Below are 57671 nucleotides of genomic sequence, written 5' to 3'. Positions count from 1 at the left end.
AGAACCCGCACTCCACGCGGACATCCACGATCATCCAGGTGGGGTTGCGGCATCTGTGCCTAATGTCGCGCCATGGAGCTTCCCGATCGGTCCGAGCGGACCGTGGCCGTCGAGCGGCTGCAACTGGGCGATCACGCCTGTCTGGAGACGGGCGACGGCGAGACCACATGGGCGGTGTTCACCGCCTACACCCGGACCAGCCTCGCCCGCCGGGAGAAGGTCCTGCTGGTCATGGACCCGGACGATCTCCAGGACGACGAGGTCGTGGCCCTGCTCGACCGGTCCGGGTCCGCCGCCTCGCAGGCCCTGGCGAGCGGACAGCTGGCGCTCAGGCGCAGCCCGCAGCTCTACCTTCCGGACGGCAGCTTCGACAAGGAGCGCACCGTCGAGGCGTACAGGGCCGAGGTCGAGCGTGCCCACCAGGAGGGCTGGGCGGGCCTGCGGATCAGCGCCGACATGGGGTGGGCGGCCCGGGCGGGCGTCGCCGAGGAACTGCTGCTGGACTACGAGGCGTCGGTGGCGCCGCTCTTCGCCGACCCGCTGTTCACCGCGATCTGCTGGTACGACCGCCAGCGCTTCGGCCGCGGCCTGCGGGACGGCGTGGCCCGGGTCCACCCCCTGCGGGTCGCGGAACCCGCCGACTGCCGCACCGACTACGTGGAGACCCTGCGCGAGGCGGTCGCCCTCCAGGACGCCTCCCGCCCCACCTGGATCTCCCTCGATCTGCGCGGCCTGTGCTTCATGGAGGCCCACTGCGCCTGGCAGCTCATCAGCCTCGCCGCCTCCCTGCCGCCCGACAGCCGGGTCAGCGTGCGCTGCGGCGAGCTGCTCGCGCTGGTCCTGCGCCAGCTCGGGGCGGACAGCGCGCCGCAGCTGGTGCTGGACGTGGCGGAGGAGGCGGTCGGCTGAGGCTCAGGCCGCCGCCTCGACCACGTCCGCGACCACACAGCTGACGTTGTCGGGGCCGCCCGCCGCGTTCGCCGCGTCGATCAGGGCCCGTACGGCGGTGTCCGGGTCCGGGGCGGTGCCCAGCTCCTCGCGGATACGGGCGTCGGGCACCACCGTGGACAGCCCGTCGGAGCAGAGCAGGTAGCGGTCGCCGGCGGCGGCGTCCTGGAGCCGCAGGTCCGGCGCCGGGGCCCGGTCCGGGGACAGGGACTTCAGCAGCAGGGAGCGCTGCGGGTGGCTGACCGCCTCCTCGGGGGTGAGCCGTCCCTCGTCGATCAGGGACTGTACGACGGTGTGGTCGTGGGTGATGCGGAACAGGGCCCCGTCGCGCAGCAGATACGCGCGCGAGTCGCCGATGTGCACCAGCGCCAGCCGTGAGCCCGTCCACAGCAGGGCCGTCAGAGTCGTCCCGGCCTCCTCGGTGATCCCCTGCGCGGCCTCCCGCGCCGCCTCCTCCAGCAGGTTCAGCACGTTCCCGGCGGGCAGCTCCGAGGCCTCCAGACGGCGCAGCGCCGCCACGGCCGTGCTGCTCGCGGGGCCACCGTCGGGGCCGTAGCCGTCGGCGACCGCGAGCAGGCGGCTGCCCGCGTACGCCGTGTCCTGGTTGGCGGGGCGGACCAGGCCGCGGTCCGAGTGGGCCGAGTGACGCAGTCGAAGCATGATGGTGTCCTCTCTCGACGTCGTGGTGAGCCGGTCGACCAGGAACGCGGCCAGGTCCCGTCGTACGGCCGTCTCGGCCTCCACCTCCGCCCAGTACGCCCGGATCTCCCGGGCCACCGCTTCCGGCGGCAGTGCGCCGACCTCGCGGATGCGGGCCAGCGGCATGCCGACGCGGCGCAGCCAGGCGACCAGGCGGGCCTGTTCGAGCTGGGCGGGCGCGTAGTAGCGGTAGCCGGTCTCCGGGTCCACCCGGGCGGGGCGCAGCAGGCCGAGTTCGTCGTACAGGCGCAGGGCCTTGGGCGACAGGCGGCAGGCGCGCGCGAAGGCGCCGATGGTGAGCATGTCCCGCGCCATGGGGTCCCCCGGTGGAGTCGGTCCTGTCGGTTCCTGGCCCTGATGCTGGGGCTTCACCGAGGGTGAAGGTCAATTCGGTTGCCGCGGTTCCCGGGCCCGTGGTTAGCCTGCGGGCGGCCCGACCCCCGACCCTGGAGCCCGCCGTGCCCCGAATAGCGCTGGTCACCTACGATCCCCGGCCCGAGCCCAGCCACGACCGAGATCTGCCGGTACTGCGGGACGCGCTCGCCGCCGCCGGGGCCGGGGCGGACATCGTGTTCTGGGACGACCAGGGCGTCGACTGGGCCGCCTACGATCTCGCGCTCATCCGCTCGACCTGGGACTACAGCCTGCGCAACGCCGAGTTCGTGGCGTGGGCCGAGCGGTGCGGCAAGGCGACCCGGCTGGCGAACCCGGCGCCGGTGGTGCGCTGGAACACCGACAAGCGGTATCTCGGGGACCTGACCGGGGCCGGGGTGCCGGTCGTGCCCACGCGCTACCTCGCCCCGGGCGCCGCCGCGGACCTGCCCGAGGACCACGAGTACGTCATCAAGCCCACCTCGGGCGCCGGTGCCCGGTACGCCGCCCGCCACACCCCCGACCGGCGCGCGGAGGCCGTACGGCATCTGGCGCGGCTGCACGAGGAGGGGTTCACGGCGATGGTGCAGCCCTATGTGCGCGCCATCGACACCCGGGGCGAGCGGGCGCTGCAGTATTTCGGCGGGCGGCTGCTGCACGCCAGCCGCAAGCGGGCGGTACTGGCGCCCGGTACCGCCTTCGACGCGGCGAAGGTGGCCCACCCCGGTCTGGAGCCGTGGACGCCCGAGCCCGCGGAACTGGCCGTCGCCGAGCGGGCGCTGGCCGCCGTACCGGACGCCGAGGGGCTGCTGTACGCGCGGGTCGACCTGGTCGACGGGGAGGACGGACAGCCGCTGCTGATGGAGCTGGAGCTGGTCGAGCCGAATCTGTTCCTGTTCCTGCATCCCGGGTCGCTGGAGCGGGTCGTGGAAGCCGTACTGGCACAGGCGCGGCGCGGTCACCCGTAGGGGGCGGGAAATACGGGAACCTGACGTTCCGTCGGGATCATGTGCTTACCCTGGGGCTCGTGGGCGGATCCCATGAGCGGCGCACCTGCGGCTTTCCGGCGGAGCTGACCAGCTTCGTGGGGCGACGGGACGAATCGGCGGACGTCAGACGGCTGTTGAGCGAGGGCCGGCTGGTCACGCTGACCGGTCCGGGCGGGGTCGGCAAGACCCGGCTGGCCTCGCACGTGGCCAAGCAGGTCGCGCGGACGTTCACGCACGGGGTGTGGCTGGTGCAGCTGGCCGCGCTGAGCGACGAGGCGTTCGTGCCGCACGCCGTGGCCGACGCGCTCGGGGTGCGCAACGAGACCGGGCGTCCGGCGCTGGACGTCCTGGTGGAGCACTTACGGGGCCGGGCGCTGCTGCTCGTCCTCGACAACTGCGAGCACGTACTGCGCAGTTGCGCGCTGCTCGCGCAGACCCTGCTGGCCGCGACCGAGGGGGTGCGCGTCCTGGCGACCAGCAGGCACCGGCTCGGTCTCGCCGGTGAGCAGCTCTATGTCGTACCGCCGCTGCCCGCGCCCGGCCCGGAGGAGCTGGACGCCTCGGCCGTCGAGCACTATCCCGCGCTGCGGCTGTTCGCGGACCGGGCGGCGGCCGTGGTGCCCGGGTTCATCGTCGGCGAGGGCAACCAGCACGCAGTGGCGCGGCTGTGCCGTCGGCTCGACGGGCTGCCGCTCGCCATCGAACTGGCCGCGGTACGGGTGCGGGCGCTCGGTGTGGAGCAGCTCGTGGCCCGCCTCGACGACCGCTACCACCTGCTCACCGGGGGCAGCCCGGCCTCCGCGCCGCGCCACCGCACGCTGCGCTCGGCGGTCGACTGGAGTCATGAACTGTGCACGCCGCAGGAGCAGTTGGTGTGGGCGTGGCTGTCGGTGTTCGTCGGCGGCTTCGACCTGGCGGCGGCCGAGGCGGTGTGCGGCGGGGAGGGGCTCGGCGCGACGGACGTACTGGACGCGGTGGCGGGTCTTGTCGACAAGTCGGTGCTGGTACGGGAGGAGCGCGGCGGGCAGGTCCGCTACCGGCTGCTGGTCTCCCTGCGCGACTACGGCCTGGAGAAGCTCGCCGAGATCGGTGAGGTGACCGTCACCCGGCGGCGGCACCGGGACTACTTCGCGCGGCTGGCCACCGCGTACGAGGCGGGCTGGTTCGGGCCCGACCAGGTGCTGGTCACCGAGCGGCTGCGGCTGGACCAGGACGACTTCCGGGCCGCGCTGGACTTCTGTCTGACCACGCCGGGCGAGGCCCAGGCGGGGCTGCGGCTGGCGGCGACCCTGTGGTTCCACTGGGTGGCGGGCGGCAGCTGGGGCGAGGGCCGGCACTGGCTGGACCGCGCGCTCAGGTCCGGGGCCCGGCCGGACGCGGCGCTGACCCGGGCCATGTGGGCGGGCGCGCTGATGTCGCTGGTGCACACCCGCTCCGCCGCCGTCCTCGCCGGCGTCGACCCGCCGCACCGCGTCCCGGCCGCCGACGCCGAACTGCCGGTGCCCGCGCCGCCGCCGATCCCCACCGGGGCCTACGGCACCGACCGCGCCGCGACCACGGACGTCGGCTTCGTCGTCCTCACCCGGATCGAGCTGGCCTGCACCCTGGTCAGCCGGGGCCGGGCGGGCGACGCGATCGGGCTGTGCGCCGAGGCGGTGGCCGTCTGCGAGTCGCACGGCGAACAGTGGGCCCGCACCTGGGCGCTGCGCACCCTGGGGCTGGCGCACTGGTCGCTGGGCGCGTACGACAGGGCCGCCGAGCAGGCACGGGCCTGTCTGCGGCTGCCGTACACCGGGCGGCAGCGGGCCAGTCTCGCCCGCACCCTGGACCTCCTCGCCGCCGCGGAGGCCCTGGCCGGGCGGGCCGAGCGGGCGGCGGTGCTGCGCGGCGCCGTGGACCGCGTCTGGCAGGACATCGGCGGCGATCCCACGCGGGCGCGCGGTGCGGGCCGGGTCTCCGCTGCCGAGCGCCACGCCCGCCGCGAGCTGGGCGAACCGGCCTACAACCGGGCCTACCGCCACGGCGCCGCCCTCTCCCGCAACGACGCCGTCGCCTACGCCCTGGGCCGCCCCCGCCGCCCCACGACCGGCACCTCCACCTCCCCCGACACCCGCCCCCTGACCCGCCGGGAGGCCGAGGTGGCGGCTCTGGTGGCCCGGGGCCTGACCAACCGCCAGATCGCCGAGGAACTGGTCATCGCCCAGCGCACGGCGGAGGGGCACGTGGAACGCATCCTGGTGAAGCTGGGCTTCACCAAACGCAGCCAGCTCGCCACCTGGTTCACGGCCCGGGCGGGCGGCGGGTGAACCGGGGGCGAGGCCGCAGGGCGGGGATGGGTCAGGGAGCAGCGCGGAAGAGCCGCCCCTCGCGCCCGGCGCCGCGCCCGAGCCTGCCGTTCGACCGGCCCGCCCGGCCCGCCGCGCGCCCGGGCAAACCCCGGCCCGCCGTGAGCCCGCCTGCACGGGCGGGGTGAGAAGCCGCACAGCGGCGGTTTCGGGGGCGCAATCTCCCGTCCGACGCGCGGGCGAGGGGGCATCGTGGTGCCCTGACGGTGTCGGAGACCGACCGACTGTTAAGGAGATACGACGCGTGTCCTCTCTCTTTCCGGCCCTGGCCGACGGTCCGCACGAGCGTGTCGCGCTGCGGTTCGGTGAGCGGTCGCTGACGTACGGGCGGCTGGCCGCCGCCACCGGGGCCCTGGCGGGCCGGATCGCCGGGCAGCGCAGGGTCGCCGTGTGGGCGACGCCGACGCTGGAGACCGCCGTCGCCGTGGTGGCGATCCTGGAGGCGGGGATCGCCGCCGTGCCGCTCAACCCGAAGTCCGGCGAGAAGGAGCTGGCGCACATCCTGTCCGACAGCGCGCCGGGACTCGTACTGGCCGCTCCCGGGGATCAACTGCCGGACGCGCTCAAGGAGTTCGAGCGGGTCGATGTCGAGCTGGAAGCCGACGGGGAGCCCCGGTCCGCCGCCGAGGCCTCCGGTGAGGACGCCGCCCTCGTCGTCTACACCTCCGGCACCACCGGCCCGCCCAAGGGTGCCGTCCTCCCCCGCCGGGCCCTCGCGCACACCCTGGACGCGCTGGCCGACGCCTGGCAGTGGACCGAGGACGACGTGCTGGTGCACGGGCTGCCGCTGTTCCATGTGCACGGCCTGGTGCTCGGCGTCCTCGGGCCGCTCCGGCGCGGCGGCAGCGTGCGGCACCTGGGCAGGTTCACCCCGGAGGGCGTGGCGCGCGAGCTGGGCGACGGCGCGACCATGCTCTTCGGCGTGCCGACGATGTACCACCGCATCGCCCAGGCCCTCCCGGACGACCCGGGGCTCGCGCGGGCGCTGGGCGGGGCACGGCTGCTGGTGTCCGGCTCGGCCGCGCTGCCGGTGCACGACCACGAGCGGATCGCGGCGGCCACCGGGCGCCGGGTGATCGAGCGGTACGGCATGACCGAGACGCTGATGAACACCAGCATCCGCGCCGACGGCGAGGCCCGTCCCGGCACGGTCGGCGTGCCGCTGCCGGGCGTGGAGCTGCGGCTGGTGGAGGAGGACGGCACCCCGATCACGGCGTACGACGGGGAGACGGTGGGCGAGATCCAGGTGCGCGGCCCGAACCTGTTCACCGAGTACCTCAACCGGCCCGACGCCACCGAGGCCGCGTTCACCGCGGACGGCTGGTTCCGTACCGGTGACATGGCGGTGCGCGACCCCGACGGCTACGTCCGCATCGTGGGCCGCAAGGCCACCGACCTGATCAAGAGCGGCGGTTACAAGATCGGCGCCGGGGAGATCGAGAACGCGCTGCTGGAGCACCCCGGGGTGCGGGAGGCGGCGGTGACCGGGGAGCCGGACGCCGATCTCGGCGAGCGGATCGTGGCCTGGGTGGTCCCGGCCGACCCCGAGAAGCCGCCCGCCGCCGAGGAGCTGGCCGATCACGTGGCCCGTCGGCTCGCCCCGCACAAGCGGCCCCGGACCGTGCACTACCTGGACGCCCTCCCCCGCAACGACATGGGCAAGATCATGAAGCGGGCGCTGAGCCGTGCCTGACCGTCTGCACGCGCGGGAGTTCCTGAAGCTCGTCACCGACGACTTCACCGAACTCCCGCCCCCGGAACGGAACTCGGCACCCGACGGCCCGATCGGCTGGCGCGGCTACGACGGCTCCCGGCTGCGCGCCGCCGAGCGCACCGGCGAGGAGGAGTCCGTGGTCTGCGGCACCGGCCGCGTCGAGGGCACCCGCGCGGTCCTGATCGCGTTCGAGTTCGGCTACCTCGGCGGCTCGCTCGGCGAACGCACCGGCGACCGCCTGGAGGCGGCCTACACACACGCCCGCCGCCACCGCCTCCCGGTCGTCCCGCTGATCGCCACCGGCGGCAGCCGGATGCAGGAGGGCATGCTCGCGCTCACCCAACTCCAGCGCGTGGCCCGCCAGTCGGTGCTCACCCGTCAGGCGGGCCTGGCACAGATCGCCGTACTGCGGGACCCGACGACCGGTGGCGGCTGGGCCACCCTGGGCGCGGGCGCCGATGTCGTCCTGGCCCTGCCCGGCGCCCAGGTGGGCTTCGCGGGCTCCCGGGTCCGCCCGGCGGACGCCGACCCGGCCGCGTACACGGCGGAGACCCAGGTCGCGGTGGGCGCGGCGGACGCGCTCGTCCCGCCGGAGGAGCTGCGGGCCAGGCTCGGCCACTGGCTGCGCCTGCTGACCTCCGGCTCCGCCGCCCCGGCCCCGGTGCCGGCCGCGCTCGGCGCAACCGGCCTCCCGGCCACCGGCTGGGACGCGGTACGGCGCGCTCGCGCACCCGAACGCCCGCGCGCCGACGCCTACTTGGACGCCTACTTCACCCACCGCGAGGACCTCGCCGGCGACCGCGCGGGCGGTCTCGACCCGGACGGCATGCGCTGCGGCTTCGGCACCCACGAGGGCCGCACGGTCGCCTACGCGGCGCAGACCGGGGCGGCCACCCGGCCCGCCGGGTACCGCACGGCCGCCCGGCTGGTCCGGCTCGCGGACCGGCTCGGCATCCCGGTGCTGACCCTGGTGGACACCCCGGGCGCCGCCAACGACGCGGAAGCCGAGCGGGAGGGCGCGGGCGCGGCCATCGCGGACCTGTTCGCGGCGGTGGCCGCCGCCCGCACCCCGATCACCACGCTGGTCATCGGCGAGGGCGGCTCCGGCGGGGCGCTGGCGCTGGCCGCGCCGGGCAACACCTGGGCCGCGCCGGACAGTTACTTCTCGGTGATCGCCCCTGAGCTGGCCGCGGCGATCCTCAAGCGCCCGGCCACCGAGGTGGAGGCGACCGCGGACCAACTCCGCATCCGTCCGCAGGACTTGGTCGAACTGGGGGTGATCCGCGGAATCGCGGGGACATGACCTGCGGGACCGGGCGACAAGTCGAGCACCGTCCGTAACAATGGAGCTCGCCAAAGTCACAGGGAACCGCACGGGGGAGCACACCGCGCCATGGACGGGCTGATGGAGTTCAGGACCGACGACGGTGCCGTCGTGGTCGTCGAGGGCATCGAGGACGAGTCGGGCGCCCGGCTGGTCTCGCGCGAGGACGGCCCGGCCCGGGCGGCCCGTACCTTCGAGGGAGCCCTGGGCGGGGTGCGCGCGGCGGCCGAGTCCGCGCTCCGGGTGTTCCGGGACGGCTCGCTGCGGCCCGACGCGGTGGAGCTGGAGTTCGGTGTGAAGCTCACCGCGGAGTCCGGCGCGATCATCGCCAAGGGAGCCGCGGAAGGGCATCTGGTGGTCCGGCTGAGCTGGACGCCGGGACAGAACGGCCCGGCTCCGGAGACCGCCGCGCGGTGATCGGCGGCACCGCCTGGCACGCCCGCGTCGAGTGCGGCACCGAGGTGGGCGCGGGCTTCCTGGTCTCCGGCCGCCACGTACTGACCTGCGCCCATGTGGTGCGGCGGCGGGAGCAGGCCCAGGTCGTCGTCACTTTCCCCGGGTGCCGCGGGCTGACCGGGATACCGGCGACCGTCGCCGTGCACGGCGGGTGGCGGGGCGGGCCCACCGACCCGGGCGACCTCGCCGTACTCGAACTCGACCGCGAAGTTCCCCTGGCGCCCGCCGAGTTCGCCGTGCCCGGCGAGGAGCAGGAGCACGGCGAGCTGATCGCGTACGGGTTCCCCAAGGGGTACGACGAGGGCATGCTCGCCTCCTACCGGGCGCTGCCGGGGCCGCTGATCTCCGACGAGTGGGCCCAGTTGGAGGCGCTGACCGGACACGGGCAGCCGCTGGCACCGGGGTTCAGCGGCGCCGCGGCGGCCCTGGCGGACGGCCGGGTGGTCGGAATGGTGTCGACGGTCGCGGGCGGCCGGGACGTCCGGGTGGGCCGCATGCTGCCGACCGAGGTCCTGGTCCGCTACTGGCCCGAGCTGTGCGAGCTGATCCCCGCCTCCGGCCACCGCCCCGAGGCGGTGCGGCGGCTGTACGCGCTGGTTCGGCGGGCGGTCGCCGAGGGCCTGGGCTGCGCCCCGGACCGGCTGTACGTGGACGCCGTGGGCCCGTTCGGGCCGCCGCTGCCGGACGGCGGCTTCGCCTCGCTTGGCGCGGCGGCCGGGTACGTGATGTGGGAGGTGCCGGGCACGGACGCGGTGACCCGGTTCGCACAGCGGCTCCAGGACCTCCTCGACGCCCCGCCCGCGCCCCGGGCCGCGGCGCCCGCCTGGTCGCCGATCCTCGTCGAGATCGACCACAGCGGCGCCGGAACCGACCAGGTGACCGTGGAGGTCTCCGCCTACCGGGACGGCCACCGGCGGCGCGTGGACTCCCGCCGGCTGCCGCGCGCCGCCGTACGGGAGTTCGTGCAGCGGCGCGTGGACGACGCCTTCGGCCAGCTGGCGCCGGACGCGGAGGAGCTGGTGACGTTCGTCCTGCCGCGCGAGTGGCTGAACGAGCCGGTGGCGCACTGGGAGTGCGGCCCCGAGGACTCCACCCCCCTGGGCTGCGCCCACCCGCTGGTCGTGGTGGACCGCTCCCGGTACCGCAGCGGGCGTCTGCGCCACCAGCTGGCCAAGAAGTGGCAGAAGCTGGAGGCCCGTTCGGCGGCCCGGCTGCACCGGGTGGACTGCGGCGGCCGGGAGCGCCCGGCGGGCCTGCGCAAACGGCTGCACGACGAGGACGCCGACCTCGCCGGTTTCTCCTACCCGCCCGGCGCGGCCCGCCCGCACTTCGAGGCCGGCCTCAACACCCCCGTCCCGGTGCTGCTGTGGCCGCGCACGGGCTGCACGGACCCCGGCCACGAGGGCCCCTGCTCGGGCACCGCGTTCCTCGACGAACTGACCGCGGACGTCACCGGGGTACCGCCCGCCGAACTGCCCCGCCAGGTCATGGAGTTGCGGATGACCGCCGAGGCGGACGACGACCCGGACCGGCACTGGGCCAAGGACGTCCAGCTCCTCTGGGACGACCCGCGCTGCTTCCCCCAGCCCGCCGCCGGCCTGCACTCCCCCGTCCACTGACCAGGAGAGAATCCGCCATGCCCCTGTGGCCCGTCTACACCGGCACCAACGAGCCGCACGACGGCATCGCCGAACTGCCCCCGCCCCCGCCCTGGCGGGCCTTCGACGGCGGCCCCGCGCTCCCGGCACCGGACACCTCCGCCGACACCGCCGCCGTCTCCCCGGACCGCACCCACCGCGCCGCGACCTACCGGGCCACCGAGGAGACCGTCCAGCTCGTCAACGCCGCCCTCTACCTGCGCCGCCCCCTGCTGGTCACCGGCCCGCCCGGCACCGGCAAGTCCTCCCTCGTCTACGCCGTCGCCCGCGAGCTGAAACTCGGCCCGGTCCTGCGCTGGAACATCACCAGCCGCTCCACCCTCCACGACGGCCTCTACCAGTACGACCCGCTCTCCCGCCTCTACGCGGCCCGGCAGGCCACCGCCCCCACCGGCACCGGCATCGAGGACCACCTGCGCCTCGGCCCCCTCGGCACCGCCCTGCTCCCCCACGACCGCCCCCGCGCCCTGCTCATCGACGAGATCGACAAGAGCGACCTGGACCTGCCCAACGACCTGCTGAACGTGCTGGAGGAGGGCCAGTACGAGATCCCCGAGCTGATCCGCGCCGCGACCGTCGCGCAGGTGATGGTGGACGGCGGCGACCGGCGTGTCCCCGTGGAGCGGGGCCGGGTGCGCTGCCGGGCCTTCCCGTTCGTGGTGCTCACCAGCAACGGCGAGCGCGAGTTCCCGCCCGCCTTCCTGCGCCGCTGTGTCACCCTGCGGCTGCGCCAGCCCGACGACGACCGGCTCGCCGACATCGTCCGCGCCCACTTCGGCGAGGAGCCCGACGCCTACGCGCGGACCCTGATCAGCCGCTTCCTGTCCCGCGTCGGCGGCGGCGACCTGGCCACCGACCAGCTCCTGAACGCCATCTACCTGGCCCGCTCCAGCGACCTCGGCGCCGACTCCCTCGACGAACTCGCCGAACGGCTCATGCCCTACCTCTCGGAGGCCCAGCACACCGATGCCTTCTGAGCGCCGCGCCACGCCCCTGGTCCGCCTGGCCGACGTACTGGCCGAGGCGGGCGGCGGCGCACGCCCGACCGCGCTCGAACTGGCGGAACTGCTGTGGCTGGCGCGGCAGATGGAGGATCCGGCGCCTGCTCCTTCCGTGCCGACGGTGGAGGACCCGGTACGACCGACTCCGGAGGTGGAGGAAGAGCGGCAGCCCGAACACCCCCCGGTGCCCGGGGAGTCCGCGCCGCCCGAGGAGCCAGTGGCGCCCCCACGCGCCCCACTCCACCTCCCCGCTGCCGCGCCCGCGAAGCCGACGGCCCCCGAACCCCATGCCGCCCTGCTCGCCCCGGCCCCGCCGATGCTCCACCACCCGCTCGCCCTGCAACGCTCCCTGCGCCCCCTCAAACGCCGCACGGCCGCCCCCGACCGCCTCGAACTGGACGGCAGGGCCACCGCCGACCGCATCGCCCGCCTGGGCGCGGAGCCGGAGTGGTGGCTGCCCGTGCTCCGCCCCGCCCAGGAGCGTTGGCTGAGCCTGAACCTGCTGTACGACACCGGCCCCACGATGCCGGTCTGGCGCCCCCTGATCCGCGAACTGCACACCGCGCTCGCCCAGTCGGGCATCTTCCGCACGATCACCGCGCACCCGGCCGCCCCCGACGGCGCCGTCCCCCGCCCGGCCGCCCACGCCCCCGCAGACGGCCGCACGGTCACCCTCCTGATCAGCGACTGCATGGGTCCGCAGTGGCGCCCGGGTCCGGCAGACACCCTGTGGTACGGCACCCTGCGCCGCTGGGCGCACCGGATGCCGCTGGCCGTCGTACAGCCCCTGCCGGAACACCTCTGGCGGGACACCGCCCTGCCCGCCGCCCCCGGCCTGCTGAGCGCCCCGCACCCGGCGGCGCCCAACTCCGCGCTGTCCTTCGTGGCGTACGACGAGACCACGACCCGCAGCGGTGTGCCGCTGCCGGTCCTGGAACCGGACCCGCGGTGGCTGGCGAACTGGGCGTCCCTGGTCGCGGCACCCGGCGGACAGGGGTTCCCGGGCTCGGTGGGGTGGCTGGGCAGCCCCGTGGACACGACGGACCGCACGGACTTCGGCACGCTGACGGCGGAGGAGTTGGTGCTGCGCTTCCGTGCCTCGGCCAGCACCCAGGCCGTACGGCTCGCCGGGCATCTGGCGCTCGGACGGGCGGATCTGCCGGTGATGCGGCTGGTACAGGCGGCCCTGGAGCCGCGCCCGCGCCCGCAGCATCTCGCGGAGGTGATCCTCAGCGGCATGCTGACCAAGGTGCCGGGGCCGCCGGGAAGCTACGACTTCCGGCCCGGGGTACGGGAGTTACTGCTGCGCAGCCTCCCGCGTACCGCCCGGCGCGGCACCAGCGACCTCCTGTCCCGGCTCGGCGCCCTGATCGACGACCGGGCCGGGGTGTCGGCGGGCGAGATCCGGGCGACGACGCCGATGGCGAACGGGACTGTGACCGAGACCCGCAGTGATCCCATCGCGACGGTGGCGGAGGAGACACGGGACCGCCTGGTGAGGCGGCCGGACCGCGGACGGGTGCTGGGTGGGCGGTACCGGTTGGTCGAGGGGGTCGGCGAGGGCGGGTACCTGTGGCGGGGGGAGGTCGTCGAGACCGGGGAGCCGGTGGTGGTGTCGGTCTTCCCCACGCACAGTGATCCGGAACGGGTGCGGGACTTCCTCCGGGACGCGGAGGCACTGAAGAAGCGGCGGCCGGAGAACGTGGTGGCCGTGCGGGACCACGGGGTCGAGGACGGTCAGCAGTACGTCGTCATGGAGTACGTGGACGGCGTCGCGCTGAACTCCCTGGTCTGGAGCGGCACTCTGCGGCTTCCCGCACCCCTGCTGGTGTCCACACTGATCCAACTCGCCCGCGCTGTCGCCGGAATGCACAAAGCAGGCGTCGCGCACGGACGCCTCGACACCAACCGGGTCATGCTGCTGCCGGACGGCAGGGTACGGCTGGTCCTCTGCAACCTGGGGTACCGGGGGCAGGCCCCGTACGCCATCGACCTGCGCACCCTGGGTGATCTGGTGTTCCGGCTGGTGTCGAGCAGCTACCTGATCTCCCGGCACAGCCTCTCGCCCGACCAGTTGGACGGGCTACCGGCCACCCTTCGCCCTTCCTTCGTCCGAGCACTGCGACTGCTGATGTCGAACGACCACGACGAGCAGCAGGAGGGCCTGAACGCACTCCAGCACGACATGTTCGTCCGCCACGCCTGGAAAGCGCACGATCCTCTCTACTGCTGCCTGCTCGGCCCCGTCTCCATTCGCCGCGGCTCGGGACAACCTGTTGCCACCGGCTCCCCGCAGGAACAGGCGATGCTCGCCATGCTGCTCCTGCACCACGGCCGCACGCTCACCCACACCCAGCTCACCGAGGGCATCTGGGGACCCCAGGCCCCCGAGGGCGACCCCGAGCTGCTGCTCCGCTCCTACGCCTCCCGCCTGCGCAACGCCCTCGGCCCCGGCGTCCTGGCCACAACCTCCAACGGCTACGCCCTCCACACCAGCGCCGACTTCGTGGACGTCATCACCTGCCAGAAGCTCGTGGAGCAGGCGGAGCGGCAGCGGGCGGAGGGCGAACTCGCCTCCGCGCGCACCACGGTGGACGAGGCGCTGTCCCTCTGGCGCGGCGAGGTACTGGACGGCGTCCCCGGCCCCGCCGCCGCGGCCGCCCGCCCCCGCTTCCAGCAACTGCGCCTCACGCTCGCCGCGACCCGCGCCGAACTCGACCTGGAGCTGGGCGAGTTCGAGCGCGCCGCCGCCGACCTCGACGCCCTCCTCCGCACCCACCCCCACCGCGAGGACCTGCGCCGCCTGTATCTGCTCGCCCTCCAGCGCCAGGGCCGCACGGACAAGGCCCTGGAGGTGTTCGAGGAGTACGAGGTCTCGGGGGGTGACAACCCCGAGCTGCTGGCCATGGGCCACGAACTGCGCGAGGCGCTCGGGGAGCGGGGTCCGGACCGGGAGCCACAGGAACCCCCGCTGCTCGGCGAGGACGAGCCGGACCGGCTGCTCTTCGAGGGGCACACGAACGAGGAGGAGATCGAGACCGAGCAGCGTGACTGTGCGCGGTTCGAGTTCGCGGGGTATGTGCGTGACGGTGAGGCACTGGCGGCCTTGCGCCGCCTGGTCGGCCGCCTGGTGGCGAGCAGTGGTCTGGTCCCGGACCAATACCGATTGGTCGAGTCCGACCAGGGCGTAACGGTGCGCTTGGAACCGTATGTCGTAGGAGCCGGCCTGCTGAGGGTGACGTTGGAAAAGCTCGCCGACGATCTGGCCGTTATTGAGGGCCTACAGCTCTGTGTGACGTTCTGGCAGGCCCACATGAGGGACAGCGTCGAGATCGCCCACGACCGGCCGGACTCGGACCTGATCAGAGCCGCCCTGCATGCGCATCCGGCTCAGGCGATCGTTGTGCTGTCGGACTTCTGGCACTACGCGGAAATCGTCGGCGGCGGGGCCGCGGACCCGCGCGACTTCAGCCGGCTCAGCCCGCACGGCGGGTGGTACCGCTGGTTCGCATGGGTCCCCGATGTGCGGAGACCGGCGGTAGGACCGGCGGTGCACGGACCGTTCCCCATGCCGTACAACGGGAAGGTCCCCCAGCCGGTCGACGACCACCGAGCCATCGTCCTGGCCCTCGGCGACGGTGGGCTCGCCTTCCCGAACTCACCGTCCGTCCGCCAGGCCCCCGCGGCCGTCCGCGCCGGATGGCGCTATTTCGAGGTCGACCTGCGGGAGCGGCGGTTCTCCACCCCCGATCTACCGAGGGTGTTCGCGTCGTGGCGGGTGGAGGACCCGCTCCGGGCCGCCGAGAGCCCCGGCCTCGACGTGCCCGGGATGATCAGTGACATGCTCGCCACGGCTGACCACGACGACCTCCAGACGGCATTGGCGGACTGGAGTGTGCCGGGATACGAGGTGCTGTGGACGCTGCCCCCGGCGTTCCGGAGCCCCACCATGATTCGCTCCGGCCCTCTGCGCCGCACACCCCAGGAGCTGGTTCGGCACGCACGGGTCGTGATGATCGGATTCGACGAGGTGCTGACCCAGCTGTTTTCGAGGCATGAGGAACGGGAGGTCCTCCAGGACGTCGTACGGACGCTGGTGGAGGTGCGCGATCCCGCGGACGCGCTGTCGGGGCAGCCCCTGCCTTCGAGCCCGCGCACGGACCGCCCTGACACGCTCGGCCTGTTGCGGGCGTTCGCCGGGCACAAGCTGGCCAACGAGGCGCGGGAGGCAATGGACCGGCACGAGATCCGGGCGGCGGACCGCGCCCGGCCGACCCCTCACTCCCGCACGCTGCTGCGGGTGCTGGCGGCCCACCGGGCCCTGCCCACAGTGGTGACCGACCGCTCGGTGAGCGCAATGGCCTCGTACCTGCGGCGCAACGGCCTCTACCGCCATGTGCACACACGCGTGTTCGGCCGTCCTGCCGACCTCACCAGGATGATGCCCCACCCGTACATCCTTCAGGAGGCGCTCGACCGCCTGCGCGTGCCTGCCGCCGAGTGCGTTCTGGTCGCCTCCACCACCGCCGAGCAGGCCGCGGCCCGTGCCATCGGCCTGCCGTTCATCGGCTACGCCCCCGCCGGTTCGCGTCACCTTCGGGCAGCGGACGACGACGTACGCCTCGTCTCCAGCCTCTCCCCCCTCATCGACGCCGCCCTCTCCCGCTGACACCCCGTCCCCCACACCCAAGACCCCCCATTCAGCCGCTCCCCGCCCGGCCCACCCCAACACGCGCCCCCCTCCCCACCCGCGCACGATGCGAGAGAGGCCCGCCGCTCGGCGGACCAGGTCCGTGCTCTCGGGAGGCCCGCCATGACCGCCAGTCTGGAGCAGCTGCGCCGCTGCCACTTCGCCGTCGATCTCGGCGCGGCGAGGACGCGGGTGTACGTGAAGGGCGCCGGGCTCGTCGTCGACCAGCCCTCGGCCGCCGCCGTGAACACCCGTACCGGCGCGCTGATCGCGGTCGGCGAGTTCGCGGAGAAGATGACCGGCCGTACGCCCCACTACATCCGCGTCGTCCGCCCCGTCTCCGGCGGCACCGTCGTGGACATCGAGATGGCACAGCGCATGCTGCGGCACCTGCTCGGCGACAAGGTGCGCCGCGCCCTGCGCCGCAAGCCCCGGCTGCGCGCGGCAGCCTGCACCCCGCACGACGCCGATCCGCTGGCGCAGCGGGCGGCGATCGAGACCCTGGTCGGGCTCGGGGCGCGCCGGGTGGAGTTGGTGGACACGCTGATCGCGGCGGCCGTGGGCTGCGGGCTGCCGGTGGAGCGGCCGGAAGCCACCATGATCATGGTGTGCGGGGCGGCGGCGACCCAGGTGGCCGTGCTGTCGCTGGGCTCGATCGTGACGGCCGAGCGGATCGGGGTGGGCGGCGAGGCCGTGGACCACGCGATCGTCCAGCACCTGCGCCACCAGCACGAGCTGGTGCTGCCCAGCCAGTCGGTACGGCCCCTTCAGCTCGCCCTGTCCGGCAACGGGCTCACCCCGCACGGCCCGGCGTCGACGGAGATCCACGGCCGGGACGTGGCGACCGGTCTGGCGCGGTCCGTGCAGGTGGACACCGCCGCCGTCCGCAACGCCATCCAGACCCCGCTGACCGCCGTGCTCGACGGTATCGGCAAGGTGCTGCGGGACTGCCCGCCGGACCTGGTCGCCGACCTCGCGGACCGCGGGATCATGATGGTCGGCGGCAGCGCGCTGCTGCCCGGGTTCGACCAGATGCTGCGGCAGGCCACCGGCATGCCGGTGCACATCGCCGAACGCCCGGACGTGTGCGCGGTCCAGGGCCTCGGCACGATGCTGGAGGGCCGGATCGAGCCGCTCACCCTGGACCCGCTGGCCACCTGACCGGCCGCTACGGCAGCTCCTCCAGCACGGCCGTGAAGTCGCGCGCCCACCGCTCGACGGTCTTGGCCGTGAACAGGTCGGTCGAGTACTCGAACGTGATCTCGATGCCCTCCTCCCCGGGCACCAGCACGACGTACAGCTCGTTGCGCGCCACCCCCGGCACCGCCAGCGGCGTCACCCGGCTCCGCAGGCCGGCCAGTTCCAGCGTCGGCGGCGGGGTCGTGACCACGGTGAACAGCACCGTCGGGAACAGTCCCGTCCCCGGCTCTACCAGTTCCACCACCTCGGTCAGTGGCAGTTCCTGCTGGTCCAGGGCCGTGAACAGGGACTCGGCGACCTGGGTGACCAGCGCCCCGAAGTCCCCGGCCCGGGACAGCCGCGCCCGCACGAGTACGGCGTCCCCGAGCACCCCGACCGTCCCGGCCCGCTCCCGCCGGGTCCGGTTGGCGCTGGACGCCGCCAGCACCACGTCGTCCAGGTCCCCGCACAGCCGTCCCGCCCACCGTGCGAACGCCGAGGCCAGCACGGCGTAGGGCGTCACTCCCAGCCGGGCGGCCGTCGCCGCGATCCGCTCCGGTACCGGTCCGCCGACGGTCCAGGAGTGCAGCGCGCCCCGGCCGGAGAGGGCGGGCGGCCGTGGATGGTCGTAGGGCAGCGGCAACCGCAGTGGGACGCTGTCGAGTTCGGTCCGCCAGTAGCGCTCAAGCTCGGCCCTGCGGGTGGGTGAGAGGGCCTGCTCGGCGCGGGCCAGGTCCGTGAACTGGGTGGTCACGGCGGCCGGTTCGACACCCGCGTACAGCTCCGCGAGTTCCTGCCGGACGATCCCCAGCGACCAGCCGTCGCACACCGCGTGATGGAAGACCGTCAGCAGAATCCACCTCTCCTCCCCCGTCCGCGCCAGGCGGAAGCGGAACAACGGGGCCCGGTCGAGCGCGAACGGTACCCGCGCGTGCTGCTCGCACCACCGGCCGACGTCGACGACACCCTCGTCCACCGGCACGTCGACCGGCACCTCGGCCAGTACCTCCATCACCTGCTCGGTGCACCGGGCGCGCAGGGCGTCGTGCCGTCGCACCAGCGCGGCCAGCGCGCCGCGCAGCCGCCCGACGTCCAACTCGCCGTCCAGGTCGATGCGATGGGCGATGTTGTAGACGGACGGGTCGGTGCGCTCGTGGTGCCGACGCCACAGCCGGCGCAGGGACGAGGTCAGCGGCACGGTCGCGGTCACCCGCCCGTCGGCGGCCCGCCCGGCGATGCCCCGGATCGTCGGCGTCCGGAAGAAGTCGGCCATCGTCACCTCGACGTCCAGCTCCTCCGCCATCCGGTGCAGCAGCCGGATGGCACCGAGCGAGTGCCCGCCCAGTTCGAAGAACGGCCGGTCCACCGGCACCCGCCGCACCCCCAGCTCGTCGCACCAGAGCTCGTGCAGCGCCTTCTCCAGCGGGGTGCCGGGCGCGGCCTCCGGCGGCCCGGTCTCCACAGGGGCGGGGTCGGGCAGCCGGGCCCGGTCCAGCTTTCCGGCGGCGTTCACCGGCAGCCGCTCCAGATCCACCCACCGCCCGGGCACCAGATGCTCGGGCACCTGTGCGGCGACTGCGGCCCGTAGCGCGCCCGGATCGTCCGCCACGACATAGGCGACCAGTTCGCTCTCCCCGTGCCGGTCCCGACGCGGTACGACCGCCGCGTCCCGCACCCCGGGCAGCGCCGCCACCAGCGCCCGCACCTCGGCCGGTTCGACCCGGTACCCACGGATCTTGACCTGGTCGTCGGCCCGCCCGCAGTACTGGAGCGTGCCGTCGCTCCGCCAGCGCGCCAGGTCCCCGGTGCGGTAGAGCGTGCCGCCGTCCACGAAGGCCTTCTCGGTCTCCTCGGGGCGGTGGAGATACCCGAGGGCGACGGGGACTCCGCCCACGTGGATCTCCCCGACGGCACCCACGGGCACGGCCCGCCCGGCCGCGTCCCGCAGCTCGATGCGGGCGCCCGGGACCGGAGTACCGATGGGCGGCATTGCCTCGCCCCCGGGGTCGACGCGGTGGGAGGTGACGATGACCGAGGTCTCGGTCGGACCGTACTGGTTGTGGAGCGCGCACTCGGGGTGCCCGGCGAGGAAACGGCGGAAGGCGTCGGTGAGGTGCAGCGCCTCACCGGCCGAGAACAGTTCGCGCAGCGCGGGCAGGCTCGGTCCGGTCTCCATCAGGTACCTGAGCGGGGTGCTCGGCATGAAGATCCGCTGCACCTCGTGACGCCGCGCCAGCCCGGCGACGGCGGCCGGGTCGTACCGCGACACGTCGTCGATCAGCACCAGTTCCGCGCCGGAGGCCAGCGTCGTGAAGATCTCCTGCACGCTCACGTCGAAGCTCGGCGAGGTCCACTGGAGGGTGCGCAGCGGCGGGTGGGCGGCGAGATGGGCGCGGACCAGGTTCGCGGGGCCCCGGTGCGGGACGACGACCGCCTTGGGGCGGCCGGTGGAGCCCGAGGTGTAGATGCAGTACGCCGGGTCCTCGGGACGTACGTCGACGGCGGGCGGGTCGGTGGGCAGGGCGGGGTCGGTGTCCTCGACGTAGTGCGTGGCGACACCGGGAGGTCCGGCGGCCAGTTCCCGAGTGGTCAGCAGCAGGACGGGATCGGCGTCGGTCAGCAGGGCGGCCAGGCGGGGGGTGGGGGTGGCCGGGTCGAGGGGCAGATAGGCGGCGCCGCTCCTCAGCACCCCGAGCAGCGCCGCGATCAGCTCCGGTCCGCGCGGCAGCAGTACCGCCACCCGCTTCCCGCGCCCAGCGCCGCGCTCGCGCAGGAGATGGGCGAGCCGGTTGGCGGAGGCGTCCAACTCGCCGTAGGTGACCCGGCGTTCGCCCATGACCAGGGCGACCGCGCTCGGTTCCCGGCCCTCGACCAGTCCGTGCAGGGTGTCGCCGGTGGGCGGTGCGGGCTCGTCGAGGCGGCCGAGCCGGGCGAGGACGGCCGGGTCGGGCGCGGTGAGGTCGGCGAGCCGGCCGGCCGGAGTGTCCAGGGCCCGGCGCAGCACCTGCTCGACGTGGTCCACCAGCCGCCGCACGGTCGGCTCGTCGAAGAGCGCCGTGTCGTACTCGACCATGAAGCGCAGTCCGGCCGCGTGGTGGGTGAGGTACACACTGAGGTCGAACGGGGCGCGCTCGCTGGGCACGTCGAGCAGGGTGGCGGTGAGCCGGGGCGGGTCGAAGTCGACGGCGCCCTCGTTCTCGTACTCGACCATGACCTGGAAGAGCGGGTTGCGGCCCGGGTCGCGGTGCGGGTTGAGCGCGCCGACGAGTTCGTCGAAGGGGATGCTCCGGTGCTCGTACGCCGTCGTGCTGCCGTCGCGGACCCGGCGCAGCAGGGTCGGGAAGTCCGGTTCGCCGCCGAGGTCGACGCGGAGCGGGACGGTGTCGAGGTAGAGGCCGACCTGGTCCTCGGCGCCCGGCGGGCGGGCGGTGACGGCGGTGCCGAGCACCACCTCGGACTGGCCGCCGAACCGGCCGAGGACCGCGCCGATGGCACCGGTCAGGGCCATGAAGAGGGTGGCCCGGTGTCCGGCGGCGAAGGCGCGCAGCCGGTGGACGAGTCCGGCGTCCAGGGAGTGCGTCAGGCTCGCGCCCGCGCCGGTGCGGACGGGCGGGCGGGGGCGGTCGGTGGGGAGCGTGAGGTCGGGGGCGTCGGCGAGTGCACGGCGCCAGAAGTCCAGGGAGGCGGCGCGTTCGGCCGGGTCGGGGCGGTCGGGTGCGGGCGGCGGAGGGAGCGGCGGGGGCTCCTCGCCCCGGTAGTGGGCGGCGAGGTCGCGGGCGAGGACGGCCGTGGAGGAGGAGTCGAAGACGATGTGGTGGGCGAGGAGGAAGAGCAGGTGCCGGTCGTCGGACAGCTTCAGCAGACGGGCGGTGACGAGGGGGCCCTCGCGGAGGTCCATTCCGCCCCGCGCGTGGGCGGCGAGGGCGGCCCGCAGCGCCTCCTGCTCGCTCGCGCCGCTGTGGTCGTCGACCGGGCAGTCCAGGACCACCCGGGGGCGGACCTCCTGGTAGGGCACGCCGTCCGTCTCCCCGAACACCGTGCGCAGCGCGGGATGGCGGTCCGCGACCCGCCGCAGCGCCCGGCGCAGGGCGGGCACGTCGACGGATCCTTCGAGGCGGATCGCCTTCGGCTCGACGTACATGGGGGTGCCCGGGTGCAGCCGTTCCAGGAACCAGATCCGGCGCTGGGCGGGCGACAGGGGCGTACGGCGCGGCGGCGCGGTCACGGCGGGCCGCGCGAGCGGGAACTCCCGGCGCCGCAGACGGTCCAGCACCGGCAGCGCGGCCAGCACCCGCTCCCTCGGCACCCCGAAGTCCACGAAGCAGGCGATCTCGTCCGCGCCCGCCGCGACCAGCCGCTCCACCACCTCGGCGGCCCCGCGCTCGTCGCCGATCAGGGCGCGGGAGTCGCAGTAGCGCGCATAGGCCCGGCCGAGCAGGAACTCCACGTCCTCCTCGGGGGTGTCGGCCAGGTCGATGTCGAGGCCGAGACTGTTGGTCACCTGGTCGAACAGGGCGAGCGAGGAGCGCAGGTACGACACGAAGGGCCGGTAGGCCATCGCGCGCGCCCGCTCGGCGTCCTCGTCGAGGTAGGTGTGCACCAGCACCACGACCCGGCCCGCCGCCGGGTCCAGACCGTGCTCGGCGCGGGTGCGCCGGTAGAGGGCGATGTTCTCCGCGAGCTGCTCGACGGTCTGTGTCATCAGGTTGGTGACCACCCCGAGCCCCTCGGCGGCGGCCCTGCGATAGCTGTCCGCGTTGCCCACCACGGCCGCGTACAGGGGCAGTTCGTCCTGGATCGGGCGCGGGTGCAGGCGTACGTCGATGGGGGTGCCGTCACCCGCGGTCACCGGGACCGGCCGGCCCGACCACAACTGCCGTACGGTCTCCAGCCGTTCATACATCACCTCGCGGTGGCGACCGAAGTTCTCCGGTGCGAGCGCGAAGTCGGCGGCGTGCCAGCCGCTCGCCACGCACAGGCCCGCCCGGCCGCCGGAGATGTTGTCGACGACCGACCACTCCTCGGCGACCCGCACCGGATGGTGCAGCGGCAGCACCACCGAACCGGCGTTCAGCCGGATCCTGCTGGTCCGCGCGGCGAGCGCGGCGGCGAGGACGGACGGGTTGGGGAACAGGGCACCGAAGGAGTTGAAGTGCCGCTCGGGGAACCACAGCCCGTGAAAGCCCTGCCGATCCGCGAACTCGGCGGCGTCCATGATGAGGCCGTACTTGTCGTGGGCGGTGTCCTCGGGATAGTCGCCGAAGAAGTACAGGCTGAAGTCGACGCCGGTGGTGGGGGTGAAGGGGGGTTGGGGTGCCGGCTGTTCGACCGGCTCGGGGGTCCGGGGCGCGGACAGCAGGTCCAGTTGGCGGTTGATGAGGGCGGTGACCTGGTCGGCGGTGTGCCGGGCCAGCTCCAGTTGCCGCCCGAAGAGGTCGCGCGGGTCGGAGGGCGGCGCTGCTTCTGGCGGCGCGGTTTCCTGGGCGGCCTGGACACCACCCCCCAACCGCTCCGCCAGCTTCCTCGGCGTATCGGCCGAGTCGAACAGTTCCCGCACCGGCACCCGCACCCCGTACCGCCGCTCCAGCCGCGCCGTCATCCCCATGAGCGCCAGGGAGTCGGCGCCCAGCTCGAAGAAGGAACGGTCCGGCCCGATGTCACCGGTCTCGGCACCGAGCGCCTCGGCCGCCAGCTCCCGTATCCCGTCGAGAACGCCCCCGGTCGGCTCGGCGACGACCGCGGGCCCCGCGATCCGGCTCGCCCGCAACGGATGCCCCGGCAACGGCACCCGCCCGCCCTCGCCCGCCCCGAGGGCCCGCCAGTCCAGCTCGGCGCCCCGCTCGTACGCCGCGCCCAGCCCCGCCAGCACCCCGCCGGCCTGGGCCACGGCTCCGGTGCCCGCGCCCTGCCCGCTCAGCCAGCGGCTGCCGGGCGCGCAGTGCAGCCCCAGCCCGGTGAGGGTGTCCCCAGCGCCGATCTCGACGAAGTCCAGATGCCCGGCGTCCACGGCGGCGGCCATGGCGAGGTCGAAGCGGACGGGCCGCCGGGCCTGCCTCAGGAGGTACGCGGCGTCGACGCTCCAGCCCTCGGGCCGCAGCTCCCCGTCCGCGGCGGTGACCAGCGGAGTGCGCGACGGCCGGTACGTCGCATGTTCCGCGTAGGACCGGAATTCCCCGAGCGCCTCCTCCATCGCGGCGGAGTGGAAGGCCCGGTCCACCGACAGGGCCCGCCACCGCAGTCCCTCCGCGTCCAGCAGCCGTGCCGCTTCCTCCAGCGCCTCTGGTACCCCCGAGATCACCTGGGAGCGCGGCCCGTTCACGGCGGCCAGTTCCGCCCCGGCGGCCCGTGCCACCCGCTCGGCCTCCGCCCGACCGGCCCGCACCGCGAGCATGCCGCCCGCGGGGGCGAGGCGCTGCATCAGCTCCCCGCGCAGGGCGGTGAGCCGTAAGCCGTCCTCGAAACCGATCGCCCCGGCCACGCACAGCGCCGCGTACTCGCCCACGCTGTGCCCGAGGAGCAGCGCGGGCCGCACCCCGGCCGCCCGCCACACCTCGGCGAGGGCGACCTGGTGGGCGAAGAGGGCGGTCTGCGCCGTGTCGGTGGGCCAGGGTCCGTCGTCGCCCGTCTCCTCCAGCAGGAGGGTCAGTACGTCGTCGGGGCACTGTTCGAGGATCCGCCGGGCGGCGGGATGCGCGGCGTACAGCCCGCTAGCCATGCCCCGGCGCGCGCTGCCCTGCCCGGCGAAGGCGAACGCGACCGGCCCCAACTCACCTCGCTGCGGCGCCCGTTCGGTCAGTGATTGGGCCAGCTCCCGCGCCGTACGGCCAACGGCCGTGGTCCGGAAGGCGCGGTGCGGGCGGCCGAGGGCGAAGGTGGTGGCGATGTCGGTGGCAGGGAGGTCGGGTTGGCGGCTCAGGTGTTCGGCGAGGGAGTCGGTGTATGCGCCGAGGGACTTCTCGTCGGTGGCCGACACCGGTACCAGGACGGGGAGTTCACGGTCGGGAGCGGGCACCCGCACCGGCGCCTCCTCCAGCACGATGTGCGCGTTGGTGCCGCCGACGCCGAGGGCGCTGACGCCCGCCCGGCGGGGTGTGCCGTCGGGGGCGGACCAGGGCCGCAGTTCGGTGGCGAGGGTCAACGGGCTGTCGTCGAGCCGCAGTTCGGGGTTGGGGCGACGCAGATGAAGAGTCGGCACGAGCGTGCGGTGCCGAAGCATCAGCACCGTCTTGATCAGCCCCGCCATGCCCGCGCAACTGTCCAGGTGCCCGATGTTCGGCTTGACCGAGCCGACGGCGCAGAAGCCCGTGCGCGTGGTGCCCTCGCCCAGGGCGCGGCCGAGCGCCTCGAACTCCACGGGGTCGCCGAGCCGGGTGCCGGTGCCGTGGGCCTCGACGTAGGAGATCGTCCCGGCGGGCACGTCGGCGCGGCGCAGGGCCTGCCGTACGACCTCCACCTGTCCGGTGACGCCGGGTGCGGTGAAGCCGACCTTGTCCGCGCCGTCGTTGTTGACGGCGGAGCCGAGGATGACGGCGTGCACCGTGTCGCCGTCGGCGAGGGCCCGGTCGAGGCGCTTGAGCAGGACTGCGGCGACGCCGTTGCCGCCGACCGTCCCGTCGGCGTCCGCGTCGAAGGCGCGGCAGCGCCCGGTGGGCGACAGGACGGAGCCCGGGTGGGTGCGGTAGCCGCTCTCCTGCGGCAGATGCACGGCGGCGGCCCCGGCGAGCGCCAGCTCGGTCTCGTCGTTGAGCAGGGCCTGTACCGCGAGATGGACGGCGACCAGGGAGGTGGAGCAGGCGGTCTGCACCCCGATCGCCGGTCCGGTCAGGCCGAGCCGGTGCGCGACCCGGGTGGCGAGGAAGTCGGGTTGCCGACCGATGGCGCTCTGCATGCCGGTCGCGGGGTCCGGGTCCGCCGGGGCCGTCGTCCCGGTGCCGGTCTGGTGGCCGTAGAGCTGCATGCCCGATCCGGCGAACACGCCGATCCTGGTGCCGGGGTGGGGCGCCGCGTATCCCCCGTCCTCCAGGGCCCGGTGGCAGCACTCCAGGAACAGCCGGTGCGCGGGGTGGGTGAGCCGGGCCTCCTTGGGGCTGAGCCCGAAGAACTCGGCGTCGAAGTCCTCGACGCCGTCCAGGACCCCGGCGACCGGTACCCGCTCGGGCCCGATCTCCCCGAACACCCGCACGCTGTCGACGCCGTCGCGCAGATTGGCCCAGAACCCGTCCACGGTGTCCGCGCCGGGGAACCGCAGCGCCATACCGACGACGGCGATACGGCGGTCCCCGGCACCGGACGCGGCAGGCGCTTCGGCACGCGTCGTGCCGTGCGTGCCCGGCGCCGCGGCGAGGCGGGCGGCGAGCGCGGCGGCCGTCGGATGCTCGAAGAAGGCGGTCTGCGGCACCCGTATGCCGAGCCGCTCCTCCAGCCGGACGCGCAGCCGCACGACGAGGACGGAGGTCAGCCCGAGCTCGTAGAACGGGGTGTGCGCGTCGGCCGGCCGGCCGAGGAGGGCGGCGAGTTCCTCCCCGACCGCCCGGGCGACGGAGGCCGTGTCGGGCCGCCTTGCGAGGACGGGCAGTTCCTCCCCCACCACCCGCGCGACGCCGTCCGCGTCAGCCCGCCCCGCGAGGACAGGCAGGTCCTCCCCCACCACCCGTACGACAGCGTCCGCGCCGGGCCGCCCCGCGAGCACGGCGACTTCCTCCCCCACCACCCGCACGACGCCGTCCGCGTCAGCCCGCCCCGCGAGGAACCGGTCCCGTAGCTCCGCCCGGCGTACCTTCCCCGCGGGCGTCCTCGGGAAGTCCTCCGCCGGGACGGGCACCACATGCGCGGCGGTGAGCCGCAGCCGCCCGTACAGGGCCGCCCGCAGCTCCCGCCCGATGCGCAGGTCCTCCTCGCTGCCCCGGCTGACGAAGAACACCGCCAGCTCCTCCGTGCCGCGCTCCGGTCGCGGGATGCCGCAGGCCGCGACCTCGCCCTGCCGCACTCCGGGGACATCGGCGGCGGCCTCCTCCACCTCGTGGGCGTACACGTTGTGGCCATTGAGGATGATCAGGTCCTTGCGGCGGCCGGTGACGACGACCTGCCCGGCGTCGAGGAAGGCCAGGTCGCCGGTGTCCAGCCAGTCCCGTCCGGCGGGGTAGGCGGCGGCGTCCGCCTCGGGGTTGTCGACGTAGCCGGGGGTCAGCCGGGCGGCCGAGGCGACCTGGAGGCGGCCGATGCGCCCGTCGGGGGCGAGGTCGCCGTGGTCGTCGACGATGCGCAGGGTGACGCCGTGCGCGGGTGCCCCGGCCGCGACGAAGGTGACGGTCTCGTCCTCGGGCGTGGTGTCGTCGGCGCGTACGAGGTCGCCGCCGAGGCTGCTCTTGCGGAGCCGGTGCACGGTCCCGGGCCGGTCGAGACGGCCGTAGGTCACCCCGGTGACGGTCTCGGCCATGCCCCACGCCGGGACGATGTGCCCCTCGCGGACGCCGAAGTCCCCGGTGGCGGCGAGGAAGTCGCGCATGACGGCCAGCGTGATCTGCTCGCCCCCGCAGACGAGGGACTTCAGACAGCTCAAGTCCCAAGCCCGACGCTCCCCTTGTTCCTTGAGCGCGTCGGCGACCAGCCGGTACGCGAAGGTCGGCGCCCAGGAGTGCGCGGCCCGGTGCTCGTGGACGAGGTCGAGCCAGCGCGGCGGGTCGGCGAGGACGTGCTCGGTGGGCGCGTGGACGTTGGTGGAGCCGGTGAACACGGCGAGCAGGTGGTAGAGCAGGAACGCCCCGCTGTGGTCCAACGGCAGCCAGTTGACCAGGGTGTCCTCGGGCCGCACGGCCAGGATGCGGCGGCTGCTCGCGGCGAAGTCGGCCAGCCCGGCGTGCGTGAGCCGGGCGGCCTTGGGCGCGCCGGTGCTGCCGGAGGAGAGCATCAGCAGGGCGACGTCGGAACCGACGGGTTCGGTGCGGTCGTGCGCGGGCGCGGCTGCGAGGCAGGTGGGTACGTCCGTCACACGCGGCCCCTCGACTCCGGCGGCCGGGTCGGTCAGGACGAGCGGGTCGCGGAGCAACGCGCGGGCGTGCGCGAGGCGTTCGCGCGCGGGTGAGCCCGGGGCGGGCGGGTCGGCGATGGCGACGGGGTGGATTCCGCCGAGGACGCATCCCCAGAAGGCGGGGAAGAATTCGGCGAGCGGCAGCCCGCACAGCACGACGCGCTCGCCCCTGCCGACCCCGCGCTCGCGCAGCCCGCCGAGCACCCGGCTGGCGCGCAGGAGGAGTTCGGGGTAGCCGATCCGGATGGATGCCCCGTCCTCGCCCACGCACACGACCCCGGCCCCCGTGTCCTCGCGCGCCGCCCGCAGCAGCGCCGCGACCGCGTCCCGTGGGTCGCGGTCGTCGTACTCCGGCTCAGGCCCCCGGCAGACGGCCGTCCCCCGTACGCGTTCCATGCGTTGCCTCTCCCTCACTCGGCTTCTCGGACATCGGTCGCTCACCCGTGTATCGCCGTCCGGTGGTCTTCCGGTCGACACGGCTCGGGCGGGTGGTGAACAGCAGGGCCAGGGCCCCGCAGACGGCGGCCCCGTGGAAGAGGGCGACGACGGTCAGCGGGGACAACGACTCCAGGGCCGCGGCGGCGAGGACGGTGCCCAGGGCGAAGCCGCCCTGTTCGGCGGTGGCGGACAGCCCGAAGAGGCGTCCGCGCTCGCGGTCGGCGGCGGCCTGGAGGCGCGAGGTGTACACGATCTCCGTCCAGCCGTCGGCGAACCCGGCCGCGGCGGCGGCCACCACGAGCGCGACGGCGGGCAGCCCGGTGAAGGCGAGGACGAAGGCGCACGACATGGCGCAGGTGCCGAGCGCGAAGGCCCGCTCTCCCCGGGCCCTGCCGCCGCGCTTGAGCACCTGGTGGGCGAGGACGGTGCCGACCGCCCAGGCGGCCCAGAAGCGGCTCATGTAGAGCGCGGGGTTGTGGGCCTCGGCGAGTTCGGCGACGACGGGCAGGGCGACGTTGTGCGAGGAGGAGGCCAGCGCGTCGGTCCCGCGCAGCGCGACCAGCCCGAGCAGCAGCGCGGGCACACCGGACCAGGGCAGGGAAGGAGCGGACGCGGCGGGCTCGGCGGGCGCCGGGGCGTCCTCCTCGGTACGCGGCCGCAGCACCAGCACGGCGGCCCCGGACACCACGAAGCTCGCGGCGTTGACGGCGAAGGCGGTGCCGTAACCGCCGTGGGCGATGACGGGGGCGGCGGAGGCGAACCCGAGCACCGTGGCGAGCGAACGGGCGGTGACCAAAAGCCCGTTGGCGTGTGCCCGCCCCTCCTGCCCGACCATGACCGGAACGGCACTGCGCAGGGCGACGCCGAAGAAGGTGTTCCCGGCCCCGAGCACCAGCACGGCGCACCCGAGCGCCCACAGCGGGGTCCCCTCCCCGCCGACGGCGAGCCCGGCCATCGCGACGGCCTGCGCGGCATCGGCCCCGATCATCACGGCCCGCCGCCCGATACGCGCCCCGACCACGGGAGCCACGGGTCCGGCCACGACACCCGCGACCAACCGCACCGCCATCACGGCCCCGATTCCGAAGGCGGTACCCGTGACCTCGTAGGAGAAAAGGCTCAATGCGATGAGATTGAGGTAATTGCCGTACGCGGATACGGCATATGAGGTCACCAGGAGCCGAAACCTGAGCATCGACCGAGCATATCGGCCGATCCGGAGGGCAGACCCCCGGCCCGACGGAACCTTGAGTTCCGTATGAGTGCGACGTTTGTGCAGGTCATCGTGGTGATCTGCATTGTCGACGCAGCGGCAGGAAAAGAGGAAGCGAAACGCGAGACGGGGAAATCGTGAGCACTGCGGAAAGCAGCCTTTCGCGCGAAGAGCCGCACATACGCGAATCCGTCCCGAAAATCCCCGGCCCGGCTCCAGTCGGCACCGTCAGCCCCCCGAAACCCCCCACGCCCCCGTAGCCGTAAACCGCTCCATGTCAGACAGCGGCCCCTCCACCCGCCACCCCTTCCCCACCACCCAGGAGTCGTCGTAATAACTGTCCCGATACGTCTCCCCCACATCCCCCACCACCATCACCACCGCCCCCCGCTCCCCTTCCCGCCGCATCCGATCGAGCACAGAGAACGCCCCCCACAGACAACTCCCCGACGACGGCCCCGCCATCACCCCGGTCACCGCGTGCAGATGCCGCATCGCCGCCACACTCGCCACATCCGGCACCGGAATCACGAGATCCACGACGGACGGATCAAAGGCAGGCTCCATCCGCGGCCGCCCGATCCCCTCGATCCGCGACGGCATCCCCGTGGTGTACCCGGGAAAATCCGCGGCCCAGCCGGGAAAGTACGCGGAGTGCTCGGGATCGACCACGGCCACCCGGGTCCCACCCCCGCATCCGCAGATGCCTGCCCACCGCCGCCGAGGTGGCCCCGCTCCCCACCCCCACCACGACCCACACCGGCGCGGACTCCCCCGCCTTCTCCAGATCCGCCAGGATCTGCGCACCGAGACTCTGCGGCCCCCGCCAGTCGACGGCGTCCCCCACCCGCTCCAGATGGTCCAGGCAGTACCCCCCGGACTCCTCGGCGAGCGCGCGCGCCTTGCCGTAGACGGCGAGCGGCGGGTCGAAGGGATGACACCGCCCGCCCTGCTCCTCGATCCGCCGGCGTTTGGCCGCCCCGGTCCTCCCCGGCACGACGGCGGTGTACGACAGCCCCAGCATCCGCGCGAAGTAGGCCTGCGCGACGGCCATGTTGCCGCTGGTCGCCTCGAACAGGAGTGTGTCCGGGCCGATCTGACCCGCCCTCAGGGCGCCGAGGAGGAGATCACGCGCGGGCCCGTGCTTCAGACTGCCCGTCGGCCGCCGCGACTCGTCCTTCAGATACAGCGCCGTACCGGGCGGCCCGGCCAGCGGGAACTCCCGCAGCGGGGTGGGCGGTTCGGCGGCCCGGTCGGTCTCCAGCCGTTCGATCGCCCGCTTCACCCAGGCACGGTCCCTCTCGTCCCTGATCCCCCGTGCCACGTGATGCGTCTCCCCGTCTCGTAGCGACAGGCCGTCACGGACGGCCTTCCCAGGTTGGCCGGAACCCGCACGCAGACCCTCTCGTCCACTGTACGACTCAATCGTGCCGCCCTGCCGGACGGCGCCGAGGAGTCCCTGCCCACCGCGCTGCCCGGTCGGCACCGCGCTCGGCCGTACGATGACAGGCCATCGAGCAGATCCGGAGCAGGGCGCCGGACCGATGCCGAGGAGGGGCCGGGCGTGGCCGATCGCGAGCGGGGCACGGCGAAGACCGCGAGCGTGTGGCTGACGCCCCCGGTACGGCGGCCCGACCCGCCGGGGCTGAGCCGGGACCGTATCGTGCGCACCGCGGTCGAACTCCTGGGCGCCGAGGGCCTGCAGGCCCTGTCGATGCACCGGGTGGCCGCGGCGCTCGGCGCCGGTCACATGTCCCTGTACTGGCATTTGACATCCTCCCCCGCTTGAAGCGCGGGGGATTCCTGGCTCAGGCTGCCTCCGGAAGCAGCGTCCCCGAAGGTCTTGCGCCCTCAACACCAGCCGGGATGAGACCAGCCCGGACCAGCATCACGCGCGCGGAGTTCTTGTCCCTGGGGGACACGGTTCCGCACGCGGTGCAGGTGCAGGTACGTTCCGAAAGAGGAAGTGCGTGCTTGGTTCTCGCTCCGCACGACGCGCAGTCCATGGTGGTGTGCGCGGGGTGCACGAGGCGGACATCCCGCCCGTGCTGCGGCCCATCTCGATCAGGGCCGTCCTGGTGGCGCCGATCGCGGCGTCCGCCGCCTTGCGGGCCATGGTGGCGCTCACCGGCCGAGGTCGGCCAGCAGGTCGTCAAGTACCGTCTCCTCCTCGATGCGCACGCCGAGTTCGGTGAGGGCGGCGGGCAGGTCCGGGGCCCACGCGGCGGTGGTCGGCGTGCCGGTCAGGGGCGGGGCCAAGGGGGTGGCGGCGACGGCAGCGCGGTAGTCGGCGGCCGTGTAGCGCCAGGGATGCCAGGGGACACGGCGCAGCAGGGCGGAGGCGATGCGCAGTCCGCCCCAGTCGAAGTCGCCGTGATAGCGCAGCGTGGTCCCCTGGGCGTGCAGGTGGCGCAGCAGGGTGAGGGCGGCGGCCGAGGGCTGACCCTGGAGGCAGACCAGCGGTGGGCAGGCGGCGCCCAGGGTGTCGGCCGCGGTGGCCAGGACGGCTGGGTTCTCGCAGACGCGGACGACGGCGGGTGCCGTGCGCGGTGGGTGCCGGGTGAGCTGCCGTAGCGTCAGGACCGCGGGTTCGCCCTCGTCGGCCGACCAGTCGAGGGCGGGGGTGCCGCGCAGGCCCAGGGTCAGGACCGTGGCGGACAGGGCGTCCTTGAGGAGCCCGGCCGAGGCCCAGGCCTCGCGCCGCCACTCGGCTCCGCTGCCGTCCGGGAAGCCGGTGAGCGCGCGGACGCCGGACAGGACGAGGGTGGCGAGCGGAGTGCCGTCGTCGAGGGCGTGAGCGTCACCGAAGGTGGCGCCTGAGAAGACGGGCAGGGACACCGCGGGATCGGCCGGCAGCCGACGCAGGGCCTGGACGGTGTTGTCCAGCAGGCTCTTCGCCACCTGCGGGGTGCGGGCGAGCCGGCGCACGAGGCCCTCCGCGACGACCCTCTTCGCCCAGTCGTCCAGTCGGGGCCTGTGCGTGCGGACGAGTTCATCGAGCGGCGTGTACGCCTCCCGCCAGGCGCGCTCCTCCCGCTCGCGTTGGTCGGCCAGCCGGGTGACGGGTCCTGTGAGGGCGGTGACGGCGGCGCCCAGGCCGTCGGGGCTGACGCCGGAGCGGCGCAGGACGGAGTCCACGGCCTCAAGGCGAACGCTCATCCCCCGTCCTGCGCCGGGGGCACGGCCCAGCAGCCGTTCGGCGGCGGCGCGCTGCGCGGGGGTGGGGTCGGCCAGGGTGACCGGTCCGGTCAGGGGCTCCTCCCGTGCCATGCGGCGGCGTACGCGGTCGACCAGCCAGGCGAGGTCCGGGCCGCCGAGCAGGCGGGCCAGGCGGTCGCGGTCGACGAGCGCCGGGGGCTGCCCGTCGTTCACGGCCACAGGGCGTCCTCGCCCTCAGCGGTGGAGGCGGTGGTCTGCGCCGGGAGGGACACGAGCCCATGGCCGGGCTCCGTGCCCTTCACCCGTTCGCCCCCGTCCCACTCCCATCGGGTGACCAGGACCGCCGGGATCTCGTCGACGCGGGAGAGCTGGGCGATCGCGATGCCGGGGACCTGCGGGTAGCAGGCCCATTCGCGTTCGCTGGTCATCACCACGTCCAGGTCGAAGGCGTGCAGCAGGCCCAGGCACTTGGCGCGGGAGTCGTCGTCGACGCCGGCGAAGGCCTCGTCCAGGGTGACCAGGCGCGGGGCGTGCCGACCGGCCGTGGCGTAGTGCGAGGAGGCCGCCGCGAACAGCGGCACGCTCACGGCCAGAACGCGTTCGCCGCCGGAGGCGGGCCCGGTGGCCGGAACCCACTTGCCGTGCTGGTGGCGTTCGATGCCGAACTCGTGCCAGGCGCGGTAGTCGAGGGCCGCGGTGAGCACCTCCAGCCAGCTGCCCGCGGTGTCGTCGGCCTGCCGGCGGACGATCTCGGCCTGCAGGAACTCGCCGACCGCGGCCCGGTCCTCGGGCGTCCAGGCGTCGGCGGACTGGCGCAGCCGCTCGCGGGCCTGGGCGAGCCCGGCCGGAGCCTTGCGCGAGGGGCGCCAGACCAGGCGCAGCCTCATGCCGGTGGAGGTGGGCCGCTCCTCAAGCTCGTCGTTCATGGCCCGCACCTGTCGCTCGGCGGCGCCGATCAGCTCCTGAAGGGTGCCGGCGACCTCGGTGAGGAGGTGGGTTTCGAGGATCTCGCGTTCGTGCGCGGACAGGATGCGGGTCAGCTCGGCGACCTCCGCGGCGAGGGCCTCGGCGAGCTCGGGGACGGCCCGCTCGCGGCCCTGGTAGACGATCTCGACGACCATGCCCTCCTCGGCCATCCGGGCCGAGGCGCTGTGGCCGCCGCGGGAGAGGGCGTCCTGGAGCTTCTTGTACTCCTCGCTGAGCCGCTTCTGCACCCGCTCCCATGCGCCGTCGGAATCGTCGGTGCCGGACAGTTCGGCCTCGATGGATCGGGCGAGGGCGACGGCCGGGGTGGCGGCCCACGGCCCGGCGTCGAGCGGGGGTACGGCGGCCTCGGGCAGGGCGACGGCCAGCAGACCGGTGGCCGCGAAACGCTGGAGCGCGGCGATGGCCTCGGCGCGGGCCGCGGTCGCCTCCCGTACGTCCACCTCCAGGCGTTCGATGTGCCCCTGGGCACGGTGCGCGCGCCGGTCGGCGGCCGTGTGGTCCTCGCGGGCCCGCCGCTGGTCGCCCTCGCAGGCGGCCAGCGCGTCGGCGGTCTCGGCGAGGCGCCGCTGAAGCTCCGCGACGGCGGCGCCGACGGTGGAACGCAGGGTGGTGTGACGTTCGTCTGCCGCGGCGGCGAGACGCGCCGATTCCTCGGCGCGCAGGGACAGTTCGGCCACCCGAGTGCCCACCCGCCCGGTCTCGGTATGTTCGTCGGCCAGGGCGCGGCCCGCTTCGGTTCGCTCACGCAGGGCCGGCCAGAGGGCGGCGAGGACGGCCGTGTACTCGGCCAGAGCCTGGCGGACGGCGGCCAGCCCCGCCCGGTCGGCGGGCAGGTTCACCGCCGCCGCGGTCTCGGCGAGTTCGGTGGCGGCCTCGGCTTCCCGCCGGGACACGGCCGCCAGTTCGGCCGAGCGTTCGTCACGGCGGGCACGGGCACGGTGGGCGGCGTCGGCAGCGGCGGCGGCCAGCGCGTGCGCGTGCCGCAGGGCCGCGTCGTCGGGAAGGGCGGCCAGCTCGGTGTCGAGGGTGGTGCGGCGCCCGTCCACGTCGGCGCGCTCGGCGTCGAGCCGGTCCATCTCGCCTGCCAGGGCGCCGAGTTCGTCGCGCAGGGCGGCCATCCGTGCCCGGCGCGCCTCCTCACGGGCGCCCTCACCGACGTACACGGCCGCCGGTTTCGACCAGCTGCCGGTCAGCGCGCCGACGCGGAAGCGGCCGTCGACCGCCACCCAGGTGTCACCGGAGCCGCCGGAGCCGAGACCCACGGCCGCCAGCAGCCGGGAGACGGTGTCCTCGCCCACGGCCAGGGACCGCGCGTCGCCGTGGTCGACGGCGGGCCGCAGCACGTCGGCGAGCGTCGGCCCGGACAGGGGAGCACCCGGCGACAGCAGAACGTCGTGCCCGTCCGCGTGCACGGCAGTGCCGTCCGGGCGCACCCAGGCGTCCAGCAGGCCCGAGGCCTCCAACGCGGCCTCCAGGCCCGCGCGTTCGGCGGCCGGAACCTGCTCGCGGAAGTCGACCAGCCGCCACAGCGGTGCCCCCGGCGCCCGGTCGCGGACGCCGGGCGTCCGGGTGTGCGGTGCCGTGGGGCCGCGCTGGCCGCCCGCCTCCAGCTCGGCCAGTTCCCGCTCGGCCTCGGCGGACCGGGCCCGGAGCCCGGCGAGTTCCTGCCCGAGGGCGGCCGTACGGTCGGCCAGACGCGCCGCCCGTTCGCGATGAGCATGAGCCGCGTGTTCCCTTGCGGGGTACGGCCCTTGACAGTGCGTCACCCAGTCCTGGAGCCCGTCCAGCAGCCCGGCCGGATCGGCGACGGCCAGTTCCTCGCAGGCGTCCAGATGCGCGCGGACGCGGGCCACGAGGTCCCGGCCCGTCTCGGCGGCCCGCCCCTCCGCCTCGGCCTGTCGCCCCGCGGTGTGGCCGACCTCGCTCTCGGCCTCGTCCAGACGGCGGGCGGCGGCCCGCCGTTCGGCGGCGGCCTCGTCGGCGCGGGCCGCCAGCTCCTCCACGTGCTCGACGGTGCGACGCCTGCGCGCCACGGACTCCTCGGCCGTACGCCGCAGTTCACTCTCCGGAACGCCGTCGGTGCGCAGCTCGCCGTCGAGCCGGGCCGCGGCTGCCGCCTCCCGCTCGCGGTCGAGCGTGTCGGCGACCCGCTCCTCGGCCGCGTCGAGGCGTCGACGGGCCGTCTCCAGACGGCCGAGCGCCCGGGTGTGCGCCTGGGCCGCCTCATCCCGGTCGGCCTCGGCGCGGGCCAGCTCCCCGGCGGTACGCCTGGCGTCGGCCGCCGCCTGCTCCAGCTCCCGGGCGCTGCGCATCTCGGGGCCCTCGCGCAGGGCCGCCTCCTGCGCCTTCAGACGGGTGGCGGTCTCCTCCAGCTCGGCGATCCGCTCGGCGGCCTCGGCCCGGTCCCGCTCGGCGTCCTCCCGCTCGGCACGGGCCTGGGCCAGGTCGCGGTGCAGCTGCTCGTAGCGGGCGTGCTCGCTGCGGGGCAGCCGGGCCCTGCGCCTTGTCGCGACGCGGGCGTAGCGGCGGTAGTGGTCCAGGAACGCGGAGGCGGCCCGCTCCGCCTCGGCGGCGGCCCGCAGCTCCTCCTTCTCCTCGTCCAGGGACCGGAACGCCTCGGCCACGTCCGCGACCACCGCCTGGTCCATCGGCGGCAGGGCTTCGGTCAGCGCCCGGGACAGCGCGCTCTCGTTGGGCCGTTTCGACAGCTGCGGCTGGCGCAACTGGATCAGCAGGTCGGCCAGGGCGGCGTAGCGTCGCTCGCCGAGGCCGAACAGCGCCTCGTCGACCGCCCTGCGGTACGCCGTCGCCGTGTCGTACACCATGCCGCGGCCGGCGACCGCGTCCGCGAGCCGGTCCCGGGACAGCGCGGTGCCGGTGGCGTCCAGCAGGCTCAGCTCCTCGCCGATGCGCTGGTCGGTGACGGCGTACCAGTGACGGGCGATGCCGCGGCCCGCCACCGCCTTCAGCCCGCAGGCGAGCGTGCGGAAGCATGCCTGCCCGGTGTCGGCGTCGACGCGGCCGAACTCGATCCAGGTGTAGCCGAGCCGTTCGGGGTGCGGGTGCTCCCCGCCGAGCAGCAGGTTCCACTCCATGCGCTTGTTCGGGTCGGCGTCCGGCTCCACGCGGCGCGCGGACAGGTCGCCGTCCAGCAGGAACGGGAGGGTGAGGGCGAGGACCTTGGACTTGCCGGTGCCGTTGTTGCCGCGCAGCAGCAGCCGGCCGTCGCGGAACCAGAACTCCTCGGTGTCGTAGTAGAAGAGGTCGACCAGGCCGATGCGCAGTGGTCGCCAGCGGCCGGGGGCGGGCTGGGGCAGGGCGGTCACGGCTGTGGTGCCTTTCGTCGGGAGGTGCGGGGACTGCGGACTCCCGGTTCCATGACGACGGTCTCGCCGACCGCGTACCGGGCGAGCGCGGGCAGCGGAGCCACGCCACCGGGCGTGCGGGTGACCAGGGCGAGCGCGGTCAGCTTGGCCAGCGCCTGCTCGACCAGCTCCCCTTCCGCGCCGGGCTGCTTGGCGCTCTTGGACCAGAACCCGCCGTGCTCGGCGGCCAGTTCCCGCACCCGGTGCTCCAGCTCCGCGCGGCTCACCTCGCCGCCCGCCGCCGCGAGGTGCTCGGCGAGCAGGAGGGTGACGTGCCCGTGGGTGCCCTGCTCGGGCATCCGTACGTCGGTCAGGTCGTCGTGGGGGTCGACCATGGCGATGCCCTCGGCGCGTACCTCCGCCACCAGGCCGGTCAGTTCGCCGACGCGGGCGGTGAGGAAGGCGCGCTGGCGGGTCAGGTAGGCGAGTTCCTCGTCGGTCAGCTCGTCGTAGTACAGCACCGGGTCGTCCAGGAGGCGGCGGGTGAGCTTCTGGCGGATCGCCCGGAACCGCAGCTCGTCGCTGTCCAGGGCGCTCTCCGCGGTGAGCCGGTCAAGCCGTTCCTCGAAGGTGTCGGCCGTGATCGTGGAGGGGCCGTGGCGGGCGGCGAGCAGTCCGGCCAAGACGCGGCGCTGGACGTCGTAGAGCACATCGCCGGTCCCGCTGACGTAGGCGTCCTCGTCCCCGGCGACTCTCCGCAGCACGCCGTGGCGCAGCAGCAGCCGTACGACGGCGGCCAGGTCCAGGCGCTCGTCGCGCCGCTCCAGGGTGAACGTGATCCCTGCCGCGCCCAGGTGCGGGTCGGCGGCCTCCAGCACCACCTGTTCGGCGAGACGGCCGAGCGCGATCTGTGCCTCCCCGCGCTCCAGTACGGCGAGCGCCAGGCACAGCAGCACATAGCGGCGGCGGGTGAACGGCGCACCGGCGCGGGACACCTCGCGGGCCGGGTGGGTGGCGTCGGCGAGGGTGCCAGGTGTCTTGCGCAGCCGGGCGACCTCCGCGTCCACCCGCAGCGACCAGCCGGTGTTGCGGTCGAACCAGTCGCGCAGCTCGCCTTCGTACTGCCTGACCAGGCGGTACGCGTCGGCGTCCGGGCCGTGCGCGAGCAGCAGCGGCTCCTTGAGCAGGGCACGTGCGGCCTTCTGGAGCTCGGCGGTGCGCCGACTGTCCAGGACCTCACCCAGGGGTGTGGTCATCGCGCCTCCCGTGCGGGGATGCCCGCGGTCAGGTCGGTGATCTCGACGAGGTGGTCGGGGCCGCGGAACACCCCGCCCGGCGTGCGGATCGCGGCCGTCGTACCGTCGTCGAGCGCGGTGAGCCGGATCTCCATCGTGCCGTCGTTGCTGGTGGTGACGGTCGTCGTCATGCCGGGCCGCCACGTGGCCAGGGCGTCGCCGAGCAGCCGGAGGAACAGGCCGAAGGCCATGGGGTCGAGCTCGCCCAGCGCGGACAGCCGGGTGGTGCCGTCCGTCGCGAGCCGGGCGCGGGCCGCGGCGATCTCCTCCGTCTGCTTGGCGGCGATCTCCGCCAGCCGGCGCCGCTGTTCGGAGCGGTCCTGCACCCTGCGGGGTTTGCCGCGCCGCTCGTAGCTGCCGGTGCGGCGCAGCTGCGGGCTGATCCGCAGCGGCTCGGCCTCGGCCCACGGGGTGGAGGCGGCCACCGGGCGGGCCGCGCGGTCGGCGAGGGTGTCGGCGTCGACGGTGAGATGCCGGGCCGGGTACAGACCGAACACGGCGCGCCACAGCCGGTGCCGCGCCTCGGCGTCGGGGGCCTCGGCGAACCAGCGGGCCAGGGTGCGGAAGTCCGCCGACCGGTCCGAACGCCCCGCCCGTCGCTCGTTCAACTGCCGTACGACGGCCAGGAGCTGCGGGATCGCCCCCAGGGCCCGTCCGCGCAGCAGCCGGGCCTGGGACTCGCGGCCGTCGGCGGACACGAACCAGGCGGACAGGCCCGCCCACTTCGCCGCCCACCGCGCCTGCGCCCGCGCCTCGGCACTCTCGGCCTCGTCCGGGGCGGCGTCGGCCGCCTCCCGCGCCGCCGCCAGCCGAAGCAGCACACCGACCCGTCCCTGCTCCTCCAGTTCGCCGATGAGCCGGGCGATCCGCCCGCCGAGGGTGATCAGGTCCTGGATGAACCGCTCCAGGTACTGGATCAGCCGGTCCTTGTAGGCGAGGAACACCTCGACCTCGACGCCGTGCAGGTCGATGGTGCGCTGCAGCGACCCCATGAAGGCCCGCGCGTTCTCCGCCAGCGCCTCGAACCGGTTCGTCAGCGTGGACAGCGCCAGGTGGGCCTTGGCCGGATCCGGTTCGCCTTCCTCGTGCTCGGCGGCGATCACGAGCAGGGCGCGCAGCTGCGTGACGATGTCGTGCAGCGCCACCGCCTGCAGCGCGCCGCGCCGCCCCAGCGCCTCGTCGTACACGGACAGCGCCTGTTCGGCGGCCTCGCCGGCCTGGGTGAGCTGGTAGATGAAGCGTCTGCGGTAGAAGTCCTCGACCGCGGTGACCCGGGAGGTGTCCGGGTCCGCCCGCAGATTGCCCCACCCGACGAGGCTGTCCAGCGCCTTGACCACGGCGTCCGGGGCGGCGGGGCGGTGCTCCGGCGGCAGCGCGGCGTGGACGTCCTCGGGCCGCAGATGCACCGCGAACCGCTCCTTGGCCGCCAGGAAGACGCGCATCACCTGGCGGTAGAGGGCGGTGTTGGGTGCGGTGAGGTGGGCGAAGGGGGCGTACGAGGTCTCCGCGGGTGAATCCGCGGATGCGGCGGCCTCGTCGGGGCGGATGCGGTCCGGTTCCGCAGGGCGTGACGTCATCGTCCTGGCATTCTTCCCGATGAGACCTCCCCAGCGGCAATCCCGGCCAGATCCTTGCGCTGGGCCCCCGATGCGCAGACGACTCGGAACAAGCCCCCACCCAGGCATACTCAACCAGATATATTGATATATGAAGCCGTATACATAAGGGGGGCGCCGTGAGTCGCACCGTGATCGATCTCGACGACGAGGCCCTGGCGGCCGCAGCCAAGGAACTCGGCACCACGACCAAGCGTGACACCATCAACACGGCTCTGCGGGAGGTCACCGCCCGCTACCGGCGTCTGCGCGCCCTCGGAGAGGCCCGCGAACTGGTCGCCGAAGGCGCCCTGGACGTAGACGTTCTCCTCAACAAGAGCAAGTACCGGTCCACCGGCGAGCCGGGCGGTGCCGGCGGCGCGGGAGCGGATGCGTGACCGTCGCCGACTACCTGATCGACACCTCCGCCCTCGCCCGCGTCCTTCTCGGCCAGAGCACGGCTGAGTGGGACGACAGGATCGGCGCCGGCCTCGTCGCCCTCTGCGACATCACCGAACTGGAAGTCCTTTACTTCGCACGCTCGGCGGCAGACCGGGAACGCGTGAAGCGCACGCTGAACGCCCACTACACCAGGTGCCCCATGCCCGACGGCATCTACCGACGCGCACGGGGCGTCCAGGAACTGCTCACCACCAAGGGCGAGCATCGAAGTGCGGGCCCCGTCGACCTGCTGATCGCCGCCGCTGCGGAAGAAGCGGGCCTGACCCTGCTGCACTACGACCGCGACTTCGAGACGATCGCCCGTACGACCGGACAGCCCGTACGCATGATCGATATCAGGGACTGAGAAGCGCCGTCGGCACGCGGCGAGCGAGCACCGGGCTCGTACCCCCTTTCACAGCCCGCACCGGTCGAGGATGCTCATCAGCTTGCGCCTGCGTTTCAGTTCCGCCCGCAGGCCGGCGAGATAACCGGTGAACGCCTCCTGCGTCCCCAGCACGCGATGGCAGTCACGGGCACTCACCAGCAGCCGCGCCAGGTGCTCGTAGGCACGGTCGCCGGTCGGCTCCTTCAGCCGCTCGGCCAGCCGCAGGTAGACCGCGAGCGCCTCGGCCGGGTGCGTCTCGCGCGACAGGCCGGCGAGGTGTTCCCACTGCCGGTCGTCGGCGATGCCCTCGGCCTCGCGCCACGCCGCGTCCGCATCGCCGTCATCGAGCAGCGCGTCGATCAACACGGGCCCGCCGTACCGGCCGCCGCGCTCACGGCGGGCGTCTTCCCTCAGCGCGGCCAGCGCGGCCGCGCGCTCGGCCCCCCAGCACTGCGCCGCCTGAGCGGCAGAGCGCAACTGTTGGTAGGCGGCCAGGGACAGCTCGGCGCGGAAGCGGTCCCGGCGCACCCCGACCACGTCCGCCGGCCGCCCCGCCTCCGTGTACCGGGCACACACGTAGTCGACCAGACGGCCGTCGATGTACGTCTCGGCGGCGCAGTCCCGAATTCCGCGCTCCGCCCACGTGAGCGCCTCGTCCGCACGGCCCGCCGATTGGAGTTCCTCGGCGATGCGCAGATGGGTGGCACCGGACGGGTCGAGGTCCTGCGCGTGCAGGGCGACCAGCGCGTCGACGTCACCTTCCGCTTTGACCAGACGCTCCATCAGATACCGCTCCGCCCACCCGGACGGCCTGCGCCGCCGCGCCTCGGCCGCCAGCTTCCGCAGGCGGGCAAGCCCGCTCGGCCCCAGCGCCTCGGCGTAGTCGAGCGGGTCCAGGTCCATCACCCCGCTGCCGTCGCCGAGGACCTGGCCGACCAGCCACTCGGCCAGCCGCTCCGGACCGGGGCGCGCGGCCTCGCACGCTTCCAGATGAGCCTCGGCCACCGCGGCGGCGGCCTGCCCCACCACACCGTCGGAGTCGTCGATCTCCCCGCACGCCTCCCCCAGCACCCGGATAGCCTCCTCGGCCAGACCGACCGCCTGCGCCGCCTGCCCGTCGGCGGTCAGGGCACGCAGGGCGCCCGCCGCCTCGGCCACCTGCTGCGCATACCCGGGGGCATCGGCGTACTCGACGTACCCGTACCGGGCAAAGGGCCGCGGATCGATCAGCGCCAGGATCCGTTCCCGGACCGTACCGAGGTCGGAGCGAGCGGCGGCTGCCCGCAGTTCCAGGCGCCGGCGCAGCCCACGGTCCTCGGCGATGTGCTCCCGCACCAGCGCCAGGAGTTCGTCTCGGGACAGTGCGGTGAGCCACGCCTCCAGGCCGGAGGCCCGTGCCCGTGCGGCGGCCCGCTGACGCGGAATCGTCCTCGCCCGCCGCAGCACTGTCAGCCCCACCGCCACACAGTGCTTGCAGAAGTTGCCCTCCTGCCCGTACGGGCAGTCGCACCACCCCGAGAGCCCGTCGTCCTCGCCAAGGGTGAGCTCCACCTCGTAGACATCCGTACCGTGCACCGAGGCGGTGACCGAGCCGTCACCCACCTCCAGACCGCTCACCGAGTCCAGATACCCCAGTCCGCGCTCGAAGGACCGAGTCCCGGCCAGCGCCCGCAGATCGTCCTCGCCGAACCCCACAACTTTCCGTGCCACACCGGTATTGAACCGTGGATCGGCCGCTCCTGGAGGCCCGACGACCTCGCCCGTCCACCCGTACGCGCCGCATGCGAACGCAGCCACCATCGGCTATGCCGCCACCACGAACGACGGTCAGCCGTCTGATCACAGGCTCCCGGCCTGGACGCCTCAGGGTGCCGCGGGGCGGGGTTCGCAGAGCTGGGTGATGAGGTGGGCCAAGCCGCTCTCGGCCTCGCCGCCCGAGGCACCCACCTCGGGGACCATGTCGAGGGCACTGCGGCGCAGTTCCAGCCAGCCCAGGTAGGCGGCGTAGGCGGTGACCGACTGCAGGCGTGCCGCCTCGGGATCGAGGCCGAGATCGCTGTAGAGCTCGGTGAGGAAGTCCAGGCGCTCACGCGCCACCCGGCGGAGCACCGGCGCGACGGCAGGATGGTCGGAGTGCGCGACGATCGCCGGTTCCAGACCAGCGAAGGGGTCCTCGGTCAGGGCGGTGGCGAACAGGAAGCGCAGCCGCTCTGCCGGATCCGCGACCTTGCGCACGCTCTCGATCACCGCTGCGGTTCCCTCCCGTGCCCACAGCTCCAGCGCCGCCGTTAGCAGCGCGTCACGGTCGGTGAAGTGCCAGTAGAAGCTGCCGCACGATCCGCACCATCAGCGGCCTCGACCTCGACCCTCCGTATCTGTACGCCTGGTGTCATCTACGCGACGCGGAGCGGGTCTTCACGCTGTCGCGGATCCACGGGGTGACGCCTCCGACGTAACGCCCGCGGCGGGCCAGGGCGTGCGAGGCGACGGTACCCATCCCAGAGGGTCGTCACCAGGAGCCTGACCGCAGGCCCCGCCACGGACCGCCCGGCTGCTGCCGCTGCACCACCTCAACACCGCACTGCTGGACACGCTCACCACACATCACGGTGTCGCCACGCCCATCGCGCCCTCGGCGGCCCCGGCCGCGTTAGCCGACGACGACTGCGACACCCGCCCTTGTAGTAACATGTACTACATGGAGACCACTGCACGCGAGTTCAACCAGAAGTCCTCGCAGATCCTTGCCGCCGCAGCCCGTGGCGAGACCGTCACGGTCACCAAGAACGGCACCCCTGTGGCTCGGGTCGTGCCGATAAGTGACACCGACATCCCCCCGTACCCGACCGACCCCTTGGGCGACCTCAACCTGCCTGACCTCGGCCTGCCCGACCTCACCGACGACGAGATCGAGGACACGCTCAAGGGGATGGGCGCGTGACCCTGGTCGCCATCGCCGACACCAACGGCCTGTACCGCCTGCTCGACCCGAACCTCACCGGCCACCAGGAGCACAGGAAGGCCCTGGCAGCGACCAGCCACCTGGTCATCTCCCCCCTGGTTCTGTCCGAGTTGGACTATCTGATCGCGACACGCGCCGGAGCCCGCAAGGCTCTGGCGGCTGCCCGGTTCATCGAACGCAACGTGGCGACGCGCCGATTCGAGGTACCGCCTGTCAGCCCACACCTGAGCGCAGCGATCGCGGTCGCAGAGGGGTACGCCGACGCCGACGGCGGTAAAGGCATCGGCCTGACCGACGCCATGAACGTCGCCCTGGCCGCCGCCTACCGCACCGACGCCCTGCTCACCACCGACCATCACTTCCGCATGGTCCGCCCTCTGACCGGCCATCCCGCCTTCCGGCTCCTACCCGACGACCTTTAGGCGGCGACGCTCGGGTGAACCCCGCACGAACCGCATGCCGACGGCGTCGGTTCGACGGACCCTTGGCGCAGCCGCTTCTGTGTGGACGCCGAAGATCGTCGACCGGCACGCAGGGCGCTGCACCGCTATCCCACGTCGGGACGGCGGTGGCTACGCCGGGCGGCGTGGCGGCTCAAGTACAGGTACCAGCACCAGACGCGTGCCCAGTTCCTGCTCGAACCAGCCATGCCGCTTGCACTCAACTCCAGGCCCTCGCGTCCACTATGCGTCCACTGGATCTTGGAGTACGGAACCGCGAGGCGGTTTCCAGCGCACTCGGCCGCTAGCATTACTGCAGGTCAGAGCCATGCCTGGACCAGTCAGGCCACCCTCCGTGGCCTCCGCAGCACCTCTGACCAGCGGATTCTCTCCGTTGGGCCAGAGTTCACGATCCGCCCGCCAAGAAGAGACGTTTCCGCAGGTCAGAGGCCTGCACAGGTGGGGCGGGTGGGACTCGAACCCACGGCCGGCGGATTATGAGTCCGCTGCTCTAACCGGCTGAGCTACCGCCCCATAGCGGCGTGTCGCGTACATGTGTACGCGCCGTCTGCCGCAGCATAGCCGCTCATACGATCTCCTGCTTCGGATGGTCGACTACGCATGCCCTGAAGGACTTCAGCGCGCCCCGCACGGTTCCCGAGCGGCTGAAACAGGACACGACCAGGGCATGAAAAAGGACCCCTGCGGGGTCCTCGTTCAACCTGCTCCCCCGACTGGACTCGAACCAGTAACCTGCCGGTTAACAGCCGGCTGCTCTGCCAATTGAGCTACGGAGGACCGAGCTCCCCCGACTGGACTCGAACCAGTAACCTGCCGGTTAACAGCCGGCTGCTCTGCCAATTGAGCTACGGAGGAATGCCTCGTTGCATCGAACGTACCTACCTGGGTATTCGCCAGGGGGCGGGCGCTCGCTGCGACACATACATTAGCGCAAGCAGGGGGGTGCTCCGCCAATCGGTACTCCCACGAGGGAAGGCTGGCCGCCATGCGCTACAAGCTCACGTTCGTCGTCGGGCTGGCTCTGGGCTACGTCCTCGGCACTCGCGCCGGACGCGAACGCTACGAACAGCTGAAGAAGTCGGCACGTCAGGTGGCGCAGAACCCCGCGGTCCGCAACACCGCGGAGACCGCCGCGCAGCAGGGCCGGGTGTACGCGGGCAAGGCGTACCACGCGGTCAGTGACAAGGTCGGGGAGCGGGTCCCGGCCTCGGTCTCCGCGCGCCTGCACCACCTGCGCGACCGCCACCCCAACGGCGAGGTCGAGGACGACTGGGGGACGAGCAACACCTGACCCCGGCGGATACGAAAGCGCCCCCGGGTCCGCACACCCCCGCCACCCGCGGCCCATAGAATTTCGCCATGGGGATAGTCGCCGGGTTGGACAGCTCGCCCGAGTTCACTCGAATCGTCGTCTGCGACGCGGACACCGGAGCCGTGCTCCGGCAGGGCTACGCGCCGCATCCGGTCGAAGGACGTCCGTCCGACGTCGATCCCCAGGCCTGGCTGCTCTCCCTCGGGGAGGCGGCCGGCGGGGGGCTGCTGGAGGGCGTGCAGGCCATCGGCGTCTCCTCGCAGCAGAACGCCGTCGTGCCACTGGACGCCCAGGGCAACACCACCCGGCCCGCGATGGTCGGGGGTGACAAGCGGGCCCAGGTCGCCGCGGCCGATCTCATCGACGCGCTCGGCGGCCGCGAGGCCTGGGCGCAGGCCGTCGGGTGCGTGCCGCAGGCCGCCCAGCCGGTGACCAAGCTGCGCTGGCTGAGCAAGACCGAGCCGGACAACGCGATGCGCACCGCCGTCCTCATGCAGGCCCACGACTGGCTGGTGTGGCAGCTGCTCGGCCGGCCGGTGCGCCGCACCACCGACCGCGGCGGGGCCTCCGGCACCGGCTACTGGTCCGCCGCCACCGGCACCTACCGCACCGACCTGGTCGAGCTGGCGCTCGGTCACCCGGCCATGCTGCCCGAGGTCATCGGACCCGCCGACGCCGCCGGTACGACACCGGAGGGGCTGCTGATCTCCGCCGGGACCGGCGAGACGATGGCCGCCGCGTTCGGGCTCGGACTCGGGCTCGGGGACGCCGTGGTCTCGCTCGGCGCCTCCGGTTCGGTGATGGCCGTCCACTCCGAGGCGCTGTTCGACCCGAGCGGGACGATCACCACGCTGGCCGACGCGACCGGCATGCACCTGCCGGTCGTCACCACCCTGAACGCGGTACGGACCCTGCGCGGCACCGCCGAGCTGCTCGGGGTGCCCGATCTGGAGAGCCTGTCCGAGCTGGCGATGAAGTCGACGCCCGGGGCGCACGGGCTGGTGCTGCTGCCCTATCTGGAGGGCGAGCGGACCCCGAACCTGCCGCACACCGCGGGCACCCTGGCCGGGCTCAGGCGGGAGGCCATGCGGCCGGAGCATCTGGCGCGGGCCGCCTTCGAAGGCATGCTGTGCGGGCTCGCGGACGCGCTCGACGTGCTGCGCGGCCGGGGTGTGGCGGTGCGCAGGGTCTTCCTGCTGGGGGCGGCCGCCGAGCTGCCCGCGGTGCAGGCGTCGGCGCCGTCGCTGTTCGGCGCCCAGGTCGTCGTACCGCAGCCCGCGGACTACGCGGCGATCGGCGCCGCCCGGCAGGCCGCCTGGGCGCTGGGGGCGTCACAGGGCACACTCGACGCGCGTATACCGCCCGCCTGGCAGGGCGCCTCGGCCCAGGTGCTGGAGCCGGGCGAGGAGCTGGCGGTCGGGCAGGCGGTGCGCCAGCAGTTCGTGTCGGTGCGTGAGCAGACCCACCCCGGGGCCTTCGGAAGGTGACCCACCCCGGGGCCTCGGAAGGTGAGCGGGAAGTAAGAGAACGGTGCGAGCCGTACCTCTATGGCCGTAAAGAGGGCCGCTGACGGCTTAATCGGTTGAGGTAACGCGGGTGGAGTGTCCGACGATAGGGGCCAGGGGCAACCAAACCGCCCTGCCGCCGACTCCGAGAGACACAGCGTGCTCATACGACTCCTGCGGACCTACCTCAGGCCCTACCGAAAACCCATCGCCCTGCTGGTGCTGCTGCAGTTCCTGCAGACCTGCGCCACGCTCTACCTGCCCACCCTGAACGCGGACATCATCGACAACGGCGTCGTCAAGGGCGACACCGGCTACATCCTGAGCTTCGGCGCCCTGATGATCGGCATCTCGCTGGCGCAGGTCGTGTGCAACATCGGAGCCGTGTACTTCGGCGCCCGGACCGCCGCGGCGATCGGCCGGGACGTCCGGGGCGCCGTCTTCGACCGGGTGCAGTCCTTCTCCGCGCGTGAGGTGGGCCACTTCGGCGCGCCCTCGCTGATCACCCGCACCACCAATGACGTGCAGCAGGTCCAGATGCTGGCCCTGATGACGTTCACCCTGATGGTCTCGGCACCGATCATGTGCGTCGGCGGCATCGTGCTGGCCCTCGGCCTGGACGTGCCGCTGTCGGCGGTGCTGGTCGCGGTGGTGCCGGTGCTGGGCATCTGCGTGACCCTGATCGTGCGGCGGCTGCGGCCGCTGTTCCGCGCCATGCAGGAGCGGCTGGACACGGTGAACCGGGTGCTGCGCGAGCAGATCACCGGCAACCGCGTCATCCGCGCCTTCGTCCGCGACGAGTACGAGCAGCAGCGCTTCCGCAGGGCCAACGCCGAGCTGACCGACATGTCGCTGGGCACCGGGAACCTGCTCGCGCTGATGTTCCCCATCGTGATGACGGTGGTGAACCTGTCCTCGATCGCGGTGGTCTGGTTCGGCGCGCACCGCATCGACAGCGGCGGGATGCAGATCGGCGATCTGACGGCGTTCCTCGCCTATCTGATGCAGATCGTGATGTCCGTGATGATGGCCACCTTCATGTTCATGATGGTGCCGCGCGCCGAGGTGTGCGCCGAGCGCATCCAGGAGGTGCTGGACACCGACTCCAGCGTGGTGCCTCCGGTGGCGCCGGTCACCGAGCTGCGCCGGCACGGGCATCTGGAGATCCGCGGCGCCGGTTTCCGCTATCCGGGCGCCGAGGAGCCGGTGCTCAAGGGCATCGACCTGGTGGCGCTGCCCGGCGAGACCACCGCCGTGATCGGCTCGACCGGCAGCGGCAAATCCACCCTGCTCGGGCTGGTCCCCCGTCTCTTCGACGCGACCGAGGGCCAGGTCCTGGTGGACGGCGAGGACGTGGCCGCCATCGACCAGAAGGTGCTCGCGAAGACGGTCGGCCTGGTTCCGCAGAAGCCGTACCTGTTCGCCGGGACCGTGGCGACCAACCTGCGCTACGGCAATCCCGACGCCACCGACGAGGAGCTGTGGCACGCGCTGGAAGTCGCGCAGGCCAAGGAGTTCGTGGAGCGCCTGGAGGGCGGGCTCGACGCACCGATCTCGCAGGGCGGCACCAACGTCTCCGGCGGCCAGCGGCAGCGCCTGGCCATCGCCCGCACCCTCGTGCAGCGTCCGGAGATCTACCTCTTCGACGACTCCTTCTCCGCGCTCGACTACGCCACCGACGCCGCCCTGCGCACCGCGCTGGGCCGCGAGACGGCCGAGGCGACCGTGGTGATCGTCGCCCAGCGGGTGGCGACCATCCGGGACGCGGACCGGATCGTCGTGCTCGACGAGGGACGCGTCGTCGGCACCGGCCGGCACCAGGAGCTGATGGCGGACAACGAGACCTACCGGGAGATCGTGCTCTCCCAGCTGACGGAAGCGGAGGCCGCCTGATGGCCGGGCCCATGGGGCGGATGATGGCCGGGACGGGGCCGGACCACCGCTCACTGAACTTCAAGGAGTCGGGCAAACGCCTGGTCGCCCAGTTCAAGCCGGAGCGCGTCACCATCGGTGTGCTGCTCCTGTGCGTCGTGCTCAGCGTGGGTCTCTCGGTCGTCGGGCCGAAGATCCTGGGGCGGGCCACCGACCTGGTCTTCGCGGGCATCGTCGGCCGCGAGATGGAACCCGGGGCGAGCAAGGAACAGGTCCTGGAGGGGATGCGGGAGCGCGGTGACGGCGATGTCGCCGACATGCTCCGCTCCACCGACTTCACCCCCGGCGAGGGCATCGACTTCACCGCCGTGGGGCATGTGCTGCTGCTCGCGCTCACCGTGTTCACCGCGGCCGGACTGCTGATGGCGGTCGCGACACGGCTGGTGAACCGGGCCGTGAACCGGACGATGTACCGGCTGCGCGAGGACGTGCAGGGCAAGCTGTCCCGGCTGCCGCTGTCCTACTTCGACAAGCGGCAGCGCGGTGAGGTGCTCTCCCGCGCCACCAACGACATCGACAACATGCAGCAGACCCTCCAGCAGTCGATGGGCCAGCTGATCAACTCGATCCTCACCATCATCGGCGTGCTCGCCATGATGTTCTGGGTGTCGTGGATCCTGGCGCTGGTGGCGCTGGTGACCGTGCCCGTCTCCTTCGTCGTCGCCACCCGCGTCGGCAAGCGGTCCCAGCCGCACTTCGTCGCGCAGTGGCGTTCCACCGGCAAGCTGAACGCGCACGTGGAGGAGATGTACACCGGGCACACCCTGGTGAAGGTGTTCGGGCGGCAGGAGGAGTCGGCGAAGCAGTTCGCCGAGCAGAACGAGGCGCTGTACGAGGCCGGGTTCAAGGCGCAGTTCAACAGCGGGATCATGCAGCCGCTGATGATGTTCGTGTCGAACATCAACTACATCCTGGTGGCCGTGGTCGGCGGGCTGCGGGTCGCCTCGGGGTCCTTGTCCATCGGTGACGTGCAGGCCTTCATCCAGTACTCCCGGCAGTTCTCCATGCCGCTCACCCAGGTCGCGTCCATGGCGAACCTGGTGCAGTCCGGGGTGGCCTCCGCCGAGCGGATCTTCGAACTCCTTGACGCCGAGGAGCAGTCGGCGGACCCCGTGCCCGGGGTTCGGCCGGAGCAGTTGCGCGGGCGGGTGGCGCTGGAGGGCGTGTCCTTCCGGTACGACCCGGAGAAGCCGCTCATCGAGGATCTGTCGCTGACGGTGGAGCCGGGGCAGACGGTGGCCATCGTCGGGCCGACGGGGGCCGGGAAGACCACGCTGGTCAATCTGCTGATGCGGTTCTACGAGGTGTCCGGCGGGCGGATCACGCTCGACGGGGTCGACATCGCGACGATGTCCCGGGACGAGCTGCGCTCCGGGATCGGGATGGTGCTGCAGGACACGTGGCTGTTCGGCGGGACGATCGCGGAGAACATCGCGTACGGGGCGGCGCGGGACGTCACCCGGGGGGAGATCGAGGAGGCGGCGCGGGCCGCGCACGCGGATCGGTTCATCCGGACGTTGCCCGAGGGGTACGACACGGTGATCGATGACGAGGGGGCCGGGGTCAGTGCGGGTGAGAAGCAGCTGATCACCATTGCTCGGGCGTTCCTGTCGGATCCGGTGATTCTGGTGCTGGACGAGGCGACGTCGTCTGTGGATACGCGGACGGAAGTGTTGATTCAGAAAGCCATGGCCAAGCTGGCGCATGGGCGGACGTCGTTCGTTATCGCGCATCGGCTGTCGACGATTCGGGATGCGGACACGATTCTCGTGATGGAGAACGGTTCGATTGTCGAGCAGGGCTCTCATGGGGAGCTGCTCGATTCTGACGGTGCCTATGCGCGGCTGTACAAGGCGCAGTTCGCGGAGGCGGTGGCTGAGGTGGACTGAGCGGTGCCCTGGGCCGGCGCGGGCGGGTGGGATCGCTCGCCCGCGCTGGCGGGGTGCCTCCCCCAGAGGGGGGGATCCCCAGCCCACCCGTGCCGCCCTGCGGCACGACTGCCCGCAGCTACGTCGGCTGCGGCGGCACCCCGCGCTTCAGTCCAAGTAGCCCCTCAGTTGGTCTGCGAAAGCGTGGTCCCTCAGTTTGTTGAGGGTCTTTGATTCGATCTGGCGGATGCGTTCCCTTGTGACGCCGAAGATGCGGCCTATTTCCTCCAGCGTGCGCGGGCGGCCGTCCGCCAGGCCGTAGCGGAGTTGGACGACCTTGCGTTCGCGTTCGCCGAGGGTGGAGAGGACCGCTTCCAGGTGTTCCCGCAGGAGGAGGAAGGCCGCTGATTCGACGGGGCTCGCGGCGTCGCCGTCCTCGATCAGGTCGCCCAGGGCCACGTCCTCCTCCTCGCCCACCGGGGCGTGCAGGGAGACCGGTTCCTGGGCGAGGCGGAGGACTTCGCTGACGCGCTCCGGGGCGAGGTCGAGGTGGGCGGCCACCTCTTCCGGGGTGGGCTCGTAGCCGCGTTCCTGGAGCATGCGGCGCTGGACCCGGACCACGCGGTTGATCAGCTCCACGACATGGACCGGGACGCGGATGGTGCGGGCCTGGTCGGCCAGGGCCCGGGACATGGCCTGGCGGATCCACCAGGTGGCGTAGGTGGAGAACTTGTAGCCGCGGGCGTAGTCGAACTTCTCCACGGCGCGGATCAGCCCGAGGTTGCCCTCCTGGACCAGGTCCAGCATGGTCAGCCCGCGGCCCACGTACCGCTTGGCGACGGAGACCACCAGGCGCAGGTTCGCCTCGATCAGGCGGCGCTTGGCCATCCGGCCCATGACCACCAGTCGGTCCAGGTCCAGCGCCAACTGGCTGTCCAGGTCGGGGGTGTTGCCGAGCTTCTCCTCGGCGAACAGGCCCGCCTCGACGCGGCGCGCGAGTTCGACCTCCTCCGCCGCGGTGAGCAGGGGGATCCGGCCGATCTCCCGCAGGTACTGGCGGAACAGGTCCGAGGACGGCCCGCCGGTGTCGGCGCGCGGGACGCGCACCGGCTCGGGCAGGGGGTCGAGTGCGGTCGGCGTATCCGGCTCGGTCTCGGGGTGGAGCAGCGCGCGGTTCTGTGGGGGCACCGCGACGAGAACGTCGGACTCGGCGTCCGGCTGCTGCGGCCCGGCCGTACTGCTCTCGGTCTGGGTGAGGGTCTGGGTCTGCACGGGGGCGACCTCCAGGATGATCGCTGCTGAAGTGTGCGGCAGCGCGGCTTCGAGGGCGGAGTCGGCGGCCTCGCCGCTGTCCGTCCCGTACGCGATGAGCGGAACCGCGGGGGTGTGGGACCCGTGGGGGACGGGTCGGCCGCGCTCCGAGGACTCAGGCACCGGAACCCAGTGTGGGGTAGAACACATCGCCGCCACGAGGGGCGTGCGGTGACTTTTTGCGTCCGGGTCGTGACCGCCCGGTTATCGCGGAGGCCGAAGGGCCTACAGAGCTGCGGCTCCGTGCTCGCGGAGGGCCTGGTCGTACTGCTGGAGAACCCACAGTTCGTTCTGGACCGCGGCCAGTTGGGCCGGGTCGCCGCCCGCGGAGAGGCGGGCCATCTGGGACTGGATGTCCCGGATGCGGCGTTCGACCGCGCGGCGGCGGACGGTGACGAGCTGTTCGCCCGCGTAGTTCTCGTCCACGGTGCGGCGCATGATCGCCTCGACGGCCAGCTCGGTGACCATGGCGCGGACGGCGTCGTCGGGGGCCGCCTCGCGGACCCGGACGAGGTAGTCCTGCGGGTCGTGGACGCCGTACTCGGCGCCGCCCGCCTCCATGATCGCCTGGCGTACGGCGGCGTAGGGGGCGGCGGTGAACTCGTCGACGCCGTACGCGTCGAAGGCCGGGGAGACCAGCTCGGGGCGCTGGAGGGCGAGCTTGAGCAGTTCGCGCTCGGTGGCGTAGACGGGGTTGCGCAGGTTCAGCGCGGGGCCGGTGCTCCCGGCGGGGCGGGGGGCCGCCTCGTACGGCTGGTGCGGGCCGCGCGCGGGGGCGGGGCCCTTGCCGCCGCGGTCGCGGGCCCAGCGGGCGAGCTGGGCGACGCGCTTGACGACGAACTGGGTGTCGAGGATGCCGAGCATCCCGGCGAGCTGGACGGCGACCTCGTGCTGGGCGCCGCTGTTCTTGATGCGGGCGACGATCGGGGCGGCCTCGTCCAGGGCGGCGGCGCGGCCCGCGGGGGTGTCCAGGTCGTAGCGGGCGACGATCTGGCGCAGCGCGAACTCGAAGAGCGGGGTGCGGGGTTCGACGAGGTCGGCGACGGCCTCGTCGCCCTTGGCCAGGCGCAGCTCGCAGGGGTCCATGCCGTCGGGGGCGATGGCGATGTAGGTCTCGGCAGCGAACTTCTGGTCGTCCTCGAAGGCGCGCAGGGCCGCCTTCTGTCCGGCCGCGTCGCCGTCGAAGGTGAAGATCACGCGGGCCGAGCCGTTGTCCATCAGCAGCCGGCGCAGGATCTTGATGTGGTCGCCGCCGAAGGCGGTGCCGCAGGTGGCGATGGCGGTGGGGACGCCCGCGAGGTGGCAGGCCATGACGTCGGTGTAGCCCTCGACGACGACCGCGCGGGAGCTCTTGGCGATCTCCTTCTTGGCGAGGTCGATGCCGTAGAGGACCTGCGACTTCTTGTAGATCGCGGTGTCGGGCGTGTTGAGGTACTTGGGGCCGTTGTCGGCCTCGTAGAGCTTGCGGGCGCCGAATCCGACGACGTCGCCGCCGATGTCGCGGATCGGCCACATCAGGCGGCCGCGGAAGCGGTCGATGGGGCCGCGGCGGCCCTCCTGGGCGAGCCCGGACAGGAGCAGTTCCTTGTCGCTGAAGCCCTTGCCGCGCAGGTACCGGGTGAGGTGGTCCCAGCCCTGCGGGCTGTAGCCGACGCCGAAGTGGACGGCGGCGGCCTGGTCGAAGCCGCGCTCGGCGAGGAAGATCCGGCCGGTCTCGGCCTCGGGGCTCATGGCGAGCTGTTCGGCGTACCACTCGGCGGCGATCTTGTGCGCCTCGACCAGGCGGATCCGCTCGCCGCGCTGGTGGGAGGGGTTGTAGCCGCCCTCCTCGTAGCGCAGGGTGATGCCGGCCTGGGCGGCGAGCCGCTCGACCGCCTCGGAGAAGGAGAGGTGGTCGACCTTCATCACGAACGTGATGGTGTCGCCGCCCTCCTGGCAGCCGAAGCAGTGGAAGAGCCCCTTGCTCGGGCTGACCTGGAAGGACGGCGACTTCTCGTCGTGGAAGGGGCACAGCCCCTTGAGGTTGCCGCCACCGGCGTTGCGCAGCTGGAGGTACTCCGAGACCACGGCGTCGATCGGGACCGCGTCCCGTACCGCCTTCACGTCCTCGTCGTTGATCCGTCCTGCCACGCGTGAATTCTACGGGGCGGCTCTGACACTCCTGACAGCTACGGGGCCAGGCTCTCCAGCGGGGTGCGCGGGTCGGCGAGGGTCTCGGCGGTCACCCGTGTCCTGCCGCGGATCATCCGCTGGATGGGGTCCGTGACGTCCCACACGTTCACGTTCATCCCGGCGAGCACCCGGCCGTCCTTCAGCCAGAAGGCGATGAACTCCCGCTTTCCGACGTCGCCGCGGATGACGACCTCGTCGTAGGAGCCGGGGGGCGCCCAGCCGGAGTACTCCATGCCCAGGTCGTACTGGTCGGAGAAGAAATAGGGGACGCGGTCGTAGACGACGTCCCGGCCGAGCATGGCGCGGGCGGCGGCCGGGCCGCCGTTGAGGGCGTTGGCCCAGTGCTCCACGCGCAGACCGGTGTCGAACAGGGCGTGCGGGAAGCTGGCGACGTCCCCGGCGGCGTAGATGTCGGGGTCGGAGGTGCGCAGCCCCTCGTCGACGAGGACGCCGCCGCCCTGGGCGCGGTCGGCGATGCGCAGTCCCGCCGCCTCCGCGAGCCCGATGCGCGGGGCCGCGCCGATCGCGGCGAGCACGGCGTGCGCGGGGTGCTCCTCGCCGTCGTCGCTGCGGGCGGCCAGGACCACGCCGTCCTGTCCGCTGATCTCGGTCAGCCGCCTGCCGAAGTGGAAGCGCACCCCGTGCTCGCGGTGCAGTTCGGCGAAGAGCTGGCCCAGTTCGGGGCCGAGCACACGGTGCAGCGGGGTCTGCTCGGGGTCCACCACGGTGACCTCGGCGCCGTACTCGCGGGCCGCCGCCGCGACCTCCAGGCCGATCCAGCCCGCGCCCGCGATCACCAGGTGGCCGTTGTCCCGGCCGAGCGAGGCCAGGACGCCCTTGAGGCGTTCGGCGTGGGCGAGCCGGCGCAGATGGTGGACGCCTGCCAGGTCGGTGCCGGGGATGTCCAGGCGGCGGGGCTCGGCACCGGTGGTGAGCAGGAGTTTGTCGTAGTGGGCGACCGTGCCGTCCTCGCCGAAGCGGACCGTCTTCGCGGTGCGGTCGATGGCGTCGACGGTCTGGCCGAGGTGGAGTTCGATGTCGTTCTGCGCGTACCAGGCGGGCGGGTGGACGAAGACGCTGTCGCGCTCCTCCTTGCCGAGCAGATAGCCCTTGGAGAGCGGGGGCCGCTCGTAGGGGTGGTCGCGCTCGTCGCTGATCAGTATCACGCGGCCCGTGAAGCCCTCCGTCCGCAGCGTTTCGGCCGCCTTCGCGCCGGCGAGTCCGCCTCCGACGATGACGAATGTCTGATCCGCGTCGACCACTTGATGCCTCCTCGTAAGGGTGCCGCCACATGGGAGCGTCCCGCACGGAGCGTGATGGGGGAAGAGGGTGTGGCCCGATCAGGCCACGGAGGGTCACATTCGGGCGGGTTTCACTGCACTGTGATCTCCTCGCTGTCACGCGTGCCCTGCCAGGCGTACACGACGGTCACCGGTGCCCCCGCGAAGGCGTACACGACTGTCACGGGTGCCCCGTAAGGCGTACATGAAGCGAACGGGCCGAGGCGTCGGTGAGGGACGCGATCTGGTCCACGATCACCCGCTTGCGCGCCCGGTCGTCGGGGGCGGCGTCGAACAGCGCCCGGAACTGCGGGTCCAGCCCGTCCGGCGCCCGCGCGGTGAGCGCCTCGGCGAGTTCGGCGACGACGACGCGCTGGTCGGCGCGCAGCCGCTCCTGTTCGGCGCGCTGCATGACGTACCGGTCGGCGACGGCCTTCAGTACGGCGCACTCCAGCCGCGTCTCGCGCGGTACGACGAGTTCGGCGCCGTAGCGGGTGAGGCGGCCGGTGCCGTAGGCGGCGCGGGTGGCGGTCTCGGCGGCCAGGCAGAAGCGGCCGATGAGCTGGCTGGTGGCGTCCTTCAGCCGGGCCTGGGCGACGGCGGTGCCGTCGTAGCCGTGCGGCCACCAGGGCTCGTCCAGGAGCCGGTCGAGGGCGGCGGCGAGTTCGGCGGGGTCGGTGTCCTCGGGCACGTAGCGGCCGACGGCGACCGCGAAGACCTCCTGGCGTTCGGGGTCGGCGTGCAGGACGTTGGGGTCGATGTGCCCGGCGTGCAGTCCGTCCTCGACATCGTGCACGGAGTAAGCCACGTCGTCGGACCAGTCCATGACCTGCGCCTCGAAGGTGGCGCGGGTGCCGGGTGCGCCCCGGCGGACCCAGTCGAAGACGGGCCGGTCGTCCTCGTAGACACCGAACTTCGGGGAGGCGGGGTCGCTGGGGTGGGCGCCGCGCGGCCAGGGGTACTTGGTGGCCGCGTCGAGGGTGGCCCGGGTGAGGTTGAGCCCGACGGAGCCGTCGGCGGTGAACCGCTTGGGCTCGATACGGGTGAGCAGTCTCAGCGACTGCGCGTTGCCCTCGAATCCGCCGACGTCCTTGGCGAACTCGTTGAGCGCCTGTTCGCCGTTGTGCCCGAACGGGGGGTGCCCGAGGTCGTGGGAGAGGCAGGCGGCCTCCACCAGGTCGGGGTCGCAGCCGAGGGCGGCGCCCAGTTCCCGGCCCACCTGGGCGCACTCCAGGGAGTGGGTGAGCCTGGTCCGGGGACTGGCGTCCCAGGCCTGGCTGTACGTGCCGGGCGTGACGACCTGCGTCTTCCCGGCGAGCCTGCGCAGGGCGGAGGAGTGCAGGACCCGGGCCCGGTCCCGTTGGAAGGCGGTCCTTCCCGGCCGCTTGTCCGGCTCCTTGGACCAGCGTTCCACTGACGGTGTGTCATACCCCGCGGGCGGGATGTGGTTCTCGTGCGCCATGCGTCGACAGTAAGCGCACGATGCGCTCTTACGCCGACGCCAGTACCGCTTCCTGGCCAGTGGCCGGCAGCTTCAGGGACTGGTCGTAGCGGTGGAGGAGGAGCCGGGCCATGGCGGGGTGGGCGCCCAGGGGGGCCGAGGTGATCCAGGGGGCCTCGGCCGCGCATTCCGTGGCGAAGCGGCCGGGGGCCGTGAAGTAGGAGGCGACGGCGATGCGCTCGTGGCCGCGTGCGGTCAGCTGGGTCAGGGCCGCGCGGACCGTGGGGGCGGCCGTGGTGGCGTAGGCGGGGACGACCTCCACGCCCAGGCGCTGGGACAGCAGGGCCGCCGTGCGGGCCGTGTCCGCCTTGGACTCGGGGTCGCGGGAGCCTGCCGCGGCCAGGACCACCGCGGTGCCGGGCCGCTCGGCCCAGCCCGCCTCCGCCAGCCGGTCCTGCAGGGCCTCCACCAGGAAGGGGTGCGGGCCCAGCGCCTTCGCCACCCTTGCCCGTACGCCCGACTCGGCGGCCATCTCCGGGATGTCCCGCTTCACGTGGTAGCCGCGGCTGAGCAGCAGCGGGACCAGGACGGCCTCCTCGCCGGCGAGGGCGGCAAGGGTGTCCGGGAGGAGCGGGGCGTTCAGTTCGATATGGCCCAGGTGGACCGGGAGCCCGGGGCGCAGGGCGCGGACCCGGTCCAGGAGGGACCGCACCGTGCTCAGCGCGCGCGGGTCGCGGCTGCCGTGGGCCACGACCACCAGCGGGGGCGGGTGGGGCGGCGCCGTCCGTCGAGCGAGACGAGGCGGAGCTGGCTGGCGAGCTGGCTGCTGATCCGGTTCATGAGATGCGCCGTACTGTCGAGGGACGTGGACTCGTCGGGACGTGGTTTCGACGCCGTCATGAACCGATGGTGGGGGCCGGAGGTTGCCGCCCCGTTGCGCGGGCGTCACGGGTCTTTTCCGTGAGTTCACCATCCGGACGGCAAGGGCTGTGAGCGTCGTTGACCTGTGGTTTCTCGGCGCGGAGTGATCCCTGTCACGCAACCCGGGCCGCTGTCCGGGCGTCCTAGGGGGCATGAGGATCCGCCTCCCGCGCCTCCCCCGCACCCGTACCGGCCGGCGCCGGGCGGTCCAGTCGCTGATGGCCGTGTGCGTGCTGGCGCTGCTGCCCTCGACCTGGCTGCGCCTGTCCACCGGTGACCGGCT

The 57671-nt window shown here is 73.2% G+C and carries 37 protein-coding genes, 3 tRNA genes and 2 pseudogenes (1 of these 42 only partly in view); 21 read left to right on the top strand and 21 right to left on the bottom strand.

Translation table 11 applies throughout. The annotated features are described in order from the left end of the window. Positions 1 to 72 precede the first annotated feature (72 nt). Positions 73 to 909 carry an MEDS domain-containing protein gene (locus GA0115233_RS01855; protein WP_093718237.1) on the top strand — a complete coding sequence of 279 codons (837 nt, stop codon included), beginning with the start codon at positions 73 to 75 and terminating at the stop codon, positions 907 to 909. A 3-nt stretch (positions 910 to 912) separates the two neighbouring features. On the opposite strand, the gene GA0115233_RS01850 is transcribed toward GA0115233_RS01855, so the two are convergent. Beyond that, positions 913 to 1962, bottom strand: a complete 1050-nt coding sequence (locus tag GA0115233_RS01850) for a MerR family transcriptional regulator (protein WP_093718236.1) — start codon at positions 1960 to 1962, stop codon at positions 913 to 915. 143 nt (positions 1963 to 2105) lie between these two features. On the opposite strand from GA0115233_RS01850, the gene GA0115233_RS01845 reads away from it, so the two are divergent. The 9 genes from GA0115233_RS01845 (at position 2106) to GA0115233_RS01805 (ending at position 17357) form a co-directional block, all read left to right on the top strand. After that, complete coding sequence (locus tag GA0115233_RS01845; protein ID WP_093718235.1) at positions 2106 to 2987, top strand: ATP-grasp domain-containing protein; 882 nt, start codon at positions 2106 to 2108, stop codon at positions 2985 to 2987. 59 nt (positions 2988 to 3046) lie between these two features. After that, positions 3047 to 5314: an ATP-binding protein gene (locus GA0115233_RS01840; protein WP_093718298.1), complete on the top strand. Its 2268-nt coding sequence runs from the start codon at positions 3047 to 3049 to the stop codon at positions 5312 to 5314. A gap of 283 nt (positions 5315 to 5597) precedes the next feature. Continuing rightward, the gene (locus tag GA0115233_RS01835; RefSeq protein ID WP_093718234.1) at positions 5598 to 7046 is read left to right on the top strand and encodes an acyl-CoA synthetase; all 1449 of its coding nucleotides are present in this window, start codon (positions 5598 to 5600) and stop codon (positions 7044 to 7046) included. After that, positions 7039 to 8370 carry a carboxyl transferase domain-containing protein gene (locus tag GA0115233_RS01830; protein WP_093718233.1) on the top strand — a complete coding sequence of 444 codons (1332 nt, stop codon included), beginning with the start codon at positions 7039 to 7041 and terminating at the stop codon, positions 8368 to 8370. The genes GA0115233_RS01835 and GA0115233_RS01830 overlap by 8 nt, the downstream gene beginning before the upstream one ends. A gap of 90 nt (positions 8371 to 8460) precedes the next feature. Next, the gene (locus tag GA0115233_RS01825; RefSeq protein WP_093718232.1) at positions 8461 to 8808 is read left to right on the top strand and encodes a CU044_2847 family protein; all 348 of its coding nucleotides are present in this window, start codon (positions 8461 to 8463) and stop codon (positions 8806 to 8808) included. Continuing rightward, positions 8808 to 10466: a VMAP-C domain-containing protein gene (locus tag GA0115233_RS01820; RefSeq protein ID WP_093718297.1), complete on the top strand. Its 1659-nt coding sequence runs from the start codon at positions 8808 to 8810 to the stop codon at positions 10464 to 10466. The genes GA0115233_RS01825 and GA0115233_RS01820 overlap by 1 nt, the downstream gene beginning before the upstream one ends. A gap of 17 nt (positions 10467 to 10483) precedes the next feature. Continuing rightward, the gene (locus GA0115233_RS01815; protein ID WP_093718231.1) at positions 10484 to 11482 is read left to right on the top strand and encodes an AAA family ATPase; all 999 of its coding nucleotides are present in this window, start codon (positions 10484 to 10486) and stop codon (positions 11480 to 11482) included. Next, entirely contained in the window at positions 11472 to 16175 is a 4704-nt protein-coding gene (locus GA0115233_RS01810) for an SAV_2336 N-terminal domain-related protein (RefSeq protein ID WP_093718230.1), read from the top strand. Before GA0115233_RS01815 ends, GA0115233_RS01810 begins: the two co-directional genes overlap by 11 nt. Before the next feature lie 144 nt (positions 16176 to 16319). Beyond that, the gene (locus GA0115233_RS01805) at positions 16320 to 17357 is read left to right on the top strand and encodes a rod shape-determining protein (protein WP_093718229.1); all 1038 of its coding nucleotides are present in this window, start codon (positions 16320 to 16322) and stop codon (positions 17355 to 17357) included. Between the two features lie 7 nt (positions 17358 to 17364). Here the strand turns inward: GA0115233_RS01805 and GA0115233_RS01800 are convergent, their stop codons facing one another. The 4 genes from GA0115233_RS01800 to GA0115233_RS01790 all read right to left on the bottom strand — a co-directional run bounded on the left by GA0115233_RS01800 (position 17365) and on the right by GA0115233_RS01790 (position 30338). Next, positions 17365 to 27798, bottom strand: a complete 10434-nt coding sequence (locus GA0115233_RS01800; RefSeq protein WP_093718228.1) for a hybrid non-ribosomal peptide synthetase/type I polyketide synthase — start codon at positions 27796 to 27798, stop codon at positions 17365 to 17367. Next, complete coding sequence (locus GA0115233_RS01795; protein WP_093718227.1) at positions 27758 to 29035, bottom strand: MFS transporter; 1278 nt, start codon at positions 29033 to 29035, stop codon at positions 27758 to 27760. Before GA0115233_RS01795 ends, GA0115233_RS01800 begins: the two co-directional genes overlap by 41 nt. A gap of 246 nt (positions 29036 to 29281) precedes the next feature. Next, on the bottom strand, positions 29282 to 29593 hold the full coding sequence (locus GA0115233_RS41430) for a hypothetical protein (RefSeq protein WP_218063395.1): 312 nt from the start codon (positions 29591 to 29593) through the stop codon (positions 29282 to 29284). Between the two features lie 10 nt (positions 29594 to 29603). After that, complete coding sequence (locus GA0115233_RS01790) at positions 29604 to 30338, bottom strand: pyridoxal-phosphate dependent enzyme (RefSeq protein WP_218063394.1); 735 nt, start codon at positions 30336 to 30338, stop codon at positions 29604 to 29606. Positions 30339 to 30617: 279 nt separating this feature from the next. Between GA0115233_RS01790 and GA0115233_RS01785 the strand changes: the two genes are divergently transcribed. Next, positions 30618 to 30842, top strand: coding sequence for a TetR/AcrR family transcriptional regulator (locus GA0115233_RS01785; RefSeq protein ID WP_093718226.1), 225 nt, complete (start codon positions 30618 to 30620; stop codon positions 30840 to 30842). Between the two features lie 19 nt (positions 30843 to 30861). Here GA0115233_RS01785 and GA0115233_RS01780 read toward each other — a convergent pair. The 5 genes and pseudogenes from GA0115233_RS01780 to GA0115233_RS01760 form a co-directional block, all read right to left on the bottom strand. Next, positions 30862 to 31193 (bottom strand): annotated as a pseudogene (locus GA0115233_RS01780) (zinc ribbon domain-containing protein); the annotation flags it as partial. Then, positions 31178 to 32431 carry a TIGR02679 family protein gene (locus tag GA0115233_RS01775; protein WP_255310021.1) on the bottom strand — a complete coding sequence of 418 codons (1254 nt, stop codon included), beginning with the start codon at positions 32429 to 32431 and terminating at the stop codon, positions 31178 to 31180. The pseudogene GA0115233_RS01780 and the gene GA0115233_RS01775, both read right to left, overlap by 16 nt. Beyond that, positions 32422 to 36525 (bottom strand): TIGR02680 family protein, encoded by a 4104-nt coding sequence (locus tag GA0115233_RS01770; RefSeq protein ID WP_093718225.1) that lies wholly within the window; start codon positions 36523 to 36525, stop codon positions 32422 to 32424. The genes GA0115233_RS01775 and GA0115233_RS01770 overlap by 10 nt, the downstream gene beginning before the upstream one ends. Then, positions 36522 to 37760 (bottom strand): TIGR02678 family protein, encoded by a 1239-nt coding sequence (locus GA0115233_RS01765; protein WP_093718224.1) that lies wholly within the window; start codon positions 37758 to 37760, stop codon positions 36522 to 36524. The genes GA0115233_RS01770 and GA0115233_RS01765 overlap by 4 nt, the downstream gene beginning before the upstream one ends. Beyond that, positions 37757 to 39376 carry a TIGR02677 family protein gene (locus GA0115233_RS01760; RefSeq protein WP_255310020.1) on the bottom strand — a complete coding sequence of 540 codons (1620 nt, stop codon included), beginning with the start codon at positions 39374 to 39376 and terminating at the stop codon, positions 37757 to 37759. Before GA0115233_RS01760 ends, GA0115233_RS01765 begins: the two co-directional genes overlap by 4 nt. Before the next feature lie 158 nt (positions 39377 to 39534). Between GA0115233_RS01760 and GA0115233_RS01755 the strand changes: the two genes are divergently transcribed. Beyond that, positions 39535 to 39792, top strand: coding sequence for a type II toxin-antitoxin system VapB family antitoxin (locus GA0115233_RS01755; RefSeq protein ID WP_093718223.1), 258 nt, complete (start codon positions 39535 to 39537; stop codon positions 39790 to 39792). Beyond that, a complete protein-coding gene (locus GA0115233_RS01750) occupies positions 39789 to 40202 on the top strand; it encodes a PIN domain nuclease (RefSeq protein WP_093718222.1) in 414 nt (137 codons plus the stop codon). The genes GA0115233_RS01755 and GA0115233_RS01750 overlap by 4 nt, the downstream gene beginning before the upstream one ends. A gap of 48 nt (positions 40203 to 40250) precedes the next feature. Here GA0115233_RS01750 and GA0115233_RS01745 read toward each other — a convergent pair whose 3' ends face one another. Both GA0115233_RS01745 and GA0115233_RS01740 read right to left on the bottom strand, forming a co-directional pair. Continuing rightward, a complete protein-coding gene (locus GA0115233_RS01745) occupies positions 40251 to 41933 on the bottom strand; it encodes an SWIM zinc finger family protein (protein WP_255310019.1) in 1683 nt (560 codons plus the stop codon). 153 nt (positions 41934 to 42086) lie between these two features. Beyond that, a complete protein-coding gene (locus GA0115233_RS01740; RefSeq protein WP_093718220.1) occupies positions 42087 to 42470 on the bottom strand; it encodes a hypothetical protein in 384 nt (127 codons plus the stop codon). Positions 42471 to 42553: 83 nt separating this feature from the next. Between GA0115233_RS01740 and GA0115233_RS42295 the strand changes: the two are divergent. The 3 genes and pseudogenes from GA0115233_RS42295 to GA0115233_RS01730 all read left to right on the top strand — a co-directional run. Further along, positions 42554 to 42679 (top strand): annotated as a pseudogene (locus GA0115233_RS42295) (WYL domain-containing protein); the annotation flags it as partial. A gap of 242 nt (positions 42680 to 42921) precedes the next feature. Further along, the gene (locus tag GA0115233_RS01735; protein WP_093718294.1) at positions 42922 to 43164 is read left to right on the top strand and encodes a type II toxin-antitoxin system Phd/YefM family antitoxin; all 243 of its coding nucleotides are present in this window, start codon (positions 42922 to 42924) and stop codon (positions 43162 to 43164) included. After that, positions 43161 to 43607 carry a PIN domain-containing protein gene (locus GA0115233_RS01730; RefSeq protein WP_093718219.1) on the top strand — a complete coding sequence of 149 codons (447 nt, stop codon included), beginning with the start codon at positions 43161 to 43163 and terminating at the stop codon, positions 43605 to 43607. Before GA0115233_RS01735 ends, GA0115233_RS01730 begins: the two co-directional genes overlap by 4 nt. Positions 43608 to 44085: 478 nt before the next feature. On the opposite strand, the gene GA0115233_RS01725 is transcribed toward GA0115233_RS01730, so the two are convergent. From GA0115233_RS01725 to GA0115233_RS01715, 3 genes are all read right to left on the bottom strand, one after another. Continuing rightward, a tRNA-Ile gene (locus tag GA0115233_RS01725) sits at positions 44086 to 44159 on the bottom strand. A gap of 191 nt (positions 44160 to 44350) precedes the next feature. Further along, positions 44351 to 44423 (bottom strand) — tRNA-Asn (locus GA0115233_RS01720). Between the two features lie 5 nt (positions 44424 to 44428). Continuing rightward, positions 44429 to 44501: transfer RNA gene (locus tag GA0115233_RS01715), tRNA-Asn, on the bottom strand. 130 nt (positions 44502 to 44631) lie between these two features. Between GA0115233_RS01715 and GA0115233_RS01710 the strand changes: the two genes are divergently transcribed. The 4 genes from GA0115233_RS01710 (at position 44632) to GA0115233_RS01695 (ending at position 50284) form a co-directional block, all read left to right on the top strand. After that, entirely contained in the window at positions 44632 to 44937 is a 306-nt protein-coding gene (locus tag GA0115233_RS01710; RefSeq protein WP_093718218.1) for a hypothetical protein, read from the top strand. A gap of 68 nt (positions 44938 to 45005) precedes the next feature. Then, on the top strand, positions 45006 to 46445 hold the full coding sequence (locus tag GA0115233_RS01705) for a xylulokinase (protein ID WP_093718217.1): 1440 nt from the start codon (positions 45006 to 45008) through the stop codon (positions 46443 to 46445). Between the two features lie 177 nt (positions 46446 to 46622). Next, the gene (locus GA0115233_RS01700; RefSeq protein ID WP_093718216.1) at positions 46623 to 48356 is read left to right on the top strand and encodes an ABC transporter ATP-binding protein; all 1734 of its coding nucleotides are present in this window, start codon (positions 46623 to 46625) and stop codon (positions 48354 to 48356) included. After that, positions 48356 to 50284 carry an ABC transporter ATP-binding protein gene (locus tag GA0115233_RS01695; protein WP_093718215.1) on the top strand — a complete coding sequence of 643 codons (1929 nt, stop codon included), beginning with the start codon at positions 48356 to 48358 and terminating at the stop codon, positions 50282 to 50284. The genes GA0115233_RS01700 and GA0115233_RS01695 overlap by 1 nt, the downstream gene beginning before the upstream one ends. A gap of 147 nt (positions 50285 to 50431) precedes the next feature. Here the strand turns inward: GA0115233_RS01695 and GA0115233_RS01690 are convergent, their stop codons facing one another. The 6 genes from GA0115233_RS01690 to GA0115233_RS41585 form a co-directional block, all read right to left on the bottom strand. Then, positions 50432 to 51697, bottom strand: a complete 1266-nt coding sequence (locus GA0115233_RS01690; RefSeq protein WP_093718214.1) for an RNA polymerase sigma factor — start codon at positions 51695 to 51697, stop codon at positions 50432 to 50434. Between the two features lie 102 nt (positions 51698 to 51799). Then, a complete protein-coding gene (gene dnaG / locus GA0115233_RS01685) occupies positions 51800 to 53704 on the bottom strand; it encodes a DNA primase (RefSeq protein WP_093718213.1) in 1905 nt (634 codons plus the stop codon). 38 nt (positions 53705 to 53742) lie between these two features. Next, positions 53743 to 55008: an NAD(P)/FAD-dependent oxidoreductase gene (locus tag GA0115233_RS01680; RefSeq protein WP_093718212.1), complete on the bottom strand. Its 1266-nt coding sequence runs from the start codon at positions 55006 to 55008 to the stop codon at positions 53743 to 53745. Between the two features lie 199 nt (positions 55009 to 55207). Further along, positions 55208 to 56488 (bottom strand): deoxyguanosinetriphosphate triphosphohydrolase, encoded by a 1281-nt coding sequence (locus GA0115233_RS01675; protein ID WP_093718211.1) that lies wholly within the window; start codon positions 56486 to 56488, stop codon positions 55208 to 55210. Positions 56489 to 56516: 28 nt separating this feature from the next. After that, positions 56517 to 57218, bottom strand: coding sequence for a sirohydrochlorin chelatase (locus tag GA0115233_RS01670; RefSeq protein ID WP_255310018.1), 702 nt, complete (start codon positions 57216 to 57218; stop codon positions 56517 to 56519). Next, on the bottom strand, positions 57185 to 57367 hold the full coding sequence (locus tag GA0115233_RS41585) for a hypothetical protein (protein WP_255310017.1): 183 nt from the start codon (positions 57365 to 57367) through the stop codon (positions 57185 to 57187). The genes GA0115233_RS01670 and GA0115233_RS41585 overlap by 34 nt, the downstream gene beginning before the upstream one ends. A gap of 173 nt (positions 57368 to 57540) precedes the next feature. Between GA0115233_RS41585 and GA0115233_RS01665 the strand changes: the two genes are divergently transcribed. Next, positions 57541 to 57671, top strand: the beginning of a protein-coding gene (locus tag GA0115233_RS01665) for a SanA/YdcF family protein (protein WP_093718210.1). The gene runs 547 nt beyond the window's last position; only the first 131 of its 678 coding nucleotides appear in the window; the start codon lies at positions 57541 to 57543; its stop codon lies beyond the right edge, outside the window.

The sequence above is a fragment of the Streptomyces sp. DI166 genome (genome assembly GCF_900091315.1).
Lineage (GTDB): Bacteria > Actinomycetota > Actinomycetes > Streptomycetales > Streptomycetaceae > Streptomyces > Streptomyces fuscus.
This window is presented reverse-complemented; position numbering and strand designations above follow the sequence as displayed.

Excerpts from the sequence above, each read along its gene's own strand:
- GA0115233_RS01855 (WP_093718237.1), top strand. The coding sequence starts at position 73 with ATGGAGCTTCCCGATCGGTCCGAGCGGACCGTGGCCGTCGAGCGGCTG.
- GA0115233_RS01850 (WP_093718236.1), bottom strand. The coding sequence starts at position 1,962 with ATGGCGCGGGACATGCTCACCATCGGCGCCTTCGCGCGCGCCTGCCGC.
- GA0115233_RS01825 (WP_093718232.1), top strand. The coding sequence starts at position 8,461 with ATGGACGGGCTGATGGAGTTCAGGACCGACGACGGTGCCGTCGTGGTC.
- GA0115233_RS01815 (WP_093718231.1), top strand. The coding sequence starts at position 10,484 with ATGCCCCTGTGGCCCGTCTACACCGGCACCAACGAGCCGCACGACGGC.
- GA0115233_RS01810 (WP_093718230.1), top strand. The coding sequence starts at position 11,472 with ATGCCTTCTGAGCGCCGCGCCACGCCCCTGGTCCGCCTGGCCGACGTA.
- GA0115233_RS01805 (WP_093718229.1), top strand. The coding sequence starts at position 16,320 with ATGACCGCCAGTCTGGAGCAGCTGCGCCGCTGCCACTTCGCCGTCGAT.
- GA0115233_RS01800 (WP_093718228.1), bottom strand. The coding sequence starts at position 27,798 with ATGGAACGCGTACGGGGGACGGCCGTCTGCCGGGGGCCTGAGCCGGAG.
- GA0115233_RS01795 (WP_093718227.1), bottom strand. The coding sequence starts at position 29,035 with ATGCTCAGGTTTCGGCTCCTGGTGACCTCATATGCCGTATCCGCGTAC.
- GA0115233_RS01765 (WP_093718224.1), bottom strand. The coding sequence starts at position 37,760 with ATGACCACACCCCTGGGTGAGGTCCTGGACAGTCGGCGCACCGCCGAG.
- GA0115233_RS01760 (WP_255310020.1), bottom strand. The coding sequence starts at position 39,376 with ATGACGTCACGCCCTGCGGAACCGGACCGCATCCGCCCCGACGAGGCC.
- GA0115233_RS01735 (WP_093718294.1), top strand. The coding sequence starts at position 42,922 with ATGGAGACCACTGCACGCGAGTTCAACCAGAAGTCCTCGCAGATCCTT.
- GA0115233_RS01710 (WP_093718218.1), top strand. The coding sequence starts at position 44,632 with ATGCGCTACAAGCTCACGTTCGTCGTCGGGCTGGCTCTGGGCTACGTC.
- GA0115233_RS01705 (WP_093718217.1), top strand. The coding sequence starts at position 45,006 with ATGGGGATAGTCGCCGGGTTGGACAGCTCGCCCGAGTTCACTCGAATC.
- GA0115233_RS01695 (WP_093718215.1), top strand. The coding sequence starts at position 48,356 with ATGGCCGGGCCCATGGGGCGGATGATGGCCGGGACGGGGCCGGACCAC.
- GA0115233_RS01675 (WP_093718211.1), bottom strand. The coding sequence starts at position 56,488 with ATGGCGCACGAGAACCACATCCCGCCCGCGGGGTATGACACACCGTCA.
- GA0115233_RS41585 (WP_255310017.1), bottom strand. The coding sequence starts at position 57,367 with ATGACGGCGTCGAAACCACGTCCCGACGAGTCCACGTCCCTCGACAGT.